Source organism: Flavobacterium piscis (assembly GCF_031457575.1).
In the GTDB taxonomy this organism is placed as follows: domain Bacteria; phylum Bacteroidota; class Bacteroidia; order Flavobacteriales; family Flavobacteriaceae; genus Flavobacterium; species Flavobacterium piscis_A.
Window position 1 is genome coordinate 1 of the sequence record NZ_JAVDWQ010000026.1, and the last position, 44,675, is coordinate 44,675.

33 protein-coding genes, 1 rRNA gene and 1 pseudogene are annotated in these 44,675 nt (G+C 36.3%); 13 read left to right on the forward strand and 22 right to left on the reverse strand.

What is annotated here, in order from left to right:
- Positions 1 to 195: 195 nt before the first annotated feature.
- The 11 genes from J2W48_RS22055 to J2W48_RS22105 all read right to left on the reverse strand — a co-directional run bounded on the left by J2W48_RS22055 (position 196) and on the right by J2W48_RS22105 (position 16,422).
- Positions 196 to 1,629 carry a sialate O-acetylesterase gene (locus tag J2W48_RS22055; protein ID WP_310284239.1) on the reverse strand — a complete coding sequence of 478 codons (1,434 nt, stop codon included), beginning with the start codon at positions 1,627 to 1,629 and terminating at the stop codon, positions 196 to 198.
- A gap of 163 nt (positions 1,630 to 1,792) precedes the next feature.
- Positions 1,793 to 5,191, reverse strand: coding sequence for a glycosyl hydrolase (locus tag J2W48_RS22060; RefSeq protein WP_310284241.1), 3,399 nt, complete (start codon positions 5,189 to 5,191; stop codon positions 1,793 to 1,795).
- A gap of 103 nt (positions 5,192 to 5,294) precedes the next feature.
- On the reverse strand, positions 5,295 to 8,624 hold the full coding sequence (locus J2W48_RS22065) for a glycoside hydrolase family 2 TIM barrel-domain containing protein (RefSeq protein WP_310284243.1): 3,330 nt from the start codon (positions 8,622 to 8,624) through the stop codon (positions 5,295 to 5,297).
- Positions 8,625 to 8,816: 192 nt separating this feature from the next.
- Complete coding sequence (locus J2W48_RS22070) at positions 8,817 to 9,944, reverse strand: glycoside hydrolase family protein (RefSeq protein ID WP_310284244.1); 1,128 nt, start codon at positions 9,942 to 9,944, stop codon at positions 8,817 to 8,819.
- 150 nt (positions 9,945 to 10,094) lie between these two features.
- The gene (locus tag J2W48_RS22075; protein ID WP_310284245.1) at positions 10,095 to 11,777 is read right to left on the reverse strand and encodes a glycoside hydrolase family protein; all 1,683 of its coding nucleotides are present in this window, start codon (positions 11,775 to 11,777) and stop codon (positions 10,095 to 10,097) included.
- Positions 11,778 to 11,946: 169 nt separating this feature from the next.
- Positions 11,947 to 14,130 carry an alpha-L-rhamnosidase-related protein gene (locus tag J2W48_RS22080; RefSeq protein ID WP_310284246.1) on the reverse strand — a complete coding sequence of 728 codons (2,184 nt, stop codon included), beginning with the start codon at positions 14,128 to 14,130 and terminating at the stop codon, positions 11,947 to 11,949.
- Positions 14,131 to 14,282: 152 nt separating this feature from the next.
- Complete coding sequence (locus J2W48_RS22085; protein ID WP_310284247.1) at positions 14,283 to 15,080, reverse strand: hypothetical protein; 798 nt, start codon at positions 15,078 to 15,080, stop codon at positions 14,283 to 14,285.
- 71 nt (positions 15,081 to 15,151) lie between these two features.
- Positions 15,152 to 15,328: a hypothetical protein gene (locus tag J2W48_RS22090; RefSeq protein WP_310284248.1), complete on the reverse strand. Its 177-nt coding sequence runs from the start codon at positions 15,326 to 15,328 to the stop codon at positions 15,152 to 15,154.
- Between the two features lie 192 nt (positions 15,329 to 15,520).
- Entirely contained in the window at positions 15,521 to 16,081 is a 561-nt protein-coding gene (locus J2W48_RS22095) for a transcriptional regulator (RefSeq protein ID WP_310284250.1), read from the reverse strand.
- Positions 16,081 to 16,212: a hypothetical protein gene (locus J2W48_RS22100; RefSeq protein ID WP_310284252.1), complete on the reverse strand. Its 132-nt coding sequence runs from the start codon at positions 16,210 to 16,212 to the stop codon at positions 16,081 to 16,083. The genes J2W48_RS22095 and J2W48_RS22100 overlap by 1 nt, the downstream gene beginning before the upstream one ends.
- 9 nt (positions 16,213 to 16,221) lie before the next feature.
- Positions 16,222 to 16,422 (reverse strand): hypothetical protein, encoded by a 201-nt coding sequence (locus J2W48_RS22105; protein WP_310284254.1) that lies wholly within the window; start codon positions 16,420 to 16,422, stop codon positions 16,222 to 16,224.
- Positions 16,423 to 16,818: 396 nt separating this feature from the next.
- Here J2W48_RS22105 and J2W48_RS22110 point away from each other — a divergent pair, with 396 nt between their 5' ends.
- A complete protein-coding gene (locus J2W48_RS22110; protein WP_310284257.1) occupies positions 16,819 to 18,189 on the forward strand; it encodes a phophatidylserine decarboxylase associated domain-containing protein in 1,371 nt (456 codons plus the stop codon).
- Between the two features lie 200 nt (positions 18,190 to 18,389).
- Here J2W48_RS22110 and J2W48_RS22115 read toward each other — a convergent pair whose 3' ends face one another.
- The 3 genes from J2W48_RS22115 to J2W48_RS22125 all read right to left on the reverse strand — a co-directional run bounded on the left by J2W48_RS22115 (position 18,390) and on the right by J2W48_RS22125 (position 23,752).
- Positions 18,390 to 19,976 (reverse strand): sodium:solute symporter family transporter, encoded by a 1,587-nt coding sequence (locus tag J2W48_RS22115; RefSeq protein ID WP_310284259.1) that lies wholly within the window; start codon positions 19,974 to 19,976, stop codon positions 18,390 to 18,392.
- A 2-nt stretch (positions 19,977 to 19,978) separates the two neighbouring features.
- The gene (locus J2W48_RS22120; protein WP_310284261.1) at positions 19,979 to 21,058 is read right to left on the reverse strand and encodes a Gfo/Idh/MocA family protein; all 1,080 of its coding nucleotides are present in this window, start codon (positions 21,056 to 21,058) and stop codon (positions 19,979 to 19,981) included.
- Between the two features lie 189 nt (positions 21,059 to 21,247).
- The gene (locus tag J2W48_RS22125) at positions 21,248 to 23,752 is read right to left on the reverse strand and encodes a right-handed parallel beta-helix repeat-containing protein (protein WP_310284263.1); all 2,505 of its coding nucleotides are present in this window, start codon (positions 23,750 to 23,752) and stop codon (positions 21,248 to 21,250) included.
- A gap of 396 nt (positions 23,753 to 24,148) precedes the next feature.
- On the opposite strand from J2W48_RS22125, the gene J2W48_RS22130 reads away from it, so the two are divergent.
- Positions 24,149 to 25,837, forward strand: coding sequence for a glycoside hydrolase family 28 protein (locus tag J2W48_RS22130; RefSeq protein ID WP_310284265.1), 1,689 nt, complete (start codon positions 24,149 to 24,151; stop codon positions 25,835 to 25,837).
- Positions 25,838 to 25,916: 79 nt separating this feature from the next.
- Positions 25,917 to 27,119, forward strand: coding sequence for a pectate lyase (gene pelA, locus J2W48_RS22135; protein WP_310284266.1), 1,203 nt, complete (start codon positions 25,917 to 25,919; stop codon positions 27,117 to 27,119).
- Positions 27,120 to 27,183: 64 nt separating this feature from the next.
- Here pelA and J2W48_RS22140 read toward each other — a convergent pair whose 3' ends face one another.
- From J2W48_RS22140 to J2W48_RS22165, 6 genes are all read right to left on the reverse strand, one after another.
- Complete coding sequence (locus J2W48_RS22140; protein ID WP_310284267.1) at positions 27,184 to 28,020, reverse strand: amidohydrolase family protein; 837 nt, start codon at positions 28,018 to 28,020, stop codon at positions 27,184 to 27,186.
- Between the two features lie 6 nt (positions 28,021 to 28,026).
- The gene (locus tag J2W48_RS22145) at positions 28,027 to 28,824 is read right to left on the reverse strand and encodes an SDR family oxidoreductase (protein WP_310284271.1); all 798 of its coding nucleotides are present in this window, start codon (positions 28,822 to 28,824) and stop codon (positions 28,027 to 28,029) included.
- Between the two features lie 16 nt (positions 28,825 to 28,840).
- Positions 28,841 to 29,854, reverse strand: a complete 1,014-nt coding sequence (locus J2W48_RS22150) for a zinc-binding alcohol dehydrogenase family protein (protein ID WP_310284272.1) — start codon at positions 29,852 to 29,854, stop codon at positions 28,841 to 28,843.
- 46 nt (positions 29,855 to 29,900) lie between these two features.
- Positions 29,901 to 30,755 (reverse strand): fumarylacetoacetate hydrolase family protein, encoded by an 855-nt coding sequence (locus tag J2W48_RS22155; protein ID WP_310284273.1) that lies wholly within the window; start codon positions 30,753 to 30,755, stop codon positions 29,901 to 29,903.
- 92 nt (positions 30,756 to 30,847) lie between these two features.
- Entirely contained in the window at positions 30,848 to 31,612 is a 765-nt protein-coding gene (locus J2W48_RS22160; RefSeq protein ID WP_310284275.1) for an SDR family NAD(P)-dependent oxidoreductase, read from the reverse strand.
- Positions 31,613 to 31,628: 16 nt separating this feature from the next.
- Positions 31,629 to 32,855 carry a glycoside hydrolase family 88/105 protein gene (locus tag J2W48_RS22165; RefSeq protein WP_310284276.1) on the reverse strand — a complete coding sequence of 409 codons (1,227 nt, stop codon included), beginning with the start codon at positions 32,853 to 32,855 and terminating at the stop codon, positions 31,629 to 31,631.
- A gap of 311 nt (positions 32,856 to 33,166) precedes the next feature.
- Between J2W48_RS22165 and J2W48_RS22170 the strand changes: the two genes are divergently transcribed.
- The 8 genes from J2W48_RS22170 to J2W48_RS22205 all read left to right on the forward strand — a co-directional run bounded on the left by J2W48_RS22170 (position 33,167) and on the right by J2W48_RS22205 (position 42,157).
- Positions 33,167 to 34,315 (forward strand): ABC transporter substrate-binding protein, encoded by a 1,149-nt coding sequence (locus J2W48_RS22170; protein WP_310284278.1) that lies wholly within the window; start codon positions 33,167 to 33,169, stop codon positions 34,313 to 34,315.
- Positions 34,312 to 35,457 (forward strand): CaiB/BaiF CoA transferase family protein, encoded by a 1,146-nt coding sequence (locus J2W48_RS22175; protein ID WP_310284279.1) that lies wholly within the window; start codon positions 34,312 to 34,314, stop codon positions 35,455 to 35,457. Before J2W48_RS22170 ends, J2W48_RS22175 begins: the two co-directional genes overlap by 4 nt.
- The gene (locus J2W48_RS22180) at positions 35,454 to 36,596 is read left to right on the forward strand and encodes a CaiB/BaiF CoA transferase family protein (RefSeq protein ID WP_310284280.1); all 1,143 of its coding nucleotides are present in this window, start codon (positions 35,454 to 35,456) and stop codon (positions 36,594 to 36,596) included. Before J2W48_RS22175 ends, J2W48_RS22180 begins: the two co-directional genes overlap by 4 nt.
- Positions 36,597 to 36,714: 118 nt before the next feature.
- Positions 36,715 to 37,938 (forward strand): ABC transporter substrate-binding protein, encoded by a 1,224-nt coding sequence (locus J2W48_RS22185; protein ID WP_310284282.1) that lies wholly within the window; start codon positions 36,715 to 36,717, stop codon positions 37,936 to 37,938.
- Between the two features lie 2 nt (positions 37,939 to 37,940).
- The gene (locus J2W48_RS22190) at positions 37,941 to 39,005 is read left to right on the forward strand and encodes a Gfo/Idh/MocA family protein (protein ID WP_310284284.1); all 1,065 of its coding nucleotides are present in this window, start codon (positions 37,941 to 37,943) and stop codon (positions 39,003 to 39,005) included.
- 159 nt (positions 39,006 to 39,164) lie between these two features.
- Positions 39,165 to 39,605, forward strand: a complete 441-nt coding sequence (locus J2W48_RS22195) for a MaoC/PaaZ C-terminal domain-containing protein (RefSeq protein WP_310284286.1) — start codon at positions 39,165 to 39,167, stop codon at positions 39,603 to 39,605.
- Positions 39,606 to 39,723: 118 nt separating this feature from the next.
- Entirely contained in the window at positions 39,724 to 41,028 is a 1,305-nt protein-coding gene (gene fucP / locus J2W48_RS22200) for an L-fucose:H+ symporter permease (RefSeq protein WP_310284288.1), read from the forward strand.
- Between the two features lie 91 nt (positions 41,029 to 41,119).
- Positions 41,120 to 42,157, forward strand: a complete 1,038-nt coding sequence (locus J2W48_RS22205) for a pectinesterase family protein (protein ID WP_310284290.1) — start codon at positions 41,120 to 41,122, stop codon at positions 42,155 to 42,157.
- A gap of 128 nt (positions 42,158 to 42,285) precedes the next feature.
- Here the strand turns inward: J2W48_RS22205 and J2W48_RS22210 are convergent, their stop codons facing one another.
- Positions 42,286 to 43,056, reverse strand: coding sequence for a response regulator transcription factor (locus tag J2W48_RS22210; RefSeq protein ID WP_310284293.1), 771 nt, complete (start codon positions 43,054 to 43,056; stop codon positions 42,286 to 42,288).
- 101 nt (positions 43,057 to 43,157) lie between these two features.
- Between J2W48_RS22210 and J2W48_RS22215 the strand changes: the two genes are divergently transcribed.
- Positions 43,158 to 43,910, forward strand: coding sequence for a DUF1349 domain-containing protein (locus J2W48_RS22215; RefSeq protein WP_310284295.1), 753 nt, complete (start codon positions 43,158 to 43,160; stop codon positions 43,908 to 43,910).
- Between the two features lie 460 nt (positions 43,911 to 44,370).
- A pseudogene (locus J2W48_RS23230) lies at positions 44,371 to 44,512 on the forward strand (transposase); the annotation flags it as partial.
- Between the two features lie 72 nt (positions 44,513 to 44,584).
- Here J2W48_RS23230 and rrf read toward each other — a convergent pair.
- A 5S ribosomal RNA gene (rrf, locus tag J2W48_RS22225) occupies positions 44,585 to 44,675 on the reverse strand; the annotation flags it as partial.

A 44,675-nucleotide genomic window follows, 5' to 3' on the forward strand; every position in this document is an offset into this window, starting at 1 on the left:
TACCGTAACTCCTTTTTGCATAAGATTTAGTTTTGTAAAACTAAAATATGAAAATATTTCAATGAACTTATGTCTTCCGAACACCTATGTTTTAAAACCTATCAGCCCTAAAACCACTAAAACTTATATTCCTAAAAACTCCCAACAAACACTTAGCTTAAATTATCTTGTATCACTTATATGGTTTAAAAAAATCTACCACTCATCCGTTCTAAAAGAAGAAACCGGCAAACCTCCGCCACTAAACAATTCTGCTTTAGTAAAATCCTTAAACAAATAACGAACTGCTACTGGTTTGGCTACTTTATCGGAAGTTAATACCACTGATTTCCTGCGGACAACCGTCTTTGCCGGATAGAAAATTTTGTCTTCTCCTGCCAATTCAAAGCCTGTAACTTCATTATCATAAGAAGTGATTCCGTTTTCAACATTATCAAAAGAAACCGTTACTGAACCGTCTTTTATATCCATCGATTTATATGTTGGACTTTCAAATTCGAAGCCTTCTATTCCGTAAGTTTTGGCCAAAGCCTGAAACGCCAGTCGGTTTCCGCCTTTTTCCTTATCCATTGGGTGGATGTTATTTTCTTCGCCAACATCCATCAAAACCGCCATTCCCGAATTCGGAATTTCCTTTGAAGCCTTCAGTTGTGCTTCTCTCAAATAAGCCGAATTGTATTTCTCCAGATTATCTTTTGGATGAAATTGGGCATAATTAAAAGGAGCAATTTGCGCATAGTAAAAAGGGAAATCGCCTTGTTTCCACAAACCTCTCCAACTGCTGACCATCTTTTTCATCAAAGCCGTATATTCCGAAGCTCTTTCGTAATTTGATTCACCCTGATACCAAATACAGCCTTTGATTCCGTAACCAATAACCGGCGAAAGCATTCCGTTAAACAAGGTTGTTGGTACGCGATTTGGATCTTTTGCTAATTCTTCTTTCGTAGTTGGAATTTTAGCACTTGCAAAATCTTTCAGCATTTCCTGATTCATCCAGGCTTCCATACTCGAACCTCCATAGGAAACATGAATCAATCCCACCGGAACTTGTAAAACTTCCTGCAAAAGCGATCCAAAATACCAGGCCGTCGCACTAAAATTAGCCGTAGATTTTGGAGAAGCAACTTCCCATTTTCCTTCAAAATCATCTTTTGGTTCTAAAACAGTCGCTCTTGGAATCGTAATTAGTCGAATGTTTTTATTGGTGGATCTAACAATGATTTCGTTTCCGTTTCTTACCGGCTGACCCTGAAAACCTTTTAAAGGCATTTCCATATTGGACTGACCGGAACATAACCAAACTTCGCCAATTAAAACGTTTTTTACCGCAATGGTTTCCTTTCCCTGATTGACTTCAATCGTAAAAGGGCCACCTGCAACCGGAGTCTGCAATTCCACTCTCCATTTTCCCTGACTGTCGGCTTTGGTTTTATAGATTTTAGAATTCCAGGATGTTTTTATGCTCACGTTTTCATTCTTTTCTGCCCAGCCCCACATTGGTGCATTGGCCATTTGCTGTAACATCATGTTATCCGAAAAAAGTGCCGGTAATTTGATTTTTGCATTGATTTGGAAGCTGGCGAATAACATTGCAATCAATATAAAAGTGTATTTAATATTCTTCATTTTGTTTATTATTTCCATAAGTTTTTTGAATTGCCTCCTGCTTTAGCTGGAGGGATAAAAAATCTCTGATATTGGCTTTAGCCAAAATATTGTGTGCATTTTGGCTGAAGCCACATTTCTATTCCTTATTATTTACATCCAGCTAAAGCTGGACGCTATTCATCTATTTTTCTTTTACAATTGTAATTGGACCCAATAACCCAGCTTTCAATACTATTCCTTCTTGTAATCTAAAAGGCGCTGTTGTCCAGGTTAATCTTTGTTCTTTTGGTAATTTTTCATCGCCAATTAATCGGTTTGCCCAGGTATTAGCTACTTTTATTTCTATAGTGTTTTTTCCTTTTTTCAAAGCTTCCGAAATATCTGCCTTGTATGGAAAAGTCCAGATTGTCCCGCAGTCTTTTCCGTTGATGCTAACTTCTGCAATATTTGCAATTGATCCTAAATCCAGCCAGAATTTATCATTAGCTTTTTCTTTCCAATTGAATTCTTTTTTATAAACTGCTGTTCCCGAATAATATTTAATCTGATCATTTTCAGAAGTACACCAGTCAAAGAGCTTATTGATTTTTAAAACTTCTTTCGGTCCTTTATATTCGGAATCAAATTGCAATTCCCAGTTTTCATCCAAAGTTTGGACCGTTTGAAATTCTGAATCATTCTGTGTTCCTTTTACAGAAACCATGTCGGCTTTATTTTTAAAAATCACAAAACCTGATTCATTTTCAGCTAATGAAATGGCAACAATTGTTCTTCCGTTTTCGATTTTCCAATTGGCTAAAGCCGATGTTTTATCAGTAACAGGATTGTACCATTCAGGAACTTTTCCATCAATTCTAAACGAAGCTTCAAATTCTCTTTTTTGTTCTTTTTGATTCGAAATAAAATAAATATCTTCTGTTTCCGATTTACGATGTGTCCACGCCAAAGTTTCAGAATCGGCTCTGTTTAATTTTGGAAAATAAACATCCTGTGTAATTCCGATTTCTGCAAAATCATTTCCTAAATACGGTAACTTAATAACAATTCCTTTTCCGATTTTCCAAGTTGATGCATTTGAATTATTCCAAATTTCATCAATCACATTCTGCCATTTTTTATGATCGGCTTCGGATTGCATTCCCGGCTGTAAATCTGGTTTTTCATCCACAAAAATCGTTGCACCATCTTTTATTAACTGCAGTACTTTTTGGGCTGAAGCCAAAGAAATCATTTTATTCGGTGCCATTTTGTGACTTCCCGGAAACAATAAAGCACCGTATTCAATTCCGCCTCCGAAAGTGATTTTCCCATTTTTAACTTTCGCACGATTGATTAAAACATCAGCATTGAATGAATTATATTGATAACCGTTTAACGGATTAATCCATTGTGACAAATCCGTGATGTTTTTAGAATACGTCACTTCTTTCGGCATTTTTGCAGTGGGCTGACCTTCATTTTCCAATCGTAATTTCTCGCTTTCCAGTCTTTCCTTTCCAAACACATTTGGAATAAACGGCACTAAACGATCCGGTACAAACGAACGTGAAGGAAAATCTTCACCAATAAAAACCGCCAAGTCAATCACCGGTTTTCCTTTTTGCAATTGCAATTGTACTCTTTGGCAATACTCAAACCATGCTTTTCCAGGTTTCCACCAGGTTTGGTCTCTTTGAAAAAAAGTTCCGATATCGTCTAAAGTCATTCCCGGTTTTCTGTCTGTCCAAGGATTATGTACAAAGACGTGATAAAATAATCGGTTAATTCCCAAAGCATAATTACGATCAGCAGTTGTTTTCAGATTTCCAGGATGTTCATCCCAATCCATTCTTAATGCCGTAAACGCTTCTGCCTGAATAATATCTTTTCCATAAATATGCCCTCCCGAAATAGCATCAACCATATCAAAAGGTTTATCGTGGGTTGGACTTTTCAGCCAAAACTCCCCTCCCGGATAATCAACATATTTATAATGCAATAAAGCATCACTCATCATGGTTGGCGCTACGTTTTCTGAACTTAATTTGACGTTATTTTCTTTGGCAATCTGAGCAACAGTTCCGTAAAAATTATCGGCTACCAAATCCGCAATTGTTTTTCGAACATCGTATAAAATTTTCTCTGAAACGGCAGCACTTTCAATTGGAATTCCAGCCATCACAGGCAAATAATCCACCAAATTATAACCGCGTCTTTTTTGAAATTCAGCCTGAAAAACCGAAGACCAGTTTTGGCTTCCGCATTCCCAACTATCAAAATGCAGAATTTCTAAAGTTTTAGACGCCAAATCAGGTCCGATAGTGCGAACCATTTCGCCAAACCAATGATCGAGTTGAAAACGAATTAATTCAGGATTAAATTTATCCACTTCCAAACCTCTACCTGCTCCGCCAGTCGCATTTTCATGTCCGGTAGAGGTATGTCCCATTCGGATGATTTTCCATTTTCCTTTGGGTGCTTTCCAGTTTAATTTTCCTTTGGCATCAACTAAATCTGAAATATTGATGATTTCTGTTTTTTTGAAAGACTCGCCATTTGGAATTTGTTTTGAAGAAGTTTCCGGACTCAAACGCCATACGGCTCCTGATTTTCCTTCGTAATTATCAATCAACGCCTGATTCGAAAGCGTAATTTTGCTCACTTTCAGATTCTGTTTCCACTTCGCAAAATCCAAATCTTCGGCACCAGGTTCTGTTCCAACCGGATCATAAACAAATCTGAAATATTTTGCTGTAACGGGCGTAATGGTATGAGTATGCGAAAAATCCATATCCTGCCAGCCGTGGCGTGGAGCAATCATTCTTTCGTGGAATTTAAAATTAATTGCGTCATTGCTTACTTCAACGATTAAACGCTGTGCCTGAAAATCCCTTCCTTTTGTTTCAATCACAATGGATTTGCAGGTAAACGGTTTTTTAAACTCATATTGAATCCAGCCTTTTTCTGCAAATTTAAAGTTCTCGTCTTTTTTCGGATCGGCCAAAAATGAAGCATCTGTATTATTGGATGTGGTAACTTTTGGTAATTGAATTTGCGAACTGGTTTGATATTCTTTTATCGGAATAGCAAAAGTCGCAATGTCTTTGTAATACTCTTTGTAATGTTCCGGAACTGGCAATTTTGTGGCAATTGTTTTTCCTCCTGCAATTTCTGTTGTTGACCAGACTACTTTTTGCATGGACATTTCAGGCGTAATCCAGGGACCTCCTGCAACGGCAAAGCCATCGGCGCCGTGAAAAGCCATTTTTAATCCTAATCGGTTTGCTTCTTTAAAAGCCCAATGGATCATATCCCAAAATTCCGGACTCAACTGCAAAACCGGTGGATCTATCAATGGCGGATTTGCCGGACCTTTGATGGTCATTAAATACGCGCCCGCAATTCCGGCTTGTTTCATCGCTTCTAAATCGGCTGTGATTCCGGGTTTGGAATACGCCGATTTCATCCAATACCAATACACCCAAGGTTTTGAGGATTCGATTGAGGACTGAAATGATGTGTTTTCTTTTTTATGGACTTCCTGTGCAGAAAGGATTCCTGCAAGTAATAAAATAAAAAAGAAGTGTTTTTTTTGAAACATTGCTAATCACGCTTTTATAAATCCGCTAAATCTGCTAAATCTGCGAGAAAAATTTACTCACGCAGATTTGGCAGATCAAGCAGATTATTTTTATATTCTTTGTCTAATATTTTAATCTCTTCAAAGTTTCCTCCAATCCATTTTTCGTTGCCGAAAACGGAACCAGATAAAAACTGTATTGATAATCTCCTGACTTAATTTGATATTGTTCTAAAGGTGCGGCTACTGGCGACCAACTATCATTACCGCCCACACCCATTTGCATCAAATCGATATTCAGCGTTATAAACCCAGGATCTTTTAAATCGAAAGTATGTTTGGCTTCGTTTAAATTGGCTTGCGTAAAAGGCCAGGCGCTCATTTGCAAATCTTTATCTTCTTTCAAAATTAACAAACCTTTATTTTTTGAGGAATTGGTCAATGCCATCCATCTCACTTCGGTACGATTTCCGTTTTCCTGTGGCTTGATGTATGGCTCGATAAACTGATTTATGGGCAATGAATATCTTCCGACAGGAAAACCAAAACCACGGTCACAGTAATTTTCTAACTCCCCTTTTCCGTACCATGAAATTTGGTCAAATTGTTTTTCAACGCCCATTTGCATTCCGATCTTTGGAATATTTGGTAATGCTTTATTGGCTTTTAGCTGATAATTTACCCGCACAATTCCGTTTGATTGTATCACATAGTCAACGCGAACCTGGGCACTGTCCTTAATCACTTCGTAATTGCTGGTAATCTTAATTTCGTTATCCAATTTTTGCATTACAACATCAATCAATTTTGGAAAAGCATTATACCACTGTTTCAAAACTTTATGAGGCTTCCAGCCTTTGCGGTCATTATCCGTAAGCGGACGAGTGAAATTAGGAAATAAGGGAGCAAAGACCTGTTCTTCATTATTAAATTTATAAGAAGTCAGGGCGCCATTGGTTTTGCTGATACTAATTTGATAGGTTTTCCCCTGAACTGTATATGCTGAATCTGTTTCTGAAACTGCTATTTTTTCTTTCGAATCCGAAGCCACAACTGGTGCTTCTTTCTCTTTTAACAAAAATTGATCTGTTGCTACAGCATAACCTTTAGCTGCCCAAAATTCGTCTTTTGAAAGCTGGAATTCAATATTCAGAAAATACTCCGAATCCTGTTTCATCTTCGGAAGATATTTTTTTACATCCAAAACAAAATCACTTCCAGCTGGAATATCTATTGGTTTCAAAACCACTTCTTTTATTATATTTCCGTTTTCTAAAATTTTCAAAACCGGAATAAAATCACTCAAATTCTGAACTAGCTGACGGTTATGGATTTTTAATTTAAAATCAGAATCTAAATCAGAAACGACAGGCTGATAAATCCATTTGTTTTCATACATAGCGGCTTTGGGACGACCGTCTGCAGCAACCAATCCGTTGATATTGAAATTGCCATCATGCTTTTTCTCTCCAAAATCGCCTCCGTAACCAAAATATTCCTGTCCGGTTTTTGGATCTTTTCGTAATAAGCCCTGATCTTTTAAATCCCAGATACAGCCTCCAATAACTCTTGGCGTCGAACGGAATTCATCCCATAATTCTTTTAAATTTCCGGTTGAATTTCCCATAGAATGTGAGTATTCTACAAATAGAATTGGTCGCATATCTTTATTTTGTTCCACTAAAAATTTAGACGTAAAAACACCCGGATAAAAACGGCTTACGATGTCGACATAAGGTTCGTCCTGTGGATTTTCAAATCGATGCGAATGATCAATTGTCTTTGGATAACGGGGATCCAGCGGATCAATATATCCGTCTAATCTCGGATTTCCCTGCGCAGGTTCGTAATGCACCGGACGAGTAATATCGTAATCGTGTGTCCAGCCTGCCATGGCGGAATGGTTCGGGCCTTTTCCTGCCTCATTTCCTAAACTCCACATTACGATACTAGGATGATTTTTGTCACGCTCGACCATTCTGGTCATACGTTCTAAATACGCATGTGTCCATTGGGGGTCGTTACTTAAAAAACCGCCCAGTCCGTGGGTTTCAAGATTGGCTTCGTCCATTACCATTAATCCGTATTTATCACATAATTCGTAGAAATAAGGATCGTCCGGAAAATGGCTTGTTCGAACAAAATTGAAATTGAATTTTTTCATCAGCTTCACATCTTCTTCCAAGTCCTGATGATTGACAGCTTCTCCGCGAACTGGGTGATGTCCGTGATGATTCACACCATAGACATACGTCTCTTTTCCGTTAATGAGCATTTTGCCGTTTTCCTTCGAAAATTCGATGGAACGGAAACCAATTTTTGACGATTTTACTTCGCTGATACTACCGTCAGGATTTTTTAATGTCATGATGAGAGTGTATAAATTTGGTTTTTCGGCACTCCATTTCAACGGATTTTTGAGTGTTTCCTGAAAAAAGCCAAAACGTACTTTATCCAATCGTGGAGAAACTTCACTGATAATATCGATTGCTTTTCTGCTTAAAGGCTTTTCGAATAAAGGTTTGTTTTGAGCATCATACAACTGTACTTCGAAGGTGTGATTTTTGATCGTATCTCCGGTAAAATTCTCTAATCTCGGACGCAATTGAAAAACAGCATCATGGTATTGTTTGTCTAATTTTGTTTGCACAAAAAAGTCCTGAATACGTAATTTTGGCTCAGCCATAATAAAAACTTCACGCTGGATTCCGCTTAGACGCCAGTGATCCTGATCTTCGAGATAAGAGCCATCGCTATAACGAAAAACACGGACTGATAAAATATTTTCACCTTTTTTAAGATAAGGCGTGATATTAAATTCAGATGAATTAAAACTGTCCTGACCATATCCGAGAAAATCACCATTGATCCAAACCTGAAAAGCAGAACTCACACCGCCAAAATGAAGGGTAACATTCATTCCGTCCCAATTTTCTGGCACGGTAAATTTTCGTTGATACGAACCAATCGGATTATCGTCTTGAGGAACAAATGGTGGATTTACGGGGCGAAACGAGTAAACGGCACTTTTATAAATCGCCATTCCGTATCCTTTTAATTCCCAGTTGGAAGGCACTTCGATTTTATCCCAGTTTTTTACCTCCTCTTTATAAAAATCCTGCGGTGCTTCCTGCAGGTTTTTTGCGAATTTAAAATGCCAATCGCCGTTCAATATTTTAATTCTGCTTTTATTTCTGTTTCCTTCCAAAGCATCTGCAACTGAACTATAGGAATAGGCCGTTGCTCTGGCTGATTGCCTGTTTATGCTGGTTATCAAAGGATTTTCCCATGGCACATCACTGTGTTTTTGAGGAATGCGTGGGACACCGGCTGGCTCCCCTGTAACCAATTGGGCCTGTATTACAGATACACTAAAAAGGAAAATTACTGTCAAAAAGTCGAAAGTCGAAAGTCGAAAGCTAAAAAATTGGCGAATATGGTTTGACTTAAACATTGATTTTATATTTTATATTTTTTTGTCATTCCGACGAAGGAGGAATCTCCGTAAGAAACTCTACAAAGTATTTCTCTTTGTGGAATATTTTCGCGGAGATTTCTCGTCCCTCGAAATGACAAACTGTGTCTTTATTTTTTATGTGATTAAACCTGTCAGGTTTAAAACTCGTTATATCTTGATTCTATATACTTAATTCTTTTTAACCTTCTCCGGAGGCGCCACAAAATTCATTTCGCTTTTACCTAAATCTTTTGAAGTTGCTACTGCAATTCCTCTTTGTTCTGCTTTGTTGACGGCACAATAAAAGTGATATACGACTCCGTTGTGTTTTACGACAAATGATTTGTGTGCAAACATAGCATCATACGGTTCTGATGACTGAATTAAATTGTCGCCTTTCCAATCGTTCCAGTGAATTAAATCGTTCGATACAGCAAAGCGGTTAAATGCACCCTGATCCCAACCTGTCCAAAAAGCGCCGAAATAGAACATCACCCACGTATCGTTGATTCTTTGAATGTAAGCATCACCTGTAATTCCTTTATGATTGTTTAATACCGGATTTTTACCGAAACGTTTCCAGGTTTTCATATCGTCAGAAACTGCCATTCCAATTCGTTCTGCACCTTTAGCTGGATTTAAACTATCACCACGGGCATTGTAATACATGATAAAATTATGTCCGGTCAATTTATCTTTGTCACGGATTACTGAGTTTTTGTACATCGTACTGTTGTCCCACCAGCTTACATCTTTGTCTTTTGGCGTTAAAACCGGATTTTCCAATCTTTGAAATTCGTGTGGTTTTGTAGGTGATGCTGTGGTGTATGCCATTCCAATTGACAACATTCCGGCTTCATAGCCTTTGCTGTCTCCGCCAAAATAACTCATCCAGTATTTGTCATCGTATTTTTCCCATTCATAACTTCCGCCCCAAGTCGGGTCTTGTAATGAAATATATCCTGCTTTTTGGTTCACATCCCAATGTTTTTCATTCTCCGAGAAGGACATTATTTTCCCTAAATGTTTCCAATGCAACAAATCATCGCTTTCGGCCAGCCAGGTTTCATATCCTCTTCCATCATAAATTAAATAGGTCATAAACCATTTTCCGTCTTTTCTAAACACGCTTGGACAGTCCATTTTATAGGAGTTGTCTGTTGGCACCATCACCAAACCGTATTTGTAAGGCGTTTTGATTTCGTTGTAAATCTCCTGCATTACGGTTTCGTTGATTTCTCTTTTCTTGTATTTTGTCGTCCCGCAACTGCTTAAAAAAAGTACTGTAATGGCAATGATTAGATATTTGATTTTCATTTCTTTTGATTTTAGCCACGAAGGCGCTAAGGCACTAAGTTTTTATTACGATCTAAGCTGGTGAAATAATCGCGCAAAGTCGCAGAGTCGCAAAGTTTTTTCTATACTCTATATTCTTTATTCTATTCTCTTGCTTCTTTCCTCTTGACTCTATTTCAATTCCTTCAATCGGGATTCCATCACTTCTTTGTTCAGTTTTACTTTTACCATTCCAGTAGGATGAAATCTTCTTTTCAGATCGATGGCGTTGTACACGATTGTGTAAACATCATTTCCTTCTGGGATTAAACAGAGTGGCGTTCTCATAATGTCCCACCATTTATCGACTTTGGTTTCTATTGGTAAATATCTTGCTTCTCCCCAATTGATTCCGTCTTTTGAAAGTGAATATCCAATCATATTTGGTAAATGATGTCCCCAGCCTTCCGGGCCTCCATCAAAAATGGCGATGTACAAACCGTTTGGCAACTGACTTACAATCGGATTTTCAACAAATTGTGGATGTATCGTTTTTATCGGTTCCAGATCTTTATTTAATCTTGTCCAAGGCCCTTCTAAACTTTTAGATTCTGCCAAAGCCACGAACCAGCCCTTTCCTGATTTTTTCGGATAATCTGCCCAGGAGGCAAATGGATAGGCTCCGCTGTAAAATCCGAAATATTTATCGCCGACTTTGTACGGAAAAAACGAAGCCACTCCCTGACGTCCTTCCCAAGGCTGTGAATCCAAGCCCGGTTCCATGATGATGCCCATATCTTTGTACGGTCCGCCGATTCCGTTGATTCCTTCTACGGTTGATTCGCAACGCCAGATTCTTCCGAAGGAGTGATTCGGTTCTATTTCATTGTGAACGGTGTACGCCAAATAATAGCCGTACCATTTGTTTGCTTTTTCGTTAAAAACCGGCATATACGACCAGATTGCCGCACGACGGTCGTTCATCGGATTATCGTCTTCAGTAACGGCATAAACTCCGCTGGCCTGATAAATGGTGGATTCTCTTTTCCAGTGAATCGCGTCTTTACTTGTCCAATGTCCGATTTTGGTTTTGACACGATCGTAATAATAATCGACTCCTTTTTCACCAGCTCTTTCGGTTGGAAACATGTGATAAGTGTCGCCAACTTTTACGACGCGACCTCCTTCAAAACCTCCCTGAATATCTTCGGTTCCAAGCATTCCTTCGTCAATCACGGCTTTGTTTTCTCCGCCAATGATTTCGAAAAGTGGTTTTTCATTTGAGAATCCTTCAATGATATATGTCGGATTCCACAATTTCCCGTCTGGGAATTCTGCATTTCTGAATTGCAGTTTTTGAGTGCTTTTTACAACTCCTACAAAAGCGAATAATCCTTTTCCGGGATTGATAGTTTGTGTTCCTTTTGGATACGAAATTGCATACACATTTACGGGAGGTAAACCTGTAATAGTCAATCCGTTTTCTAAAACTAATTTTGCATTTTGAAGTTTATCTGCTTGAAGATATTCTGAATTGTTTTCGTTAAAAACACCAATCAAAACCTGAACGGGTTCTTTGAATTTTAATTGTAAAGGCGCATTTGTTCCATTTTTATATGCTGATAATGGAAGTTTAACTCCTGTTAATCCTTGTAATTCCGGAGCAAGCTTGACAATATTGTGTTTGCTTCCTGAAAATACGTGTGTGTATTGTGTTGTCTTGAATGTTTTATAAGTGGGTTTTACCACTTCGAAAGAAGTGGGTTTCCAAGCTGAATTTTGTGCTTTTATTGAAAATTGAAAGCATATTAAAAACAACAATACAGAAGTTATTGTTAAAGGATTAAAGTGGTATTTTTTTGTTTTTGAAAACATGATTTATATTTTAAAAAGACATTGAATTATTCCGATTACCCGCAATCTTGTCATTTCGACGCAAGGAGAAATCACATGTGCTGAATCCGTGCAGTACGTCGCTCTCTGGATGTGATTGCTTCGTTCCTCGCAATGACAAACTGAAGGTTACCAACTAAGGACTAAGAACTCAAATCGCTTTATAACTTACTTTATACTCCACATTCGGTTTTACGATCAATTGATATTTATTTTTACCCAATTCTATAATCGTTCCCAAATTGGTTTTAGGTTTACTTTTACTTTCGAAAACTAATTTTCCTTCGCCTTCAGATGCTTTTACTTTGATTTCTTTGGTACTGCAATAGACGCTAACTTCTCCTTTTGGCGTTGGCACTTTTCCTTCCATCCATTGTAATCCGCCTAAATTTGGCTTGATTTCATATTCAGCATAACCCGGAGCGGTTGGTTTTACACCCAAATAATATTTTCCTAGTAAATAAATTGGACTGGAACCCCAGGCGTGGCAAAGACTTTTTCCATAAGGGCGTCCGTACATCGCTAAATGTTCTGTTCCTTTTTTGGTTGGATTGTATTCTTCCCAGAAAGAAGTTGCGCCTTCTTTTAGCATTCCGCCCCAATAGTCTTTCATTTCTTTCAGCACATAATCTTGTTCGCCCATCGCACACAAGGCTTCCAACTCGTAAAAACGCATGTATGGTGTCGTGATTTGAAGAATATCATCATTAAGCAATACCTTCTTTTTGATACTTTGCTTTTGTTCTTCATTAAAATAATTGAAAAAAATACCGAACATATTAGCATATCTAGTTACAATATCCTGCATTTTACCGTCGATACGCTGGTGTTTCATGACGTTTTCTTTCTTATCCCAAAAGACATCGAATAATTTGGTTTTTAAATCAGAAGCTAATTTTTGATATTCTTTCTGGTCATCCTTTTCACCTGCAATTTCAGCACTAACTGCCATAGCTTCTAAACTTCTCGCCAACAGCATTTGCTCAAAACTAACCTCGCCGGTTTTTGGTAATCCGTTCGCCCAATCAATAAAAACCCAATCGCCTTCTAATGGTTCCAGGAATCCGTTTTTGTTTCTTCTTTCTAAACAGAATTCCATCAGTGATTTCATTCGTGGATAAAAAGTTTTGATGAATTTCGTATCGCCCGTGTGCAAATAGTAATCGTAAACGCCCACAAACCAATAGAGCGAATAGTCCATTATGATATTGATATGAGCCGTCACAGGTTCTTTACCACGAAGCGCCAACAGCGTTCGTTCTACCGAAGCCGAATCAAAGAATAAATAATAATTCATTAAATAACTTTGATAAGCATCGCCGGACCAAACCCAGCGGTCGCGTTTAATTCCGTCTATAAAAAATTCGCGGGAGGTTAAATGCATCGTGTAAGCCGAGACATCCCAAATTTGATTTAATAATTGGTCTGAAGATTTGAATGCACCACGATACTCTAATGGCAAATATTCATAAAGCATCGAAATAGAATCATATTTTACCGTTGCATCTGCTTGTACCTGAACATAGCGGAATGCTTTGGATCCATCATGTGTGTAGGTTTCAGGCTGGTTTCCATCGAAAGACAAATGGTCTAATGTCTCACATCTGGCAGTATCTAGTGCTTCCTCACGGGATTCACCATAATAAAGTGCTAGGTTACCTTTTCCTTTTAAACCGTGAATTTTAATATAACCAAAAGTTTCTTTACCAAAATCTACCAACGCACCAGTTCCAATTTTTTCTGTTTTTTTGGCGTTCCAGGGCGCGGTTGTTAGTTTGAACCCGGAAGGTTTATTTTCTGGTGAATCAAAATTCCAGGAACCAACAGGCACCCATGGTGTACCGGATTGTTGTGCTTTTCCAGCTTCATCAATCCAAAGTTTATCTTCATTGGTCACGTTCCAGGATGCATTAGATTTAACATATTTACCCGCAATATAAATAGCCGGCAACACTTCCTGATTGTATACTTTAAAGGAAATTTTATGTTTCCCGGCAGGAATTTTTATTGATTTTGGCTGTCCGTAAACCTGAACACCATCTAAAAGTAATTGAAAAGATCCCTCTGAGTAGATTTTTACCTCGTCTGGTTCCGGAATATCTATTTCTGTTTGAAATGTTACCAAGGCATAAGGACTGTAATATTGCCAAAGCGGTGGAAATACCGCTTCGCGTTCTGTACGTCTTACCTGCATTTTATTGCTTAACCAAATTTCGAAATCTCCTGGATACCAAATCCATGTGGCAGGTTTATTTTCCTGAGCAAACAAAGCACATGAAGAAAATAAAACAATAAAAACAAATAGTTTTTTGAAATTTGGAAATCGATTTCGCATAAAAAGATATTTTGGGTCTAAAAATAAGTGTTTCTTTTACATTTCACATCCTGTACTGTCCTGAAATAAAAAATGCTCCCGGGTTTTGGGGAGCATTTAGATAATTTAAAAAAATTTGAATAATATTTAACATCACCGTTTTTTATACTTTATTACTCTAAATCTTCAAATACCATTTTAGCTGTGTGATATTTTTTTATTTGAAATGATTTATTTATTGATAAAAAATCCAATATTGATTTTGAACATACTTTATAATTTTCAACAAATTCTTTAAAATGTTGCTTTTGTATTATAGGAATTAAAAATTCTTTTTCAAGATTAGGAATAAGGTTTCTGTATTCAAGTACGCATGAATCAATTTCATTTAATTTCATCTCTTTGTTTTCATCTATAACTAGCTCGAATAATGGAGCATCAATTAGAAGTACAGGCAAAGCTAACGAATGTTGATTCCCTTCTATTGCATCTTCTAAATACTCTAAGGAATTGGAATTGAATTCATGAAGAGATTTTATTAAGGTGTTAGCTGCTTTATTTGTAAACTCATCACCATCTGTAAATGCTTGAATAACTTTGAACCCAAAACTAGAACGCCCTGGTAAAAATATTTTTGGACAATCCTTAATTATTGCCCTAGCATTTGGATTATCTATAGTAACATATTCATTCAGTTTTATGTAATTTTTGCTTGAACTATTACTCTTTAGTAAAATAATTGCCTTGTCAGATTTTTTACATTCTATTAATAAATTCAATGATAAATTAATATCATCCTTTTTAGAATCAAAACTACCAAATAGATCTAATTCCCTGTTTATTTGTTTTTCAAAATCTACATAAATATATGAGTTAATAATCTTAAAGTCTAGTTGATTTAAAATTGATTCTCCAAATAATTCTAATGGATAACCTGTTTTCTGAAGCCATTCTATTATTTTATTGTTCATATATTCAGTTTTTCAAAATTTAATTTCTTCTCGTTTAAGTTTTCCCAAAATCATATAAATGTTTCGAGTACTTATGGGATCCTCAGAATATCATTTGTTATGCTTTTATATATCAATTTCATAATATCCTCATTTATTAATTGTTGTAATCCTAAATCAATTATTTTGCCTTTCACTAATTCGCCCCAGTTTTTTTTATTCAATTGAACATACAAATCTTTTAGCTCATCCAATTCATTATATTCCATTCTTATTTATAAGCAAAACAGCCTTTTGAATTACAATTTGTTAAGTTTTCCTGTCTATATTTCTTCAAATATATTAGATTAAAACATTTTTAAAATTCTTTATATCCAATCATTTAAACAAATAAATTTTAAATAACGCTTCCTTAAAAAAGAAAGCGTTATTACCATTATATTAATTTAAAAAACATTCAATTAACCCAAAACCAAGTCATCACTTATTAGCTTCACTTTTGGTTTGCCCAATTTTTTCACAGCTTCCTTTACCTTGATTTGGTCTTCATTTGAAAGAAATACAGGAATCAATATTGCTATTTCTATTTTTAATAACCGATTGATGATAATTAAATCTTTTAAAGTAAATGGTTTAATTCCATTCATAAGTTCGGACATATGGGTTTTGCTTTTATGTCCTAAAATGGAGCCCAGATTTTCCTGAGTTAAGTCGAGTTCCTTTAGTTTTTTTCTGATGGCTTGTTTTCTGTTTTCCAGAAATATTCTTTCTAATTCAGCTATCTGCTCCGATTTGTCGCTTTCTAAAAGTTTAGCATCATCAATTTTGTCAACATCACTCCATTCTGCATTTTCATATTTTTCAATTATATCACGCAGTTTTGTTCTTAGATTTTTAAAATGAAGATCTTCCTTGGCAAGAAGCCTCAATTTCCTGTCGGCAATAAGAGCTCTGTCATAATCCAATTCATTGGTAATGATACCCTTTTCTACAATTTTTTCTATGTCAAAATGTGTTTTCATTATTTTATGTAGCTGTTTTTTCTTAACCATTTTTCAATAGTCAATTTATTATTTTTAAATGTTGCTTCATATTCCTGATGCGTGCCTGCCCAAACAATTGTAGCTTCTCCATCATCGTAAAACTCAATCAATATCAGTGCTCAGTGGATATGAATATCAAAAAAATAAAATCCATCACTATGAACACAGTCTGCATCATTTCTAATGTCATTAATATTTTCTTCGTTAGGATTAAACTTTTCTAAATCTGTGATTAACTTATCGATTTCTATACATAGCTTTTTATTGCCAATGTTTTTCTTTTTAATCTTTAAAATTGTCTTTTTCCCTATAATCCTCATAACAATGACTTTGCAAATATAAATAAAGTTCTGATATAAACCGAACTTTTAGTTTTTTGGTTTTCTTAGAAATATTTTTTAAATACTTCTGTAATAACAAACCTACTGTTTATTTCTTTTGTATTTATAAATATTTACTTACTTTTTTTTATAAGCCAAAAAAATGCTTCGGTAAAAAGGTAATGTCCTAATCAAATTAACATCATATTCTATAATTATTTTAGTAACCTCATCGTAATCTTCTTCAGAAAATCTTCTAATAATAACCTCAACACCTTTAAATTTCTATAAGCAATTAGAACGCTGTCATAACAAAAAAATAAGCTCCTATAACAAATTAAAAGTTTTGAATTATTTTCTAAAATACCTTCGTGTATCAATTTAAACCACAAAATCATGGAAGCAACTAAATTCATTAAAGCGAAACAATTATTAGGAGGCTGGTTACCCCAAAACCCAGAAATTATTGAAAATTGGATCCTAAAAATAAAGGAATTTACCCAAAAGAATCAAACACCTCTCATTCCTGAAATTGCCGAATTTCAAAATATGGTGTATTCAGATCCTGTTTTGTATGCAAATGTGCAGGGAATGTTTGCCGAGGCGCATTTTTTAAAACAAAATACACCTTTGCTGTGGGAACCAGAACCTATGAATTTTGAGGATTTCCTTGTTTTACTCAACGGAATTATGCAAACCGCTCCCGAAGCGTACCAAACAGGTGCTCCCGGAAATCAAACACCTGCAGGTATGATTGGTTTTCCTATTAATGCCCTTTTGGCGTGGCCAATGGCAACCAGTTTTGGGTATGATGTTTTTTCAAACATATTGGTCAATCAGCAGTTAAAAAAAATATTGAATTACTGGTCTAAATTTTTGACTACAGAGAATTCTCGTTATGTTTTGATAGAGAATGACCCTTCAGAAAACGTAATTGCATGGCTGAGCGAATTGGCACAATCGGAAATGATGGAAGTTGCCCAAGGAGCTTTAGGATTAGAACCAAATCCGATTCCTGTTGGTGCTACATTTTCTGATGTATTTCAGTCGGATCCTTCAGATCCTTATTATGGGTACAAAAGCTGGGACGATTTTTTCACTAGATTGTTTTGGCCAAATGTGCGCCCTGTTACCCAACCGGATGATGATTCGATTATTGTAAATGCCTGCGAATCGGCACCTTTGCAAATCGCTAATAATGTGGCTTTGTCAGATCAGTTTTGGTTAAAAGGACAGCCTTATTCGCTGGAAAACATGATGAATTTTGATGAATTAGCACCTCAATTTGATGGAGGGACAGTTTATCAAGCTTTCTTGAGTGCTTTGAGCTACCATCGTTGGCACAGTCCTGTAAACGGCAGAATCGTAAAAACGGCTATTGTAAACGGTTCTTATTATTTAGAAAACCTATACCAGGGTTTCTATAATCCAGAGGGAGCCGATTCGAGTGCACCCAACAATTCGCAACCCTTTTTAACCGCAGTCGCCACCAGAGCTGTTATATTTATTGAGGCAGATAATCCGGCCATTGGACTTATGTGTGTAATGCCTGTGGGTATGGCAGAGGTTTCCAGCTGCGAAATAAAAGTGAAAGCCGGAGACATTGTTAAAAAAGGCGACGAACTGGGTATGTTTCATTTTGGAGGTTCAACACATTGCCTGATTTTTAGACCGGGTGTTAATTTAGAGTTCACAACTTATGAAACACCAGGCTTGAGCGCTCCTAATAATATTCGTGTAAACACACAAATAGCAAAGGTGGTTTAGACAGTAGGCTGTGAATTTTGATATTTGAATGAAGTTATATCATTTAGAAATATAAAACAGTCTTTTTACCTCACACCAACCCTCTCCAAAGGAGAGGGAGTTAAAGAATTGGATTATTTTACTTTCAATAGTTGTTAAGCATAAAAAGAACGCTTCCTCAAAAGAAAGCGTTCTTGTAATTATAGGTATTCAACAGACTTTTAATGCCCATTAAAAATAATATAAAGCGCAATCATAACCACGGTTAAGAGTGCCCATAATATCTTGACTTGCCTATCAGGTTTTGCTGCAGGATTAATTCGCAATAAGGTCTGATGGTCTTTTTGGCCTGCTTTATCGGTAATTGTAAGGATATAAGCCATTATCGAAAGTCCCACAAAAATGTAGAATGACAAAAGCAGGAAATGGGGCCAATTGTAAATTTTATTTGGAAAAATCCACAGATATAAAACTCCTGTTCCTAAACTGATAAATGTTCCTAAAGTTAAAGTTAAATTAGCCGCTCGTGTCGTTGTTTTGTTCCAAAGCACACCAAACAAAAACACGACCGACATTGGTGGCGCTATGAATCCTAAAACCGATTGAAAAACATCAAAAAGGTTCAGGCCTTTAATACTGTCAATAGCCAATGTAATGAAAATAGACAATACGGAACCGAATAAAACGACTAGCCTTCCTGTTTTTATGATCGTTTTTTGAGAAGCTTCAGGATTATATTTTTTCACATAAATATCCATCGTAAAAACGGTACTCAATGAATTTAATGCTGAACCAATGGTACTAATCAGAGCGGCAATCAGCACTACAATAATCAAACCTCTTAACCCTGCAGGAAAAAGCTGGGTTACCATTGTCATATAGGCCTCGTCCGGATTTTTTAACTGTGGAAAAAGCACAAAACAAACAATCCCCGGCAAGATGAACAAAGGCACATCCAGAATTTTCAGCCATCCAATGAAATTAGCGCCGAGCTGTCCTTCTTTTAAATTTTTAGCTCCTAAAACCGATTGCACCATCGATTGATCAGTACACCAAAACCAGACTCCCATAACAGGATATCCCAAAAGAATTGCGAGCCATGGATAATTTTTATCATCAGCGGGAAGCAATAAATTCCAATAAGAACCCGGAGTATTGGCATATATGGCTTCCAGTCCTCCTGCTTTATCAACCCCAATGATTACTAACAATAAAGAAACCGCAATCAACAAAAGCATCTGAAAAACATTAGTGTAAGCAATCGCTTTTAATCCGCCAGCTGCCGCAAAAAATCCTGACATAATTACCATTGTTATTACCGAAATATACATTGGCAAATCTAAAAGCTGCATGACCAAAATACCTCCTGCAAATAATGTCAGTGACAGCCAGGATATCAAAATGGTAATTAAAGTGTACCAGGCCAGAATATTCCGGGTCGAATCGCCAAAACGTTTTCCCATAAATTCTGGCAATGTAAGGACTTTGGCCCCTAAGTATCTGGGCGAAAAAACTACTGCCAACAACAAAATAAATATAAAGGCATACCAGGCAAAATTACCTGCCACAATGCCCGTAGTAAAACCCACACTTGCCGAGGCAATCAGCATAGAAGGCCCTACGTTGGTTCCCCACATATTCAAACCAATACTCGTCCAACCCAAAGTATTGCCAGCCAAAAACAAATTCTCATCTGATTTTTTATTTTTGACAAATGAAATATAATAGCCAAAAGCCACCAACACCAACAGGTAACCCACAATGATAAGGTAATCGACCGGCTCTAAAAAACTACTGATTTGTTTCATAATTATTGAATTGTTGTTGGAACATTAAATTCTTTTAAAACATCAGCAATTTTTACCGGCATTCCGGTTTGTAATGATTTGTCCATTGCCTGTAATAATGCCACGGTTCCGATGCCTTCTTCCATATTGGGATAGGCCGTAAAACCCTGTTCAATGCTGTCTGCGAAATAGTCCAGATAGTTTTGATATTCTCCGGCGTGATGGCTTTGTCCTTCAAAACGAAAATAATGTTTCAGAGTGCTGTCGCCCCAGGTAATCACTTTTTCTTCGCCGGTTTTGTCCGTAATCGCATAACGCAATTCATGATAATCGGACTGGCTGGCGCCTTCGGTTGCTCTTAAAATTGTACTCATTCCGCTATCGCGTTGTGCTGGTTGTGTTGGCGAAGTGTAAACTCCGCTTACTCGGGCAATTCTTCCATCCGTCGCTTTGAAGATAAAGTGCATCGTGTCTTCGTTTTTCAAACCTGCCACGCTTCCGTTACTGCTGATCATTCCGTACCCCATCACTTCCTGAATGTCCGGCAAATACCATCTGATAAAATCGACAGGATGGCTTAATCCGCCATACAGCCATTTGAAAGACTGCAGCAACGACCATTCTTTCTTTAAAAACCATCTGTGATCCGCGTGATAATGGGCTTCAATGGTAATTAAATCCCCTATTAATCCGGCTTCAAAATCGGCTCTTTGTCTTTTTGCCGGTTCGAAAAATCGGGAACTCTGACCGATAAACACTTTCTTTCCTGTGCTTTTGCTTAGCTCTAATAGTGCTGCCGCATCCGAAAGATCATCAATAAATGGTTTGGTGCAAATCACGTGTTTTCCGTGTTGTAAGGCTTTTTTCACATGTTCGGCGTGCAAATGATCGGGCGTATAGATGGCGATGATATCAATTGTATCATCTTTTAATATATCATCGTAGTTTGTTGTGTACGCATGGAAATCAAACTCCTTTGCTCTTTGCTGGCACAGTTCTTCGTTTCTGTCGCATACTTTTACCAATTCTACTTTTGAGCTTGACAAAGCCGCTGACATGGTACTGCGACCTTCTCCGAGACCTAAAATGGCTATTTTTAACATTTATATTTTGTGTTTTTCCTCACCCCAGCCCTCTCCAAAGGAGAGGGAGCAGAAACTGGTTTGAAGACATTAAGTAGTGGCATTATACGTTCTCTATTTCTTTATTTTTATTCTTTTTTCTTTTTTCTTTTTCTCTTTGTTCTTTTCTCTATTTTCTTTTCTCTTTGTTCTTTTCTCTATTTTCTCTTCCTAAATCTTCTTCAAAAACACCCAGGTTTCATTAGGTTTTGCACCTTCGATTCCGGTTTGGTATTTTTTCATTAAGTTGTTCCAATCGTCTACACGCGGATTATTTTTGGTTGTTTTTGGATTCAGTTTATCCAGATTTTCTCCTTTTGGAATACTGATGACCAACATCAATTGTCTTCCGTTTTTGAAAACCTGCAATTGCTGAAAATCGGCATTGCAGAAACCTTTGGCAATTTCTGGCCATTTTTCGAATTGGGTCGTGTGGTAATCTATGTATTCTTTTTGCAGTTTTTCGTCTTGAACCAAATTAGCTGTCAAAACGATATTTTCCCATTCGGAAGTTACTTTAGCCTCTTTGCATCTTTCGAAATTCTGGAAATCATACACCGGGTTTTCGTAGATTTTAATTTGCAAAGCCGGAAAAGCCAAAGCCAGTTTTCGTTTCGTTCTTTCGGGCTGATTCATTAAACCGTAAATTACCAGATGATTTTGCCATTGGTACAATTCTTCCCCTACAATTCGGAAGCCTTTTATAGTCGATTTTATTTTTTCGATATCCAGATCTTTTCCTATTACTTCGATCGCTACCGCTTTTGGCATTTCCTGCAATCCCCAGGCTTCGTCAATTACGACTTCTTTTGCTAATATATTATTGTATGGCGCACGAATTCCTGCATTTTCCTTGATTTTTGAATCAACAAAAGCATAATTATCCTGCCAGATATTTCCTTTCGGGCCATTATTGTTTTTCAGGATTTTCTGAATCGGAATCCAGTTGTTTTTAATCGTAAAGCCCTGGCTTCCTTCATCGGTATACAAATACAGCCACAAAAACGGATCGTGTGCATACAGACTGTTATAAACCTTATCAATATAGTTTTCTTCTATTCGGCTGTCCGGCTGAGACGAAAGCGTATAAATTCCGGCGACATCGTGCAAATGTTTGGCGTAATGATGAATTTTATTCGCTCTGATTGTATTGTTTCGCATCACGTTGTCGGTGTGCGTCCATCCCCATCCCATTGAAATTCCGCTGTAGGCAACATCTGAAATTTCGTTGTGTTCGATGGTCAGATTCCTGATAAAACCGGCTGCGATTCCTAAACATCCCCAATCTTCATTGGCAACATTGGTAATTAGATTGTCCGAAATCAATTCATCTGAACAAACAACTCTTTCGTCTTTGACGGTATAAGGCAAATGCGCTTCATAAGCTTCTTCGGAAAAAACACCCAGATTGATTCCATTGCCACCAATGTCTTTGAATAAATTCCCTTTAACAATATTGTGATTCGTTCCCTTATGCAGATCCAATCCTGTGGAAGACAAATGCTCAAAACTACAGCCTTCGAAAAGTGTATTGTTAGCATAATTTACCTCAACGGCTGCTCTTGGTCTACCCACCCAACCCTGATTTTCCAAACTCGCCTGATTCGGAGTTCCGGGAGTTTTTAATTTATAGGCATCCAGTAAATACATCCCCGCCTGCAACGGAACGTGACCTTGCTGCGAAGGACGAAGCCAGTTGCTGTACTGAAACGAAATTCCTTTGAAATTAAAATGATGTACCGGAGTATCCAAAGTCCCTTCTAATTTTACCAAATTTTCCAAAACCGGAACTGTTACTTTTGCAGAAGTTAAATCCTCACCCGCTCTTGGTATATAATAAATTTTGCCTTTTTTTCTGTCCAAAAACCATTCTCCGGGTTCGTTCAGCATCGAAATTCCATTATTTAAATAGAAAGCTGAATTACCGTTGTTTTTTGAAATCCACGGAGCCGGCCAAGGATGTTCGCTTTGGATTTTGCTTTCCGGCTGTTCGAAAGAAAGTCGGGCGCTGTCTTTTTTTATTTCTATATCTTTTATTCGAAGATTGGCAATCGCCCACCATTGTACAATGAACATTTCCATTCCCGGTTCAAATTTCACGGACTTATCTTTGAAAGGAATCCAGCAAGTTTCTGTTGCAGCATCCCAAGAAAGAATTCGTTCCATTTTGTTCCCAGGTGTACTTTTGGCTCTGACAGCTTTTTTTCCGTTGACCCACAATTGGCGGTAATTGATGATTTCGCCTGCTTTTGCAGGAGCATCGGCTTCCCAGACGATTCCTTTTTTTAATCCGTTTATGGCTAATGTTGATTTTTTCCAGTTTTTGATTTCAAATCCGCTGCTTAAGATTGGTTTGGCATTGACATCGGCTTCAATTGTAGTGGGACTTTCAGGCGTTCCGGAATCTTCCGGTCTTATAAATAAAGGTTCGTTTAAATAATACGTTCCGTTCATTACTATTATTCGGATTCCGTCTTTAATGGAGGGATCTTTCAATCGGCGCAGTTCCCTTGCTTTTCTGACTGCCATCTGTACCGTCGCCAAAGGGCTTGATTTTGTTCCCAGGTTCGTGTCTTTTCCCTGAGGTGAAACCCAAATTTCCGCAGCGTTCAATGTGAAGGTGCTAACGGTTATCAAAAAGATAATTAAAACTCTGGTAAAAGTATTTAAACGCATTTTTTTTCTTTTTAGGTAAGCAGTAACTTTGTATTCTTAAAATAATTCGGCTACAAATAAATGTATTTTTTACACTTTTACCGAATAACGGGTACAATTTAAAGTAACATAAAAATATATGTGTCCTGTACCCTCCTGCACTTATTTGCAGAAATTATAATATGTGGCAATTGAATAATAAAAAGGTTACGACTTAACTTACTATAATTTCATAAATCTAATTTCAGGTATTGAATATGTGCAAATATTTTTACTAAATTTGTGCAATCGATTACATTATTGTATTTTCGTTTTTTTATGGAACTTATTTTTAAATCTATAAAAAAAGAACACCCAAGGTAGACATATCATACTATTTTGGTATTTAAAAATTAAACTTTAACTAATTCAATAAGAATGAAAACTAATCCAACTCATTTTTTCCGTACGCTATTGGCAGTTGTAGTCATAGGCTGTTCAGGAAATGCAGCAGCCCAAAAATCAAAATCCAATGATACTTACGATAACATTGAATTTAAAATGGCTAAAGTCAAAGAGCCTAAAATTCCAAAAAACACTGTCAACTTAAAAAATTTTGGTGCTGTGAACGGAGGATATGTTTTAAACACCAAAGCTTTTGCAGATGCAATTGATGCGGTTTCAAAAAAAGGCGGTGGAAAAGTAATTATTCCTCCGGGAATCTGGCTTACCGGTCCAATTATATTAAAAAGCAGAATCGAATTGCATGCTGAAACGGGAGCTTTAATCAAATTTTCGCCGGATAAAAGCTTGTACCCAATTATTGAAACGAGTTTTGAAGGTTTAAACACCTGGCGTTGTATTTCTCCGCTTTACGGTAAAAACTTAGAAGATGTTGCCTTTACCGGAAAAGGGGTTTGGGATGGTTCAGGCGAAGTATGGAGACAGGTTAAAAGAAGCAAACTTACGGAAAGCCAGTGGAAAAAATTCGTTGAGTCAGGCGGAGTTGTTAACGAGAGCAAAACCAGCTGGTATCCATCAGAAACATTTATGAAAGCTTCTGTAGGAGCGGATCAGAATGTGCGTCTGGATTTAAAAACCAAAGAAGATTTTGAAGCCATTCATGATTTCCTTCGTCCGGTATTAGTGAGTATTCAAAACAGTAAAAGAGTGATGTTTGACGGACCTGTATTTCAAAATTCTCCGGCATGGAACATTCATCCGTTAATGATTGAAGATTTAATCGTTCGTAATGTATCAGTTCGTAATCCTTGGTTTTCACAAAACGGCGATGGTCTTGATGTGGAATCCTGTAAAAATGTAATTGTTGAAAATTCCAGTTTTGATGTGGGAGATGATGCCATCTGTATTAAATCCGGAAAAGATAAGGATGGACGAGACAGAGGTGTTCCGTGTGAAAATATTATCATAAAAAATAACATTGTCTATCATGGGCACGGAGGCGTTACTGTAGGAAGTGAAATGTCAGGCGGTGTAAAAAACATGCATGTCTCTAATTGTACTTTTATGGGAACTGATGTTGGATTGCGTTTTAAAAGTAACCGTGGACGTGGAGGCGTTGTAGAAAATATCTTTATTTCTGATATTTTCATGACCGATATTCCGTCTCAGGCGATTTCATTCAACCTTTATTATGGAGGAAAATCCATAGCAGAAACTTTGGAAGAAGGCGGTGATAAAATTGTAAATGCAAAGATGCCTGTAGATGAAAAAACACCACAGTTTAAAAACATTTCGATAAAAAATGTTACGATCAAAGGAGCTCAGCAGGCTGTTTTTTTACAAGGATTACCTGAAATGAACCTTGAAAATATAGAAATTTCTAATTTGATTGTAAAAGCAGAAAAAGGCTTTACTATTGTTGATGCCAACGGAATCAAAATCCACAATGCAAAACTAGATATTGAAAAACCGAATGTAATTGAAATTTACAACGGTAAAAACATGTCGTTTAAGGATATTGAATTCAACTCAACATCTGCCAGCGCCATTACCATTAATGGGGAAGCTACTGAGAACGTTGAATTTGTTGCTTCACCGAATTCAGATTTTGCTAAAAAAACTACTATTGGGGAAACTGTTCCTAAATCAGCAGTAAAACTATAGTTGATTAAACTATTTGGCTTTTGCGATGTCTAAAGTTGAAACCACATAAATATAACAAAAGCCAAACTAAAAATCTACAATGGGAATTCTCCAAAAACTATTCAAAAGCAAGAATTTACTATTCGCTATTGCGGCCTCTTTTTCATTTCTTTATTCTGGCGCACAATCAGATAAGAATGACAAAACAGCCATCAGTACCAAGCCATTTAGCGACAGTATGAATCACTGGTACGGTATTGCCGATAAAAGCAACATTATAAATCCGATACCAAATCAGCCCAGATACGAGGAAACCGACTACACCAAAATAGCGGACAACATCATCTATTTTCAGCGTGATAACGGTGGATGGCCAAAGAATTATGATATGCGTGCTATTTTGACTCCCGAGCAAATAAAAGAAGTAGTGAGTACTAAATCAGTTTTACATACCACTTTTGACAATGGTACTACGTATAGCCATATTTATTATCTGGCACAAGTGTACACCTTAACTAAAGTTGAAAAATATAAAGCTGCTTGTCTGAAAGGAATTGATTTCATCATCGAAGCACAATATCCTAATGGAGGATGGCCACAATATTATCCTTTAACCAAGGGATATAGCCGACATATTACCTTTAATGATGGTATGTACATGGGAATCATGAACTTGTTGGATAAAATAGTAGACAATGACCCTAATTTTGCTTTTGTAGATGCTGCAAAAAAAAGTAAAGTGGCTACAGCTTATCAAAAAGGAATCGACTGTATCTTAAAAACACAAATTTCAGATCATGGAAAGCTCTATGCCTGGTGCCAGCAACACGACGAAGTCACTTTATTGCCAACCTGGGCGAGAAAGTTCGAACCGCCAAGCATCACTAATGCTGAAAGTGTTGATGTGGTTTTATTTTTAATGAAAATAGAAAATCCAAATGAGCAGGTTATCCGGGCGGTACAAGGTGCTATCAAATGGTTTTCGAACTCAAAAATATACAATACAAAAGTAGAAACTTTTCAGGCTCCTGAATTTGACTCGAAATTTAAAAAAGTAACAGATGACCGACGTGTTGTAACAGACTCCACGGCGCCTCCAATCTGGACACGTTATTATGAATTAGGCACATTCAGACCTTTGTTTTGTGACAGGGACAGTGTGTACTTATATTCATTGGCTGAGGTAAGCAGAGAAAGACGAAGCGGATACGCGTGGTACACCTACAATCCTGAAAAAGCTTTGAAAAAATATCCGGAGTGGCAAAAAAAATGGACTCCTGAAACTGATGTTTTAAAACAATAAAACATAAAAAAAGCGTGAAAATTTAGATTCACGCTTTTTTTTATATATTGAAATTCACATTTCTTTAATCCTTCAACTTATAAAATGCTTTTGCATTTTGAGACCAAATTTTATTCTGATCTTCAGTTGAAAAATTCGAAATATAGTCTTCTAAAGTTTTTACTACATTATTATAATCTGCAGCCACATTACAAACCGGCCAATCCGATCCGAATAGTATTTTATCTGTAGAGAAATTTTCAAAAATTACATCCAGATACGGTTTTAAATCTGATGGTTTCCATGTATTCCAATCGGCTTCGGTAACCATTCCGGAAATTTTGCAGCTTACGTTTTCAAATTTTGCAATTTCTTCCATTCCTTTTTTCCATGATGCAATTTCTCCCGATTTTATATCTGGTTTGGCAATATGGTCAATCACAAAAGCCTGATCGGGGAAAGATTTTACCAAATCAATTGCAGCCAGCAACTGACGATGAAAAATCAGGATATCATAGGTGAAATTAAATTCTTTTAAAGCTGCAATTCCGTTGCGAAATGCTGTCCCAAACATAAAATCATCCGGTTCTCCCTGCACTACATGCCTGAAACCTTTCAGTCTTTCAAATTTAGAAAAGTGATCCAGTCGTTCTGAGATATTTTCTGCCCTCAAATCAACCCAGCCTACAACTCCTTTTATAAAATCATTTTTAGAAGCCAGATCCAATAAAAAATTAGTTTCTTCTTCAGACTGACTTGCCTGAACAGCCACACAGCCTGAAAATTGATTTTGGGAAAGCAATGGCAATAAATCTTCCGGTAAAAAATCCCTTTGAATTTTCAGCATCGAATCATCAATCCAACTGTCTCTGATTGGATCGAATTTCCAAAAATGCTGATGGGAGTCAATTCGGTTATTCATACAAAACTAATTTACATCACTTATTAAAGCACGATCCAAGTGTACATATCCGCCATCCACAAAAACAAATTGTCCTGTTGTATGAGAGGAACGCTCTGAAATAATAAACAAAGTCGTATCTGCAATTTCTTCTGTTTTAGTCATTCTCGATTCAAACGGAATACTTTTATTGATTTTTTTCAAAACAGCTTCTCCGTCCGGTAATGTTTTAATCCAGTCTTCGTAGGCAGGCGTATAGCTTTCTGCAATGATAATCGCATTAGAGCGAATTCCGTACTGAATCAAATCTACTGCCCATTCTCTGGTCAGTCCCAAAACTCCACCTTTTGCTGCAGCATAACCGGAAGTCCCTCCTTGTCCTGTCAAAGCCACTTTAGAACCTATATTTAAAATATTCCCTTTTGATTCTTTTAAATAAGGAAGCGCATATTTAACCAACAAGAAGTAACTTACTACATTTAGTTTTAACGAATCCATAAATTCTTCGTAAGTAGCATCTAAACCTGCACCATCATTAACTCCTACATTATTGATGACAGCATCGATCCTTCCATATTTTTCTACAATTTTAGCAACTGCATTTTCCATCTGAACAGGATCTGTTACATCGGTTTCTACAAACAAAGAGTCGATTCCTCTTTTTTGAAATGCTTCAGCATAACCAAAACCTCTGCTGTTTCTATCTACCAAAACCGGGATAGCGCCTTCATCTGCCAGTCTTTTGATTATGGTTTCTCCAATACTTCCTTCTTTCCCGGCTGAACCGGAAACTACTATTACTTTACCTTTTAATCCTAAATCCATTATATAGTTATTTAGTTTAATTTATTTCTATCAACGCTTTGATCACGTTGTTTTTCGGGTCAATCCAATTTCCGAATTGACTAATCATTTCTGAAAAATCAGCCCGGTGTGTAATGTATTTCTTCGGATCAATTTTTCCTGCTTTCAGACATTCCATCACATATTCAAAATCTTCAATGGTCGCATTTCTGCTGCTCATTAAGGTAGATTCTCTTTTATGAAATTCAGGATGACTGAAACTCAATTCTCCTTTTTGAAGTCCAACCAAAACGAATCTTCCGCCATGCGAAATATAATTAAAAGCACTGTTCATGACTTTTTGATTTCCGGTAGCATCAATCACTACGTTTGCCATATCTCCATTAGTCAGTTCTTTTAGTCTTTCGGCCACATCTTCGTTTAACGGATTTATGGTCGCATCGGCATTTAGTTCATTTTTACAAAAACCTAATCGGTAATCGTTGATATCCATCACGATAACTTTAGCTCCGGCAATTTTCGCAAACTGAATCAATCCAATTCCGATTGGCCCTGCTCCCATTACCAAAACTGTATCAGTTGCTTTTACTCCGGCTCTTCTTACACCATGTGCAGCGATTGCCAACGGTTCAACTAACGCCAGTTCGTCATAATCCAATCCCTGACCGTGTAATAAATATTGCTCCGGAATGGTTACATATTCTGCCATACCACCGTCAATATGAACACCAAATACTTTGATATTGACACAACAATTCGTCAATCCGTTTCTGCAGGCAACACAATTACCGCAATTGAAATAAGGTATAAAAGTTACTTTATCACCCGGTTCAAAACCTTTTGCATTTCCTTTAATATATTCTGCTGCCAATTCATGTCCCAGAATTCTAGGGTATTCAAAATAAGGCTGCGTTCCTCCAAAAGCGTGAATATCAGTTCCGCAGACACCAATTCTTTTAATCTTCAAAAGGACTTCACCTTCTTTTGGTTCTGGCATTGGTTTTTCTTTAATTAGAAACTCCTGCGGTTTTTCACAAATAATATATTTCATTAATTTGAATCTGTTTTTTAGAATTTCTCTTCAAAAATTCCAATAATTATTTACTGTACGCTTTCGCTACTTGTTTGCTTGAACCTAAACCGTCCATTCCTAATTCAATAACATCTCCCGGTTTAATGTAAATTGGATCTGGCTTAATACCTAAACCAACTCCCGGAGGCGTTCCTGTACTGATAATATCACCAGGAAGCAACGTCATAAACTGACTTAGGTAATGCACTAAAAATGGAATTTTGAAAACCAGATTAGAAGTATTACTGTTTTGGAATTTCTTTCCATTAACAGTCAGCCACATCGGAATATTATTAACATCAGCGATTTCATCCTGAGTAGCCAAAAATGGTCCAAGAGGTGCGAAAGTATCACAACCTTTTCCTTTTGCCCATTGTCCGCCCATTTCGATTTGAAAAGCTCTTTCGCTGTAATCGTTTAACAACGCATAACCAGCAACATAATCCAAAGCTTCTGCTTCTTCCACATAACTTGCTTTTTTGCCCACTACAAATGCCAATTCAATTTCCCAATCTGTTTTTTCACTGTTTTTTGGAATAATCAAATCATCATTCGGGCCACATAAAGAAGTAGTCGATTTGAAAAAGATAATTGGTTCTGTTGGAATTGGAGCACCGGTTTCTTTACAATGATCCACATAATTCAATCCAATACAAATTATTTTTGAAGGTCTCGCTACCGGAGAACCCAAACGTACATTTGCATCAACTTCAGGTAAAACAGGATTGCTTTCTAATGCTTTTTTTAATTTTTCCAACCCATTGTCATCAAAAAAAGCTTCATTAAAGTCCGTTACAATCGACGAAACATCATATCTTTTTTCTCCAATTATAACTCCTGGTTTTTCTTGTCCAGCTGCTCCAAAACGTATTAATTTCATTTCTATATTTTTTTTAGTTATTAGGTTGCTAAGGTTTTGAGGTTCTAAGACTAAAAAATCTTAGCAGCTTAGAACCTTAGTCACTTTTTTTATTAATTATTTAATTTTATAAATCCTCCATCAATAGGATAATCACTTCCTGTAATGAATCCTGCTTCGTCACTGCATAAATACAATGCCAGAGTGGCAATTTCATCCGGTTTTCCCATTCGTCCTATTGGCTGTGACTTTGACAGTTTTTCGAAAATTTCAGCTTCTTTACCCGGATAATTTTTATTGATAAATCCGTCTACGAAAGGAGTATGAACCCTTGCCGGTGAAATTGAATTGCATCGAATCCCTTCATCTATGTAATCTCTTGCAACTGATAAAGTCATTGCCATAACAGCTCCTTTAGCTGTAGAGTAAGCAAATCTGTCCTGAATTCCAACCCAGGCAGCAATCGATGCCATGTTTAAAATTACACCGCCATTTGATAATCTTAATTTTGGAATTGCAGCAAACAAACAATTGTAAACACCATTCACATTTACATCCATCACTCTTTGGAAATCGATTTCCAAAGTTGTGCAAACTTTTCCAACATGAGCAATACCGGCATTATTGATTAAAATATGGATATTTCCAATTTTTTCGAATGTTTCAACAACCTCTTTTTGACTCGAAACATTACAGGCATATGAAAATGCTTTTCCACCTGAATTTTTTATTTCATCAACAGCATCTTGTGCACTTTCAATTGTTAAATCAACAATATGAACTTCGGCTCCCTGTTTGGCAAACAAAGTCGCAATTGCTCTTCCTATTCCGCTGCCGCCGCCAGTTATTACTGCTTTTTTATTTTCTAATGAAAACATATATTTAGTTTTTTAATTATCGATTTAATTGTAAAGCCGCCAGAATAAAGGGTCCGGTTACTTTAGGGTCATTATCTTTCCTTCTTTCATTAATATAATATTCATAAGAGCCATCACGATAAGGCTTCCCTCCCAAACCTGCTACCGCACAAGCATTCGTAATTTCAATTTCGCCGTTTGGATATACTTTAACAAACTTTGAAGTGATACCATCAAAAGCCTTTTCAGCAATTTTTTTGAATTTTTTAGGCAAATATCCTTTTTTTGCTCCTTTTGCAAAAGCATAAGCAAACATAGCCGTACCAGAAGTTTCTAAATAATTACCTTCCCGGGTTCCCATATCAGTAACCTGATACCATAATCCTGATGGATCCTGAAATTTAACTAAAGCATTCGAAATATTATTTAAATATAAAATCAATTCTTTTCGTTTTGGATGATTTTTAGGAAAATAATCCAAAACATCTACTAATCCCATCACATACCAGCCCATTGAGCGGGACCAAAAGTTAGGAGAAACTCCTGTTTCTTTGTTTGCCCATGGCATTTCTTTGCTCTCATCCCAGGCATGGTACAATAATCCTGTTTTTTTATCCGTTGCCTTTTCCTGAATCAATTCAAATTCATGAGCGATATCATCCAGTTTAGCACCATTTTCAAACGTAACGGTATATTCTGCATAAAATGGTTCCCCCATATACAAACCATCCAGCCACATTTGGTTGGGATATATTTTTTTGTGCCAAAAACCACCACTTGGCGTACGAGGCTGCTCTTCTAATTGTTTGCGCAAAGTCTGCATGGCAATTAAATACCGTATGTCTTTGGTTTGCTCATAGATGTCAAACAAAATTCGGCCTGTAGGTATATTATCGATATTAAACGACTCAAACTTATAGGTTTTAATATTTCCATCGGCGTCAATCAATTCATCAGCATATTGTTTGGCATAAGCCGTATATTTTTCATTATTTTTTTGCCTGCCTAATTCCTGAAAGGCATAGGTAACCAAACCGTGAACATAACTGATATGTGCCACTTTAGCATCATCAATCATATACGATTGCGGGTGACGCTCCATCAATGTTAAAGCCATTCGTTCTGACCATTTCAGCTGAGTTGAAATTTCCTGTTTTTGGTTAACATAATTATTTTCAACTTTTTGCGAAATACCATTATGTGACACTAACAAAAGTATCAAAATCATCTTAGCAAAAAAATTGGGTTTTAAAACACTATTCATTTATAAGCTGTTTATTCTTTAATTAAATTCTCAAATTTTCATTTAATTCTTTAATAAATGTAAAAATCACAATTACAAAAGTAATTTTAAATATCAATATTTAAAAAAGAACATCCATAAATAAATATACTTTAACAAATTATCACATTTTTCAACCAATTTGTAAAAAACACACAATTAAAGATCTTAATCTTCATAAAAAATGCATTTCTTAACCATAGGCAGGATTGTTCATTCCAATCTTATCTTTACATTTGTAATTGTACTTTTTACATTTATTATTTAGAAATATAATCCATAATTATAAAAAAATGACAAAACTAAAAGGCATAACATGGAACCACACGAGAGGTTTATTGCCAATGGTTGCAACTGCTCAACGTTTTACAGAATTAAATCCGGGAATAGAAATTAGCTGGGAGAAAAGAAGTTTACAGGAATTTGCCGATGCATCGATAGAAGATTTAGCCAAAAGATTTGATTTGCTGGTTATTGATCATCCATGGACAGGATTTGGCGCACAAACTAATGCGATACTTCCATTATCAGATTATCTTTCTTCAGAATATATAAAAGATCAGGAACTCAATACCGTAGGACGTTCATACGGAAGTTACGTTTTTAGTGATAAATTATGGGCATTGCCAATAGACGCTGCGACTCCGGTTGCTGCTGCCCGATTGGATATTTTAGAAAAACAAGGATTAAAAGTTCCTCAGACCTATGATGATTTATTGGCTCTGGCCAAAAAAGGACTGGTAGCTTTTGCAGGAATTCCGGTGGATGTATTGATGAGTTTCTACATGTATTGCTGTAGTTTGGGTGAAGCTCCGTTTAAATCAGAAGAAAAAGTGATTTCTGTGGAAACAGGGAAAAAAGCTTTGCAAATGTTTAGAGAATTGGCTCAATTAATCGATCCGGCAAATTTCAATAGAAATCCAATTCAGGTGTACGAATCGATGGTCAATTCAGATGAAATTGCCTACTGCCCTTTTGCTTACGGTTATTCGAATTATTCGAGAATTGGTTACAGCAAAAATTTGCTTCATTTTTATGATTTGGTAAAATTGAATAATCAACCAATGATTAGTTCACTTGGCGGAACCGGATTAGCGGTTTCATCCTTTAGCCAGCACATTCCGGAAGCTATAAAATATGCTGAATTTACAGGATCATCACAAGTACAGCAAAACATTTTTGTCGATAATGGTGGGCAACCGGGTCATTTGCAAGCTTGGAAAAGTGACCGAATCAACGGAGTAACACACGATTATTTTAAAAATACGTTGCCTACTTTAGAAAGAGCTTTTTTAAGACCAAGATATTCCGGACATATGTATTTTCAGGATCATGCAGGAGATGTAGTTCGTGATTATTTGATGAATGGTGGAAACGAAGAATTGGTTTTGGAAGTAATGAATTCTCTTTATGTTAAGTCTTTAAACTTAAAAACGGCATGAAACCATTAGAAGGATTAATCGTTTTAGAATTCTGCCAGTTTTTGGCGGGACCTTCAGCGGGATTAAAACTGGCCGATTTAGGAGCAAGAGTTATCAAAATTGAGCGTCCTGTAAAAGGCGAAGCCTGTCGCCAGTTAAGCATCAAAGATCTTTTTGTAGATGACAGCAGCTTGCTTTTTCATACCATCAACAGAAATAAAGAATCTTTTACAGCCGATTTAAAAAATCCGGAAGATTTAATTTTAGTAAAAAAACTAATTGCCAAGGCGGATATTATGACTCATAATTTCCGTCCGGGTGTGATGGATAAAATTGGGCTGACTTTTGCTGATGCATTAACTATTAATCCCAAAATAATTTACGGAACTATTACGGGTTACGGAGATAAAGGTCCATGGGCGAATAAACCGGGACAGGATTTATTACTGCAATCGCTTTCCGGATTAAGCTGGTTAAGTGGCCGAAAAAGCCAGGGTCCAGTTCCGTTTGGTTTGGCTGTTGCCGATTTAATGTGCGGGAATCATTTTGTTCAGGGTATTTTAGCAGCTTTACTCAAAAGAGCCAAAACCGGAAAAGGGGTTTTGGTGGAAGTAAGTTTACTGGAATCTATTTTGGATGTTCAGTTCGAAGCGATTACTTCTTACTTAAATGATGGAGGGAATCAGCCTGAACGTGGCGATGTAAAAGGAAGTGCGCATGCTTTTTTGAGCGCACCTTATGGCGTGTATCAAACTCAGGATGGTTATATTTCATTGGCAATGGGCGATTTGCTTTTTATTGGAAGTGTTTTAGAAATCGATTTCCAAAAATATTCTGACAAACACTTATGGTTTTCTCAAAGAGATGAAATCAGAGAAATATTAAGTGAAAAACTGCTTACTCAAACAGCTGATTATTGGTTGACTTTACTCCAAAAAGAAGGGATTTGGTGTGGAAAAGTCCTCAATTATGAAGAATTAAATAATCAATCTTTTGTAAATGAATTGCAGTTAAAACAAACCGTAAAAAATTCAGCAGGGGAAACATTGGTTAGCACCAGAAGTCCTATTCAATTGGATGGAGAAATTTTGACAAGTTCAAAAGCAGCGCCAAAAGTAGGCGAAGACAATTTACGAATACACGAACAATTTTTAGACACATGAAACCATTAGTAGATTATTTAATAGTAGATTTTAGCCAGTTCCTTTCGGGACCTTCGGCTAGTTTGCGATTGGCGGATTTGGGTGCTCGTGTAATAAAAATTGAGAAACCGGGAACTGGTGATATCTGCAGAACATTATATACTTCTGATTTGATTATGAATGGAGAATCTTCTGTTTTTCATACCATCAACAGAAACAAAGAATCATTCGCCATAGATTTCAAACAACCAGAAGAACTTGAAAAATTAAAAAAACTATTGGCAAAAGCTGATGTTGTCATGCACAATTTCAGACCCGGCGTAATGGAACGAGTAGGTTTGAGTTATGATGAAGTCAAAGAAGTTAATCCCAATATAATCTATGCCGAAATTTCCGGTTACGGGAGCAAATCCGAATTAAAAGATTTACCGGGACAGGATTTATTATTACAATCGATGACTGCCCTAACGTGGTTGAGCGGTAATCAGGAAGATGGCCCGGTTCCAATGGGATTATCGATTGTCGATATGCTCGCTGGAGCGCATTTGGCACAAGGAATTCTGGCAGCTTTGTATAGAAAAGCAACCCATAACATCGGAGCAAAAGTTCAGGTGAGTATGTTGGAATCGGCTTTTGATTTTCAGTTTGAAACCATTACAACTTATTTTAATGATGGAGGTGAATTACCGGTTCGAACAAAATCCAACAATGCACACGCTTATCTGGGTGCGCCTTATGGAATTTACAAAACCAACAATGGTTATTTAGCTTTAGCAATGGGATCGATTCCGGTTTTGGCTTCGCTTTTAAAATGTGATGAATTATTGCAATTTCCAGAGAATAAATTTAGTTTAAGAGATGAAATCAAAAATATTCTGGCGACACATTTACAAACTCAGGAAACCCAATTTTGGCTGGACATTTTAGAACCCGCTGATATTTGGTGTGCCAAAGTATTAAACTACAAACAGCTTTTTGCCGAAGAAGGATTTCAGGTTTTGAATTTCGTACAGCGAGTTGAAATGCTGGACAGTTATACCTATAAAACAACCCGATGCCCAATTAAGATTGACGGGGAATATTTTACATCAACTAAAGGTTCTCCAAAATTAGGACAGGATAATGAGCGAATTATGAATGAATTTTCAATAAATTTTTAAAAGGATTCCAAGTCCTGCAAGGTTTTTTTTCAAACCTTGTAGGTATTTAAGTTATAAACATAAGACCTACAAGGTCAAAAAAATACCTTGTAGGAAAAATAATAGAAACAAATTAGTAATGGGAAAATTAAGAATCGCTGTTAGAAAATTCGATCCTTTTGAAACTACACTTCAAAAGCTATGGGAATTGTTTTGCCTGAAAAATAATATTCAGGTCGAAGCTGAAATGATTCCATTGGAATTGCACGATTTGTATGAAGAAACCATTACCAACAAAGGTTTAATAAACGGAAACTGGGACATCGCGCACATCAATACCGATTGGATTTTTGATGCTGCAAATGAAAAAGCAGTTCTGGATTTAAACCCATTGATTGCCGAAAATCGACCACAAAATTATCCTGAAGGATGGCATCCCTCTTTATTACATTTACAACAAATAAATAACGGCACCTACGGATTGCCTTTTCACGACGGCCCGGAATGTTTGATTTACAGAAAGGATTTATTTGAAAAATCAGAAGAAAAAGAAAACTTCAAAAAACAATTTGGCTACGAATTAAATCCTCCAAAAACATGGGAACAATTCACCCAGATAGCCGAATTTTTTAATAGACCTGAAGAGAATCTTTACGGCTGTGTTTTTGCGAATTATCCTGACGGACACAATATGGTTTTTGATTTCTGCCTGCAATTATGGACACGAGGCGGTTCTTTATTGAATACTCAAAATCAAATCGATATCAATCATACAGCATCCATTGAAGCTTTGGATTTTTACAGAACCATCGTGAACAATAAAAATGTTGCTCATCCAAAATCGAAAGAATTTGGTTCGGTTGAAGCAGGAATGGCTTTCGCCGAAGGTCAGGCAGCAATGGCCATCAATTGGTTTGGATTTGCCTCGATGTGTGAAGTTATTGAAGGATCAAAAGTAAAAGGCAAAGTAGATATTGCGGAACTTCCATCAGATGAAAATCATAAAACGGCTTCACTTAATGTGTATTGGCTGTACACGATTGGTACAGGAAGCAAACATGAAAAACTGGCTTACGATTTTCTGCGATTTGCCACGACACCTGAAAGCGATAAATTGCTGACCAATGAAGGTGGAATTGGCTGTCGAAAATCAACCTGGAATGATCCTGAAATTAATAAAACGATTCCCTTTTACCACAAACTAGAAATGCTTCACGAAAATGCTTTGACTTTACCACAAACTCCGGTTTGGCCAAAAGTAGCGGAGTTGATCGACATGATGGTTTTAAAAGCGATAGAAAGCGACATTCCATCCGAAAAATTATTAGAAGAAACACAGAATACTATTTTGCAAATTATATAGTTATGAATATTCCATACAAACCCTTATTACCCGAAACCCAACAGCCTATTATCATTATTGGGGCAAGCGGTATTGTAAAAGATGCCCATTTACCTGCTTATGAAATGGCCGGTTTTACTGTTTTTGGGATTACCAACAGAACGATTTCCAAAGCACACGATTTGGCGAAGCAGTTTAAAATACAACATGTTTTTGAAAACGTTGCCGAAGCTGTAAAAAACGCTCCATCAAATGCGGTTTATGACATTACCGTCCTACCCAATCAATATATCGAAATTCTGGAGCAATTGCCAAATGGAGCAGCTGTGTTGATTCAAAAACCAATGGGTAATGATTTGGGGCAAGCTCGCAAAATTGTCGCAGTTTGTGAAAGAAAAAAATTAGTCGCTGCCATTAATTTTCAATTGCGTTTTGCATCTTTTGTTAGTGCTGCGAGGCATCTTATTACTGAAGGAATTATTGGTGATTTGTATGATTTAGAATTTAAAGTTACCGTAAATACACCCTGGGAATTGTTTCCTTTAATTAAGGAACATCCAAGATTGGAGATTCTTTTTCACAGCGTACATTATATTGATTGCATTCGTTCTTTTTTAGGAAATCCAAAAGGAGTTTATGCCAAAACAACCAATCATCCTTTGAAGAAATTATCGTCTTGTCGTTCTTCGATTATTTTGGATTATGGAGATTCGATGAGAGTTGTTATTAACACGAATCACGACCATCATTTTGGATCAAAACATGAAGAAAGTTACATCAAATGGGAAGGAACAAAAGGAGCGATTAAGGCTAAAATGGGCTTATTGATGAATTATCCTGATGGAATGCCCGATGAATTTGATGTGGCAATTGAGAAAGAGGGGAAATATGAATGGGAAAAAATTGAATTGGAAGGTTCCTGGTTTCCGGAAGCTTTTATTGGAACTATGTCAAATTTAATGCGTTTTAAAGAAGGATCCGATTCAAAATTATTAGCAAGCGTTCAGGATGTTCTGGATACCATGAAAGTGGTAGAAGCTTGTTACATCAGTAATAAAAACGGAGGAGTTTCATTAAACGAATTATAATTTTACCATATAAGTTATATAAGTTCATTTAACTCAATTTGAGTAGAAAAAAATAAATCATATAAAAAATAAACCATAAAATTTAAATAAGTTCTTTTTGCTTCACGCAAAGTAATTAAATTAACTTATATAACTTATATGGTGAAAAACAAAAAAACTATGTATTTCAAATCCACATTTTTTGAAGATTATCAACTTAATGATAAAAGAGTTACATTAGGCAGAACAATTACCGAAACCGATTTTGTAGTTCATGCTGGGCACACAGGCGATTTTTTTCCACATCACATGGATGAGGAATGGTGCAAGACACAGCCTTTCGGACAGCGAATTGCCCACGGAACAATGGTTTTTAGCATTGGCATTGGCCTGACTGCATCTGAAATAAATCCGGAAGCTTTCTCGAAAGGCTATGACCGAATGCGTTTTGTAAAACCGGTTCACATTGGTGATACCATCCATTCTGAAATTACGATTTCTGAAAAAGGGGAAGCAAAAAAACCAGATATGGGAACTGTGACTGAACACGTAGAAATCATCAACCAAAGAGGTGAAGTCGTATTGGTGTGCGACCATCTATTATTAATAAAAAAGAAATAATTTTTTTTGGGTTCAAAGAGACAAGGTTTTCTTTACTTTGAATCTGAAATATAAAATCTTTGCAACTTTGGCCTTTGAGCCTTAAACCTAAAACCTTAAAACTTTAAAAAAACTAACTATGCAAGTAACAAACCAAACCGGTGATCAACACGAAGTGCCAACAGAAGGTGGAAAAGGAAATAAATATCTTTTGCCTTTTATTTTAATTACCAGCTTATTTTTCCTTTGGGGAATGGCGCATAATCTGGATTCTATTTTAATTCCTCACTTGAAAAAGGCCTGTGAATTGAATAATAGTCAATCTACCTTAATTGATACCGCAGTGTTTTTTGCTTATTTTATTATGGCAATTCCAGCCGGAATGCTAATCAAAAGATTTGGTTATAAAAACAGTATTATTATAGGATTATTGGTTTTTGCTGCAGGAGCTTTTCTATTTGTACCTGCCGCCAACACCAGAACTTACGAATTATTTCTATTTGCTTTATTTATAATTGGCTGTGGTTTAACAATTTTAGAAACAAGTGCCAATCCGTATGCAGCCATTTTAGGCCCCCCGGAATCTTCATCAAAAAGATTGAATTTAGCTGCATCATTTAATGGATTAGCAGCAATGATTGCCCCAATTGTAGGTTCATTGTTTATACTTTCAGGAACAAACCACACGCCAGAACAAATGGCTGCAATGCCTGAAGCGACCAAAGCAGCTTATTTATTAGAAGAAGCATCAGCCGTAAAATTGCCTTATATCATCTTAGGAAGCGTATTGGTTTTGGTGGCCATTTTATTCTATTTTATGCATTTGCCTTCCATGAAACCGAAGGAAACTGAAACAGAAATCAAGCCTGGTTTTTTCTCTGTCTTGAAGTTTTCTCACTTAAGCTGGGCTGTTGTAGCGCAATTTTTTTATGTAGGCGCTCAGGTTTGTATTACGAGTTTTTTTATTCGAATTGCCCAACAAGGAGCTGGATTAGATGAAAAAACAGCTGGATATTACCTTGGTATTTATGGCTTCTTGTTTATGGCAGGAAGATTCATTGGAACCTTCTTTTTAAAATTTGTTAAAGATTATATTTTACTTTCTATCTATTGTGTCATTAGTATTTTACTTTGCTTAGTCGCCATTTACGGAACTGGCATCTATGTAATTTATGCTCTTGGCGGAATCGGATTCTTTATGTCTATTATGTTTCCAACTATTTTCTCTTTGGGATTGGTGGGTTTAAAATCGAATACGGAAACAGGTTCATCCTGGTTGGTAATGGCTATTGTTGGTGGTGCTATACTTCCTTATGGAATGGGAACATTAATCGACATGAAACATGACGATATTCAGGCTGGCTATATTATTCCTTTAGTATGCTTTGTTATTATTCTTTATTTCGGAGTATTTGGTCATAAAGTAAAAAATAGTATTTCTTAGCTAAACTTCAATTATTTTTATAAATTTCCAAGGTATATAATTTTATTCCTTGGAAATTTTATTTACCCCCTTTATCATATTTATATACCACATGAAAAAAACTTTACTTCCTTTTTATTTCTTGCTGTTTATTTTCAGCTCGTCACTATTTGCTCAAAAAGACAAAACTAGTTATGATATTGTCGTTGCAGCTGATGGAAGCGGCAACTATACTAAAGTTCAGGACGCATTTAATGCTGTTCCGGACAACAGTTCAAAACGTACGGTAATTTTTGTGAAACCCGGCGTTTATAAAGAAAAATTAAAATTAGTTGCCTCCAAAAAAAATGTAACCTTAATTGGGGAATCTTATAAAAATACGATTCTTACCTATGATGATTATGCTGAAATTGCTGGCGGCACCAGTAAATCATTCAGCACCTTAATTGAGGCTAATGACTTCTTTGCAGAAAACATCACTTTTGAAAACACTATTAGTAGTGAGTTACCCCAGTATAAAAAAGGCGGTCAGGCTGTAGCTCTGATGGTAAATGGCGACAGAGTCATTTTTCATAAGTGTAAAATGAGCGGATTTCAGGATACATTTTACCTTAAAGCCAACAAAAGAACTTATATAAAGGATTGTATCATTGACGGAACAACAGATTTTATTTTTGGAGCAGGAATTGCTTTGTTCGAAAATTGCTTTATTCAGTGCAGAAAAGACTCCTACATTACCGCAGCCAATCACGAAGTTGGAAAAAGCAAATATGGTTTTGTATTTAAAGACTGTGTTATAATGAAATATCCAAAAACAGCTGTTTCAAAAGTTTCGTTGGGAAGACCTTGGGGTGCAGGAGCAAATACTGTTTTTATTAATTCTTATCAAGAATCACATATTATTCCTGAAGGTTGGTCCATATGGTCAAAAGATCCTGAAAACAAAGCGTATGACAATTGGAAAACCACATATTATGCAGAATATAATTGTTATGGTCCGGGATCAAATTCAGGTAATCGAATATCATGGTCACACCAGCTTAATAAAACGGAAGCTGCAGAATACACAAAAGAAAAAATATTTGCCGCCAACACAACAACAGCAAATGATCTCGAAGGAGAGTGGAATCCAATAATTGAAAAAAAATAAATGTAGATCTATATTGCCTTCAAAAAAAGCCAAAAATGCTGATTCTGTTTTTGAAAGAGGATATTAACTTATATAGCAAAAAACATAAAACCTTTAATAATGTTCAAAGGGTTTTATGTTTTCTAAACTTATGTACTTATCAGTCCCATAACAAAAGCTGTTCTTAATGCTTCTGTAGTATTTGCTACCTGCATTTTGTGAATTATATTCTGCCTGTGGCGACGAACAGTATAGACAGAAATATTTAAAAGATTGGCGATTTGATCACTATTATTCCCCTGTGCAACAAGTGTCAAAATTTCTAATTCTCTTTTAGAAAGTAAAGTATCTGCATAAGGCTTATATTTTTCAGAGCTTATGGTTTCTCCTGTCTGAATATTTACAATCTTACCCGAAATTCCGGTCCGAAATTCCGAATTAGTTGATGGTGCATACAAACATAACGCAAGCAAAATACTTCCACTAGCTGATTTTTTAAGATACATCGTCCGATGATTAATATAATTCAGCTTTTCCTGATCAGAAGTACGCAAACGGCTAAAAGTACTGTAATTTCGATATTCCTCATCAGGCAAATTTTTAAGATATTGAAAAAAATGAAGTTCTAATGCATGACGTTCGATTACATCATCTGAATGTAATTTATTAAATATACAATCTTCAAAAGCCGAATCGATAAACAAATCGGCTGAAGGAAGTCCAAAGAATTTTCGAAAATTTCCTGCATAAATATAACTGCAGTCAGCCTGAAAATCTGAAAGTACTGCTACACATTGTTCTATAGAAACATATGCAGCAGCCAACTTTTTATAATCTTCTATATCGAGTGTTTCCCCTTCCAAAAATGTTTGCCTTAATAATGTAGAAGCTAACTGATCTTCGATAGACACATTTGTCATAGCAATTTATAAATTGGTTAATTTTACGTATTGTGATTTTTAGAAACCATAAGTAAATTTGAAAACTAAGTTATACTATTTATATATCTAACAAAACATTTATGAAAACTAAATCCCTTATTTACTTCAGTCTTTTAGAAATTATTTTGCTTTCAGGTTGTAACAACATTTCTAAAGAAAATAAAATAACAGAAAACACTGCTGCTAAATCAAAAGATTCAGCAATTGTTAATGGAATCCCATGCGATATAAAGCTAAAGGGAATTCATTTTTCTAAATCAATTAATGGTGCCGATACGCTGGCAAAAGTAGATGCAAAAGAAAATATCATATTCCATGTAGGCGAGAAAAAAGACTATTTCTCGGATCCAAATAATAAATTATCAAATACTTCTGCTCCTATCCTTCTATCTAAAGTTGATAATACAAAACCTTTTACACTTACAGCAAAAGTAAAACCTGAGTTTACCAAAAATGGTTTGTACAACGCCGGGGTTTTGTATATATACGTTAATGACAATTTTTATCAGAAATTTTGTTTTGAACAAGATGAACGTGGTAAACATAGAATTGTGACAGTTCGTACCATAGGAACTTCAGACGATAACAATCATGATGTTGTTGAAGTAAGCAGTGTTTACATGAAAATCTCATCAGATACAGAAACTGTTGCTAGCTATTATTCACTTGACAATAAAAACTGGCAGATGGTTCGTTTATACAAAAACAATTATCCTGCAGAAATTTGGATGGGAATCAGTGCGCAATGTCCAGTTGACAAGGGAACAACAAGCTCTTTTGAAAATATTAGATTAGAACAAAAAAGCGTAAAAGATTTTCGCTTAGGAATCTGACAATATTAAAACATACAAACCCGAGAGCGAATCTATAAATGATTCGCTTTTTTATCATGTAAAAAAAGCTAAATCACTAGTATGAATCCTTTTGATATTTTCATTTGTTTTTGAGCTTCACTATACTTTAAATTTTGGCGTTTCCCTGTGGATCGGGCTGTACGCTGTATCTTTTGCGGAAGATATTTATTTGATAAAAGAAAAAACGTTTTCCGCAAAAGGATGCCGCTTCCATCCCTAACGCATCGAAGTAAATTAGGCGATTAGGTTTCAGTATAAAGTCACAATATTAATTCAGGAATATAAAAAGCGTAATTCCTGTTTTGAGGAATTACGCTTTTTATTGTAGTCAGAGTAGGACTTGAATCTGCACGAACATTGCTATTCACTGGGTTTTCGTGTTGAATCAGGTTTTAAAAACTTTAATATTTTACTCAATACCATAACTTTTAATTACCAGTCAATCTTAAACTATTTTGATAAACAGAAGTACAAATGCTTCGGCAGAATCCTTTAATGCTAAAATAAAAGCATTTAGAAGCCAATTTAGAGGAGTAAGAAATATAGACTTCTTCTTATTTAGATTATCGAATCTTTTTGCACCTGATCCTGAATCAAGTGGCAGATTTTGTAAAACAAAAAACCCCTCATCGATTGATGAAGGGTTTTTAAAAGAAAGGCGACGACATACTCTCCCACATAACTGCAGTACCATCTGCGCAGGCGGGCTTAACTACTCTGTTCGGGATGGGAAGAGGTGAGCCC

What these genes read in the sequence shown, in the direction of transcription:
- J2W48_RS22215 (WP_310284295.1), top strand. Translation starts at nt 43,158, where the DNA reads ATGAAAACTAAATCCCTTATTTACTTCAGTCTTTTAGAAATTATTTTG.
- J2W48_RS22080 (WP_310284246.1), bottom strand. Translation starts at nt 14,130, where the DNA reads ATGCGAAATCGATTTCCAAATTTCAAAAAACTATTTGTTTTTATTGTT.
- J2W48_RS22165 (WP_310284276.1), bottom strand. Translation starts at nt 32,855, where the DNA reads ATGAATAGTGTTTTAAAACCCAATTTTTTTGCTAAGATGATTTTGATA.
- J2W48_RS22110 (WP_310284257.1), top strand. Translation starts at nt 16,819, where the DNA reads ATGGAAGCAACTAAATTCATTAAAGCGAAACAATTATTAGGAGGCTGG.
- J2W48_RS22180 (WP_310284280.1), top strand. Translation starts at nt 35,454, where the DNA reads ATGAAACCATTAGTAGATTATTTAATAGTAGATTTTAGCCAGTTCCTT.
- J2W48_RS22090 (WP_310284248.1), bottom strand. Translation starts at nt 15,328, where the DNA reads ATGGAATATAATGAATTGGATGAGCTAAAAGATTTGTATGTTCAATTG.
- J2W48_RS22160 (WP_310284275.1), bottom strand. Translation starts at nt 31,612, where the DNA reads ATGTTTTCATTAGAAAATAAAAAAGCAGTAATAACTGGCGGCGGCAGC.
- J2W48_RS22185 (WP_310284282.1), top strand. Translation starts at nt 36,715, where the DNA reads ATGGGAAAATTAAGAATCGCTGTTAGAAAATTCGATCCTTTTGAAACT.
- J2W48_RS22095 (WP_310284250.1), bottom strand. Translation starts at nt 16,081, where the DNA reads ATGAAAACACATTTTGACATAGAAAAAATTGTAGAAAAGGGTATCATT.
- J2W48_RS22195 (WP_310284286.1), top strand. Translation starts at nt 39,165, where the DNA reads ATGTATTTCAAATCCACATTTTTTGAAGATTATCAACTTAATGATAAA.
- J2W48_RS22070 (WP_310284244.1), bottom strand. Translation starts at nt 9,944, where the DNA reads ATGAAAATCAAATATCTAATCATTGCCATTACAGTACTTTTTTTAAGC.
- J2W48_RS22115 (WP_310284259.1), bottom strand. Translation starts at nt 19,976, where the DNA reads ATGAAACAAATCAGTAGTTTTTTAGAGCCGGTCGATTACCTTATCATT.
- J2W48_RS22105 (WP_310284254.1), bottom strand. Translation starts at nt 16,422, where the DNA reads ATGAGGATTATAGGGAAAAAGACAATTTTAAAGATTAAAAAGAAAAAC.
- fucP (WP_310284288.1), top strand. Translation starts at nt 39,724, where the DNA reads ATGCAAGTAACAAACCAAACCGGTGATCAACACGAAGTGCCAACAGAA.
- J2W48_RS22060 (WP_310284241.1), bottom strand. Translation starts at nt 5,191, where the DNA reads ATGTTTCAAAAAAAACACTTCTTTTTTATTTTATTACTTGCAGGAATC.
- pelA (WP_310284266.1), top strand. Translation starts at nt 25,917, where the DNA reads ATGGGAATTCTCCAAAAACTATTCAAAAGCAAGAATTTACTATTCGCT.
- J2W48_RS22120 (WP_310284261.1), bottom strand. Translation starts at nt 21,058, where the DNA reads ATGTTAAAAATAGCCATTTTAGGTCTCGGAGAAGGTCGCAGTACCATG.
- J2W48_RS22155 (WP_310284273.1), bottom strand. Translation starts at nt 30,755, where the DNA reads ATGAAATTAATACGTTTTGGAGCAGCTGGACAAGAAAAACCAGGAGTT.
- J2W48_RS22085 (WP_310284247.1), bottom strand. Translation starts at nt 15,080, where the DNA reads ATGAACAATAAAATAATAGAATGGCTTCAGAAAACAGGTTATCCATTA.
- J2W48_RS22065 (WP_310284243.1), bottom strand. Translation starts at nt 8,624, where the DNA reads ATGTTTAAGTCAAACCATATTCGCCAATTTTTTAGCTTTCGACTTTCG.
- J2W48_RS22055 (WP_310284239.1), bottom strand. Translation starts at nt 1,629, where the DNA reads ATGAAGAATATTAAATACACTTTTATATTGATTGCAATGTTATTCGCC.
- J2W48_RS22145 (WP_310284271.1), bottom strand. Translation starts at nt 28,824, where the DNA reads ATGGATTTAGGATTAAAAGGTAAAGTAATAGTAGTTTCCGGTTCAGCC.
- J2W48_RS22125 (WP_310284263.1), bottom strand. Translation starts at nt 23,752, where the DNA reads ATGCGTTTAAATACTTTTACCAGAGTTTTAATTATCTTTTTGATAACC.
- J2W48_RS22130 (WP_310284265.1), top strand. Translation starts at nt 24,149, where the DNA reads ATGAAAACTAATCCAACTCATTTTTTCCGTACGCTATTGGCAGTTGTA.
- J2W48_RS22075 (WP_310284245.1), bottom strand. Translation starts at nt 11,777, where the DNA reads ATGTTTTCAAAAACAAAAAAATACCACTTTAATCCTTTAACAATAACT.
- J2W48_RS22150 (WP_310284272.1), bottom strand. Translation starts at nt 29,854, where the DNA reads ATGAAATATATTATTTGTGAAAAACCGCAGGAGTTTCTAATTAAAGAA.
- J2W48_RS22210 (WP_310284293.1), bottom strand. Translation starts at nt 43,056, where the DNA reads ATGACAAATGTGTCTATCGAAGATCAGTTAGCTTCTACATTATTAAGG.
- J2W48_RS22140 (WP_310284267.1), bottom strand. Translation starts at nt 28,020, where the DNA reads ATGAATAACCGAATTGACTCCCATCAGCATTTTTGGAAATTCGATCCA.
- J2W48_RS22170 (WP_310284278.1), top strand. Translation starts at nt 33,167, where the DNA reads ATGACAAAACTAAAAGGCATAACATGGAACCACACGAGAGGTTTATTG.
- J2W48_RS22190 (WP_310284284.1), top strand. Translation starts at nt 37,941, where the DNA reads ATGAATATTCCATACAAACCCTTATTACCCGAAACCCAACAGCCTATT.
- J2W48_RS22205 (WP_310284290.1), top strand. Translation starts at nt 41,120, where the DNA reads ATGAAAAAAACTTTACTTCCTTTTTATTTCTTGCTGTTTATTTTCAGC.
- J2W48_RS22175 (WP_310284279.1), top strand. Translation starts at nt 34,312, where the DNA reads ATGAAACCATTAGAAGGATTAATCGTTTTAGAATTCTGCCAGTTTTTG.